The organism is Pseudomonas sp. Q11, assembly GCF_024494355.1.
Taxonomy (GTDB): Bacteria; Pseudomonadota; Gammaproteobacteria; order Pseudomonadales; family Pseudomonadaceae; genus Aquipseudomonas; species Aquipseudomonas hefeiensis.
Map to the genome: position 1 here is coordinate 1 of NZ_JAKNQY010000013.1, position 56,136 is coordinate 56,136.

The following is a 56,136-nucleotide window of genomic DNA, read 5'->3' on the forward strand; positions in this document are numbered from 1 at the left end:
AGCCTTGCTCCCACACCGGTTTTTCAGGGTTAACCGATTCGGTATCCACCGCAAACCCCTTGTGGGAGCGGGCTTGCTCGCGAAAGCGCTGGGTCAGCTTGCATCCATGCTGAATATGCCACCGCCATCGCGGGCAAGCCTTGCTCCCACACCGATTTTTCAGGGTTTACCGATTCGATGTTCACCGCAAACCCCTTGTGGGAGCGAGCCTGCTCGCGATAGCGGTAAGTCAGCCTGCATCCATCCTGAATGTACCGCCGCCATCGCGGCCAAGCCTTGCTCCCACAGGGGTTTCTCACCCAATTCATAATCGGCGTGGCTTCAGCCTTCCACCAACTGCCGCACCGCAACAATCTCCGGCAGGTCGCTGCGGGCCATGTACACCCGCAACGGTTCGGTGAGGTTGATCCGGTCGTCGATGTTCTGGTCCAGCAGCAACTGGATGCGCTCGCGACTCAGGGCCATGGTGCCGTCCGCCGCTGGAACCCAGACAAATTCGCAGGTGGGGATGATGCCGTCGTCGGCCACGTCCATGCCAAAGGCATCTTCGCTGAAGCGCACGATGTACTGGCCGGTTTTGCGGTTCAGACCGACAAAACCCTTGAGCTGGTCGGCGGCCTGGCAGATGAATGTCGAAGTGGTGCGCATGGTAAACCTCATGGATGCGTCCCGCAGGACGTCTGATCGATGGTTTACACGCAAGGCAAGTGGACGCTGTCTTCGGGTTTCCCTCTGCCGGGGAAACTGGTGCGGCCAAGCGTACTGCAAAGCGACCTGGAAAAGCGTGGGAAAAATCTGCTTTGCGCATTTTTATGTCGGTATAGCGATAGCGCCAGAAACGTTCAGTTGTTAAAAGAGAGGTCTTTGCGAAACCCACGAAAGGATCTCGAGCATGCCCGTCACCTTCACTCGTAGCGCCCTGATGCTGAGCCTGTTGCTTGGCTTCGGCCAGACACAGGCCGGCGAAGCCGCGCCCCCCAAGTCCCTCGCGGCCCTTCAAGGCATTCCTCACCCTGCGGTCATTGCCCACCGCGGCGCCTCGTTTGACGCACCGGAAACCACCGCCGCCGCCTACAAACTGGCCCGCGACCTGGGCGCCGATTACCTGGAACTGGACCTGCAACGCAGCAAGGACGGCGTACTGTTCGTGCTGCACGACGACAGCCTGCTGCGCACCACAGATGTCGCGACCAAGTTTCCCGAGCGCAAGGACAGCACTGCCAACGAATTTACCATGGCGGAACTCAAAACCCTCGATGCCGGCAGCTGGTTCAACGCCGCCTACCCGGACCGTGCTCGCCCGTCGTTCGTGGGCCTGAAAATTCTGACCCTTGATGAAGTCATCAACATCGCCGAAGGCAACCCGCTGCACAAACCGGGGCTGTACATCGAAACCAAGGAACCGAAGCTGTTCCCTGGCATCGAGCGCGATCTGAAGGATAAATTGCAGGACCGCGGCTGGTTGAGCCCGGCGGGTTCCAAGCTCGCCAAACGCGCCACCGGTGTAGGTCAGGGCAAAGGCAAAGTAGTCTTGCAAACCTTTGAAAAGAGCAGCCTCGAATTGCTGCAAAAAGAAATGCCGAACGTACCGAAGGTGCTGCTGTTATGGGTGGGAGATGGCTACATCGAGGCCAAGTCGAAGGTGACGTTTGCCGAGTCCGGCGAAACGGACAAGGCGGCCTATTACGCCCAACAGCAGCCCAAGGATAAGGCCGAGTTTGAACAATGGGTCCAATTCGCCAAGGCACAAGGCGCGATCGGCACCGGGCCGTCCGCCGCGCTGACTCACGGTGGCAGCCAGAGTTATTCGGACCTGGTGCAGCCGTGGATGAACCAATACACCCATGACCAAGGTCTGTTGGTGCACGTCTACACGGTGGATGAAGCGGTGGACTTCAAAAAAGTGCTGGAGGCCGGAGTGGATGGCATTTTTACCAACCGCGCTGGTGAACTGCTCAAGTACTTGAAGCGTCCCGAAACAGGCAGCGTGGCGCAGATACTGAAGAACAACGGTTACTGAATTAAGGGTGAATTAAGTTGCCACAGTTAATCTGAACGCACTTAAACGACACACCCTTAATCACAGCAAGGAAAGACCCCATGAAAACTTTGACTGCCCTGTTCACCGCCGCCGCCCTGACCCTCACCGCTGGCCTGGCCCAGGCTGATGTTCGAGTGGACCAGATCCCTCAACTGGTCAAGGAGGGCAAGATCAAGTCGCTGGAATCGATGAATGAAGCGGCCCTGAAGTTGCACCCGGGCTCCACCATCACCGACACCGACCTGGATAACCACTTCAACGGTTATGAATATGAAGTTGAACTGAGAATGGCCGATGGCACAGAGTGGGATGTAGACTTTGACGCCACTACCGGCAAAGTCCTGAGCGACAAACAAGACCGTTAATGGGTCACTCACATGAGCCGCGCAACCTTAGGGTTGCGCGGCTTTTTTGCATCTATCGACAACTACCGCTAACGACCGTCAGGCACTCAACCGCGCCGTCACTTCATTCAACTGCCCCGACAATCCGTGCAGGTTCCGACTCGCGGCTTCGGTGCGCTGCACATTGTCCAGGTTAGTGCTGGCGATGCAGGTGATTTCGGTCAGGTTACGCGAGATGTCTTCAGCCACCGAGGTCTGCTCTTCTGCGGCAGTGGCGATCTGGCGGTTCATGTCGCGAATCGCTTCCACAGCCTGGGTAATGCGTTCGAGCATTGCACCGGCCTGAGTCACCTGCTCCACGCTTTCTTCACTGCGCGACTGTCCGCTCTCGATGGCCTGGGCCGCGTCCACCGCACCGGTTTGCACGGTCTGGATAATCTGGTTGATCTCGATGATGGACGAGGCGGTGCGCTGGGCCAGACTGCGCACCTCATCGGCAACCACCGCGAAACCGCGTCCGGCCTCACCGGCCCGGGCCGCTTCGATAGCAGCGTTGAGGGCCAGCAGATTGGTCTGCTCGGCGATACCGCGGATCACTTCCAAAACCTTGCCAATGCGCCCACTATCGGTTTCCAACTGACGGATGACCGTGGCGGTGTTGGCGATTTCACCGCGCATGCGGGTGATGGTGTGAATGGTCCCTTGCATGACCTTCTCGCCCTGCTGCGCCGAATGATCGGCGTCATCGGCGGCCCGTGCCGCGTCGGCGGCATGGCGGGCGACTTCCTGGGCGGTGGCGGACATTTCGTTCATCGCCGTCGCCACCTGGTCGGTGCGTTCGAATTGCTCGCTGGTGCCTTGGCTCATCAGGCTGGCGATGGCATTGAGCTCACCGCTGGCACTGTCCAGTTCCGTCGCACTGCGTTGCAGACGCGTGAAGGTTTCGGCGAGAAAGTCGCGCAGGGTATTGGCGGCCAGCGCCAGGTCACCCAATTCGTCCTGCCGGTTGCTGACCACCCGCTCGGCGAAACGCCCGCGACTCAGTTGAGTCACGTACTCGATCAGGTTGCGGATCGGCTGCACCAGATTGCGATTGACCAGCCACAGGCTGAACAGCCCGATCAGCAGGCCGGAAACCAACATGATCACGGTGCCCAGCATAATCGTACGATCGGCACCGGCGCTGATCTGCGCCGATTGCTCGCTGGCAAGTTTGCGCAGTTCCACCACCAACGCGCTCATCTGTTCACTGGCGGCACGGTCCACGCCTTTGACCGCCGCATCACCCGCCGCCGCATCGCCGCCCGCCGTCACAAACGCATCACGGCCCTTCTGGTAGGCCACACCCAGTTGGAGATGTTCGTCTCGCAGCCCCTCAATCCGGGTCTTGATGGGCATCGCAACCCCTTCGAGCCCGATCAACTGGCCAAGAATGCCCTGGACATCGTGCTGGCGATCCTCGAACTGCTTCCAGTATTTAGCCAGGTCCGCCGGCTGCTTGCCGCGCAGCAGAACGTTTTTCCACTCCTGGACCTGCACCTTGAATTGCAGGTTGGCCTCGTCGATCAACTGCGACGCACGCAACGGGCCATCGATCAGGTTGCGATAATTCTGGACGCCGTTGGAAAGGAAATGGAAAGACGCCAGGGCAATCAGCAACATTGCCAGCAGGCTGCCACTGAGCAAGGCGAGAATCTGCGCTCTCAGGGATTTTTGTAGAAACATGGAGGGAAATCTCTTGAAAAGAAGAAGAGCCAAGCTCCCGGACGACACTTCCCGACCTCCATGTTCGTGGTGTGCAGTGTCGTAACCGAATGCGGGATATGTACACGCCATCGACCCGCCGGGCGCATTCTTGAGCCTTCGCGACGATCGGTAGCGGTCGTTTGGTGATTGGACATGTCCTGTCCAGACAAGCCCTTTTGTCGCCACAACGGAACTTAAAAGTCTTTTTGTCATTTTTTCTGCTGTATCCTGCCCAAGCTTTGTAAAAGCGCGGATCTACCAGATCTACCAACAGACTTTGCGAGGAGCGCGATATGCACGAGATTCCTAATCTCCCCTTCCCTAGCCTGCACGAAACTGAGCAGACGACCACGCTACAAGCCGGGGGGCAACCAGACGCCCAGCAACCCGAGCCCGAAGAAGCCACTGAACGCCGCCAGGCCGACAGCGAAGACTGATTCACCCGCACGACCAGACCGTGTGGAAAGCGCTAAGATGCGCTTTCCACACTGCCTGAATCCTGAGCCCACACCATGACCGATGACCCCGCATTCAGCGAAGCCCAAGCCAGCGTTCTGATCGGCACTGCCGAAAAGATGGTGGATATCTGGACGCGCCTTTCCCCCGAGAAACAAGCCGCGCTGCTGGCACGTTTCGGCACTGAAGAAAACGCCCTCGCCGCATTGGTCACCACGCATCTGGTGGCCGGACAAGACGACAACCCAACGCCATCGGGCAAATAGTTCTACTTTTCCACGCTTCACGGTCGTGGGCACCGCTATCATAAGCAGCCTATCTATCCTGCTGCTCCGTGGACCCTCTACCCATGCCAGATACCCAGCGCCCCTTGGCGGTCACGCTGCAAGTCGTTTCCATCGTTCTGTTCACTTTCATTGGCTACCTGAATATCGGCATTCCCCTCGCGGTGCTGCCGGGGTTCGTCCACGGCGAACTGGGTTTTGGCGCGGTGATCGCCGGGCTGGTGATCAGCGTCCAGTACCTGGCCACCCTCCTCAGCCGTCCTTATGCCGGACGGATCATCGACAACCTGGGGAGCAAGCGTGCGGTCATGTTCGGTCTCGCGGGTTGCGGGCTGAGCGGTGTGTTCATGCTGGCGTCCGCCTGGACGTCAAACCTACCGACTCTGAGCCTCATCAGCCTGCTGATTGGCCGCCTGGTGCTGGGCAGTGCGGAAAGCCTGGTAGGCTCGGGATCGATTGGCTGGGGCATCGGCCGGGTCGGCGCAGCGAATACCGCCAAGGTGATTTCCTGGAACGGCATCGCCAGCTACGGTGCGCTGGCGATTGGCGCGCCGTTGGGGGTGTGGCTGGTGAAATCCCTGGGACTGTGGAGCATGGGCGTCAGCATTATCTTGCTGGCGCTGCTGGGGCTGGCGCTGGCCTGGCCGAAAACGGCGGCGCCTATTGTCACGGGCGAACGGTTGCCATTCATGCACGTTCTCGGACGAGTCCTGCCCCATGGCTGCGGCCTGGCCCTGGGCTCCATCGGTTTTGGCACCATCGCCACGTTCATCACCCTGTATTACGCCACGCAGCAGTGGGACAACGCAGTGCTGTGCCTGAGCCTGTTCGGCGCCAGCTTCATCGGCGCGCGCTTGCTGTTCGGTAATTTGATCAACCGCCTGGGCGGCTTCCGGGTGGCGATTGCCTGCCTGTCGGTGGAAACCCTGGGCCTGTTGTTGCTATGGCTGGCACCGGATGCACACTGGGCCTTGGCCGGCGCGGCATTGAGCGGTTTCGGTTTTTCCCTGGTGTTCCCGGCGCTGGGGGTGGAAGCAGTCAACCTGGTCCCGGCCTCCAGCCGTGGCGCAGCGGTGGGCGCCTATTCGTTGTTCATTGACTTGTCCCTGGGGATTACCGGGCCGCTGGCCGGTGCGATTGCCGCAGGTTTTGGTTTTGCTTCGATCTTTTTGTTCGCCGCGCTGGCGGCCTTGGGCGGGTTACTGCTGAGTCTCTACTTGTACCGCCAGGCGCCTAAGTATCGCCAGGAACGGGAGGAAAACTAGAAGTCCACCTTGCCGCGCCCGGCTTTGATCGAACCGCGCTTGGTCTTGGATTCCAGACGACGTTTCTTCGAGCCCAGGGTCGGTTTGGTCGGGCGGCGCTTCTTCTCGACCTTGGTGGCGTTGAGGATCAGCTCGGTCAGACGCTCCAGGGCATCGGCCCGGTTCTGTTCCTGGGTGCGGTATTGCTGGGCCTTGATGATCAACACACCGTCGCTGGTGATGCGACTGTCGCGCAGCGCCAGCAACCGCTCCTTGTAGAAATCGGGCAAGGACGAGGTCCCGATGTCGAAGCGCAAGTGCACGGCGCTGGAGACCTTATTGACGTTCTGCCCCCCGGCGCCTTGGGCGCGGATGGCCGTCAACTCGATCTCGGCGTCCGGGATGTGCACAGTGTTGGAAATCGCCAGCATGGGAAAAGAAGTCCGGTATCAGGACCCACAGGATACTCGAAACCGCCGGAATGAGGCCTGTGAGAGCCTGACCTGTGGAGAGGCCTGTGGGAGTCTGACCTGTGGAGAGGTCTGTGGGAGTCTGACCTGGGGGGAGGTCTGTGGGAGCAAGGCTTGCCCGCGATGAACGGTAATGCGGTTTACCGATAGATCGCGGTGACTGCATCGCGGGCAAGCCTTGCTCCCACAGGTTCTATTCCCATAGGTTCTATTCCCATGGTTTTGTTCCCATGGTTTTGTTCCTTCCTTGAACAACAAACCCGGCACTTGGCCGGGTTTGTTGTATTCAAGGATTACTTACTTGGCAGCCGCCGCCACAGCCATGGCCTGCCGGGCACTGCGCTTGTTCTTGATCAGGTAGCACACCCACATGAACACCAGCCACACCGGAATCGCGTAGACCGACATCTGGATGCCGGGAATCAGCAACATCACCCCAAGAATGAACACCACGAACGCCAGGCAGACGTAGTTGCCGTACGGATACCACAGCGCCTTGAACAGCGGTGTCTGGCGGGTCTGGTTCATGTGTTGGCGGAACTTGAAATGCGAATAGCTGATCATCGCCCAGTTGATCACCAGCGTCGCGACCACCAGCGACATCAGTAACTCCAGCGCGTGCTGCGGGATGAAGTAGTTAAGCAGCACCGCCACCAGCGTGACCGCCGCCGAAGCCAGGATCGAACGCACCGGCACGCCGCGCTTGTCGATCTTGGCCAGGGCCTTGGGCGCATCGCCCTGTTCGGCCATGCCCAACAGCATGCGGCTGTTGCAGTAGGTGCCGCTGTTGTACACCGACAGCGCCGCAGTCAGCACTACGAAGTTGAGGATGTGCGCCGCAGTATTACTGCCCAGCATCGAGAACACCTGCACGAACGGGCTACCGCTGTAGGCATCGCCAGAGGCATTAAGTGTGTTCAGCAGGCTGTCCCAGGGGGTCAGGGACAACAGCACCACGAGGGCGCCGATGTAGAAAATCAGGATCCGGTAGATCACCTGATTGATGGCCTTGGGGATCACGGTTTTCGGTTTGTCGGCCTCGGCGGCGGTGAAGCCGAGCATTTCCAGACCACCGAAAGAGAACATGATGATCGCCATCGCCATCACCAGACCGCTCACGCCGTTGGGGAAAAATCCGCCGTGAGCCCACAGGTTGGTCACCGAAGCTTGCGGACCACCATTGCCGCTGACCAGCAGATAGCTGCCCAGGGCAATCATGCCGACAATCGCCACGACCTTGATGATCGCGAACCAGAACTCGGCCTCGCCAAAGACTTTGACGTTGGCCAGGTTGATGACGTTGATCAGCACGAAAAACGCTGCCGCCGAAGCCCAGGTCGGGATGTCCGGCGCCCAGTAGTGGATGTACTTGCCGACCGCGGTCAGCTCGGACATGCCCACCAGAATATAAAGAATCCAGCAGTTCCAGCCCGACAGGAAGCCGGCGAAACCGCCCCAATACTTGTGGGCAAAGTGACTGAAGGAGCCGGCCACCGGCTCTTCGACAATCATCTCGCCCAACTGGCGCATGATCATGAAGGCAATGAAGCCGCAAATGGCGTAACCGAGGATCATCGACGGGCCGGCTGACTTCAACACCCCCGCCGAGCCGAGGAACAGGCCTGTACCGATCGCGCCGCCGAGGGCGATCAGTTGAATGTGTCGATTTTTCAGGCCACGTTTCAGCTCGCCTGAATGCGTATTTTCTACAACGGTCATGCGTCACCTGTTTGTTTTTATCTGTGACGAAATCGAACCCGACACGCTTATGGCATGGCGGAGTGAACAAGGCGGATAACCTTGAAAATGCGTGGGTACGCGAAGGGTCACAGTAAAACGCGGCGCATTGTACACTGCCGCCCTCCTGCTGCCAGACACCACCGGATCAGCGTCTCACCCCGCACTTGGGTATGGCGCGCATCTGACCCTTCCCGTTGGCCTGAAACAAGCGCTGCGAAGTATCAAAAAACTCGTCAAACCGATGCCCTCGGAAGCTTTTTCTTACAGTCATCCTAAACGCCGATAGAGAGCCGCTCACAAGGCAACAATCGTCAACATTCCTTTACGATGCGTAACGCAAGCTTTCCAAGTAGGAAATTTCCGTAGCCTGACTGCAAATTGACGGTAGGTAGCTACCTATTTAAAAAAACACCCAGGCGGCTGTTTTTGAATGAGTAATTTCCCAGGAAAAAATGGAATAAAAAGTTCAAACGAAAAAAATAATTTATTTTTTTGCATTCCAAAAAACCCTCGACTAGGTTTTCAGCGACTTGCCAAGGCGTCGTGCTGGCAAGTTGTGCGGAGCCGATTCCGGTCAGTTTTCAATCGCGGAGTCGACCCCGCAACTTTCCGTAAAAGTCATCTAGGAGATTCACTATGCAAGCACTGGACAAAGACTTGGAAACCGAACTGCAACTGGACGAATGGTTTGAAGCACCGACCCATGAAGCCGCCGTTGAAATGATGCAAGCCGACGCCGTCGTTCCGTTCGGCACGGCGATGTGGCCCCTGTAAACACTACCCGGCGGAGGTGATCCGGCCGGTCGGCTCCGCCACTTTGCAGATTTTCAGGGAAGCCAAGACCACTGTCAGGGAAGAATAAGCATGGACACACAACGAGCCATCTCACATTTCCTTTACTACCTCGAACACCATCCTGCCCTGGCTGGCATTCAGCCTGCCAAGGTATTGCTCGGCCACACGGCCGACTACGAAGCGCTGACCGGCGCCATCGCCGAACAGGCTGGCAGCGGTTCCCCCTTCCGGTTCAGCGCCATGCGCCTGGACCTTGAATCCACGGAGCGACTGTCCAAGGCCATTGCCGACAGCGATCTGTACATTTTCTTCTATGACTCTTCCACCCTGCCCAACCCACGCCCCGACGGCCCGGACTTTGTCCGCGCGCTGCAAGGCGTGATGGCGGACAACTGGAAGAAATCGCTGCTGTTCAAGGACTACGGCGATTATTTCTACGACACCTTCAGCGTGATTCCTCAGCGCATCGCCGGGCTCAACAGCCACCTGATCCGACGCATGTCCCAGGCGACGACCTTGAGCTTCCAGGATGACCACGGCTCGTATTTCGATACCGCCCTCAACAGTGTCAGGAAGTGGACCGACATCAACGGTCTGGGCAACTATGACCTGGCCCCCGGCGAAATCGCCACCCACAGCGACACCATTAACGGTCAGGTGAAGTTCGTCGGCACTTTCCTGAGCACCATCCCGTTCGCGCGTAAATACGGTGTGCTGCAATCGCCGCTGGAGTTGTGGATCGAAGACTCCACCATCCAGAAAGTCGCCAGCGATGTGCCGGGCCTGGAACACGACTTCAACAAGTACCTGGACGCCAACCCGTCCAACCGGCGCATCGAGGAACTGGGCATCGGCACCAACGAAGGGGTCAAGAGCCTCTATGCCCGCAATGCCGGTTTCGAGGAGCGCCATTGCGGCCTGCATCTGGGGCTGGGTGGCGGGGCCAAGGGCAGTCATCACCTGGATCTGATTTTCGAAAGGGGTGTGCTGGCGCTGGATAACGAGCCGATGTTTGATGGGCGGTTTGTGCTTTAGGGGCAGCTTCAAGCGGCAAGCTTTGAGCCGCAAGAAAAGGCGGGCGACCTTGGGATGGTAGTGGGGCTGCTGGCCCCATCGCGAGCAGGCTCGCTCCCACAGTTGATCTTCGGTAATGGAAAATTTGTGGTCGACACCGTCCCAGTGTGGGAGCGAGCCTGCTCGCGATGACGGACTCACCAGCACTGCATCACTAAAAACAGACAAAAAAAAACGCCAACCCAACGGTTGGCGTTTTTTCTTGCAGCTTGCAGCTAGAAACTCACAACTGCCTCACTCCGGCTTACGACGCCCAAACCCCGGACGCTGCCCCGACCCCGCCGGAGCACCGCGGCGTTTGCCCGATGGCGTGTCGCGATCGACCAGGACGATGCCCGGGCGTTTTTTCGGTGCGGGCTTGGCCGGACGCTTGGTGTCGGCCGGGCGATCCGCTACCGGCGTACCACGACCGGCCGGAGCACCGCGACCTTCGCCGCGCTCGGTACGACCGTTGGCCGGACGTGGCGTGCGCGGGCCGCGTTCGCCGTCCTGGCGTGGCGCAGGCTTGCGGGCCGGGCGTTCGCCTTCGATCTGCGGCTCGCGGGACGGACGCGGACCTGCGGCCGGGCCATCTGCGGCCGGACGCAGCGTACGCACGCGCTCGGTCTTGCCCATCGGACGCGAGGATTTACGCTGCATGCGCTCCAGCTTGTCCTTGCTCTTGGCGGTCATCTGCGGCATCGCCACCGGCTTGAGGCCGACTTCGGCCGCCAGGATGTCGACTTCGTACTGGCTCATTTCGCGCCAGCGGCCCATCGGCAGGTCGGAGTTGAGGAAGACCGGACCGAAACGCACGCGCTTGAGGCGGCTGACCACCAGCCCCTGGGATTCCCACAGGCGTCGCACTTCACGGTTACGACCTTCCATCACCACGCAGTGATACCAGTGGTTGAAGCCTTCGCCGCCCGGTGCCTGCTTGATGTCGGTGAAACGCGCCGGGCCGTCTTCCAGCACGACGCCGGCTTTCAGGCGCTCGATCATTTCGTCATCGACTTCGCCACGTACACGCACGGCGTATTCGCGGTCCATCTCGTAGGACGGGTGCATCAGGCGGTTGGCCAGCTCACCGTCGGTGGTGAACATCAGCAAACCGGTGGTGTTGATGTCCAGGCGGCCGATGTTGATCCAGCGACCTTCTTTGGGACGCGGCATCTTGTCGAACACGGTCGGACGGCCTTCCGGGTCGTCACGGGTGCAGATCTCGCCGTCGGGCTTGTTGTACATGATCACGCGGCGCACCGTTTCGGCGGCCTCTTCGCGCTTGATCACCTTGCCATCGATGGTGATGGCGTCGTGCATGTCGACACGCAGGCCCAAGGTGGCATCTTTGCCGTTGACCTTGATCCGGCCCTGGGTGATCCAGGTTTCCACGTCACGGCGCGAGCCGACGCCGATACGGGCGAGGACTTTTTGCAGTTTCTCGCCTGCTGGGCCGATTTCCTGGCTGTCGTTCTGGTCTTGGTCTTTCATTCTGGGCACCTCCCGGTGTGGTCGGGTCAGGCGTGGCCTGACACTTTGAAAACGGTTCTATGACGAAGGGATCGCCAAAGGGTCGCGAATCATACGCTCGTTGAGGCGTTTGCGCATCAGAGACTAGCTGATCGACGAACCCTCAACGCTTTTTCCGCCGACCGGTGGCACCCGGTTTGGTGGAGGCCCCTCTGTGGGAGACCCCCTGTGGGAGACCCCCTGTGGGAGCCGAGCTTGCTCGCGATGGCGGAGGAACATTCGGCATCAATGCAGGCTGACCCACCGCCATCGCGAGCAAGCTCGGCTCCCACAGGGGGCGGCGGTGAATCAGCCAGCGCTTGCAAACCAGCCGGGATCAATCCTCGAACTGGCGTCGTTCGTTTTCAATCGCTTCGGCCAGGGCGCGGGCCTCGGCTTCTTCGTCACTCAATTCAGGCTCGGGTTCGCGTGGTTCGAGGGCGGCGACGGCGGCCAGCAGTTTTTCCCGGGCCGCGGCTACGCCAAGTATGTATTCTTCAGGCTCGGGTTCAGGTTCGGCCTGAAGTTCAACTTCGCTGCCAGGTTGCGCGGGCTCATCCGTCTCGCCGTCAGGATCCGCGGCCTCGCGATGCAGATCGTCGAAATCGGTCTTGAGCCCCTCCTCCATGGTGTCCAGTTCCAGCAACAACGAATGGAAACTGGTTTCTTCCTTGGGTTCCTCCGGCTCGGCGCTGGCGTCGGCCAGTTCCTGCAAGCTTTGGGGCACCGGGGCGTCGTCGAACTCCAGCATCGGCTCGGGTTCCAGCTCCCGCAGTTCGGCCAGCGGCGGCAGGTCGTCGAGGTTCTTGAGGTTGAAGTGATCGAGAAAGGCCTTGGTGGTGGCAAACATCGCCGGTTTACCCGGCACGTCGCGATAACCGACGACCCGGATCCACTCGCGCTCAAGCAGCGTCTTGACGATGTGGCTGTTGACCGCCACGCCCCGCACATCTTCGATTTCACCCCGAGTGATCGGTTGGCGATAAGCGATCAATGCCATGGTTTCGAGCATGGCGCGGGAATAGCGCTGAGGACGCTCTTCCCACAAACGCCCGACCCAGGGCGAAAACTTCTCGCGGATTTGCAGGCGGTAACCGGAAGCCACCTCCTTGAGCTCGAACGCCCGCCCCTCGCAGGACTTACCCAAGAGCGCCAGGGCTTTCTTGAACACGGCCGGCTCGGGCCGTTCGCCTTCTTCGAAGAGTTCGAACAAGCGCTCCATCGATTGCGGTTTTCCCGAGGCCAACAGGAAAGCTTCAAGCAACGGTGCCAGCTCGCGGGGTTCAGTCAGATTCATTGATTTGCTCGTTATTCGGCTCGTGCCCGCACGTGGATCGCTGCGAACGGCTCATTCTGCACCAGCTCGACCAAGGATTCCTTGACCAATTCCAGGACCGCCATAAACGTCACCACCACCCCCAGCCGCCCTTCCTCGGCGGTGAACAGCTCGACGAAGGGCACAAAACCGCCGCCCTTGAGCCGCTCCAGCACATCGCTCATGCGCTCACGGGTGGACAGGGCTTCTCGGCTGACCTGGTGACTTTCAAACATGTCGCCCCGGCGCAGCACCTCGGCCATGGACATCAGCAACTCTTCGAGGCTGACGTCCGGGAGCAATTTGCGCGCGCGCGCCTCGGGCGCATCAAGCTTGGGCACCACCACATCGCGCCCGACCCGGCTCAAGCCGTCGATGCCTTCGGCCGCCACTTTGAAGCGTTCGTATTCCTGCAGACGGCGGATCAGTTCGGCGCGCGGATCGTCTTCCTCCTCCTCGATCTCTGCCGAGCGCGGCAGCAGCATTCGCGACTTGATCTCGGCCAGCATGGCCGCCATCACCAGGTATTCGGCCGCCAGTTCCAGGCGCACCGACTGCATCAACTCGACGTAGCCCATGTACTGGCGGGTGATTTCCGCCACGGGGATGTCGAGGATGTTGATGTTCTGTTTGCGGATCAGGTACAGCAGCAGGTCCAGCGGGCCTTCGAAGGCTTCAAGAAATACCTCCAACGCATCCGGCGGAATGTATAAATCCAGGGGCATTTCCATGACCGCCTGGCCATAGACCATGGCGAACGGCAGCTCTTGCTGAGCGCCGGCCTGGCTGTCGGCACTCTCAACGGCGGTTTCCACTGCGGACACTCAGGCCTCGACCAGAAACGGGGCTGGATCGCCGCAACCGATACGCACCACTTGCGGCTCGCCATCGGCCAGGTTGATCACCGTGGACGCCTTCATCCCGCCGAACCCGCCGTCGATGATCAGGTCGACCTGATGCTCGAGCAATTGGCGCATCTCGTAAGGATCATTCATCGGCTCGGTCTCGCCGGGCATGATCAACGTCACGCTCATCAGCGGTTCACCCAGCTCCGCCAGCAGCGCCAGGGCAATGGGGTGGCTGGGCACCCGCAGGCCGATGGTGCGTTTTTTCGGGTGCAGCAACAGCCGCGGGACTTCCCGGGTGGCGTTGAGAATAAAGGTGTACGGCCCCGGGAGATGGGCCTTGAGCAAGCGGAAGGTGCCGGTGTCGATCTTGGCGAACAGGCCCAACTGCGACAGGTCGCTGCAAATCAGCGCGAAGTTGTGCTTGTCATCCAGTTGACGCAGGCGTCTCACCCGCTCTACGGCGTTCTTGTCACCGATCTGGCAACCGACGGCATAGGAGGAGTCGGTGGGATAGACCACCACGCCACCGCCACGGATGATTTCCACCGCCTGTTTGATCAGGCGCGCTTGCGGGTTTTCCGGATGAATCTGGAAAAATTGACTCACATGTTCTACCTGTTCAGACGACGGCGGTAACGGGATCATGTTTGAATCTACACCATAGTGGTGGCAGATCTTCCGGCAACGGGCGATATTCGCCTATCTCGGACCAGCCTCCAGGGCCATGAAAATCACTGCCGGCGGTCACCAGCAGGCCGAACTCACGGGCCAGAATCGCCAGGCTGCCGACCTGCTCGGCCGGCTGATGGCCGTTGACCACTTCGATGGCGTGGCCCCCAGCTTGAATATAGTCGGCCACCAGGCGACGGCGCTTGCTCCGAGTGAAATCATAGTGCCACGGATGCGCCAGGCTGACCCAGGCCCCGGCGGTTCGCAGGGTTTGGACGGTCTCTTCCAGCGTCGGCCAGTGTTGCTTGACGTCCCCGAGCTTGCCGGCCCCCAGCCATTTGCGAAACGCTTCGGCGCGGTCCTTGACGAAACCTTCGCGCACCATCCAGTCCGCGAAATGCGGGCGGGCCGGGGCATTGCCGCTGTCGCCCAGTTCCTGCTGGATTTGCCGGGCGCCCTCAAGCGCACCGGGCATGCCCTTGAGGGCAAGCTTGCGGCTGATCTCCTCGGAACGCAGCCAGCGGCCGTCGTGCAGTTGCGCAATGGCCTGGACCAGTGACGGCGCATTTACATCAAAACCGTAACCCAGCACATGAATGGTCGCGCCGCCCCAGGTGCAGGACAATTCGACCCCATTGACCAGTTGCATGCCTAGCGCCGTCGCCGCGCTACGGGCCTCGTCGAGGCCTTCGAGGGTGTCGTGATCGGTCAGGGCCAGGACTCGCACGCCGTGCTCGAACGCCCGCGCCACCAGAACCGCAGGCGCCAGGGCGCCATCGGAGGCCGTGCTATGGCAGTGCAAATCAACATTCACGAGAGTTTGTTACCTCAAATCAGCTGGCCCTATCGCGGCCAAGGATGTTTGTTATTATGCCGCCACATCCTGCTTCTGGCTGCCACTGTGAAACAATTCATCGACTTCATCCCGCTTCTGCTGTTTTTCATCGTCTACAAGCTTGACCCACGGACCGTCGACATAGCCGGCCACTCCTTGACTGTAGGCGGTATCTACAGCGCCACCGCGATGCTGATCATCAGCTCGCTGGTGGTCTATGGCGCACTGTTCGTGTCCCAACGCAAGCTGGAGAAAAGCCAGTGGCTGACCCTGATCGCCTGCCTTGTCTTCGGCAGCCTGACCCTGGCCTTCCACAGCGAAACCTTCCTTAAGTGGAAAGCCCCAGTGGTCAACTGGCTGTTCGCCCTGGCCTTCATCGGCAGTCACTTCGTCGGCGATCGTCCGCTGATCAAGCGCATCATGGGCCACGCCTTGAACCTGCCGGACATCATCTGGACGCGGCTCAACATCGCCTGGATCGGTTTCTTCCTGTTCTGCGGCGCCGCCAACCTGTTCGTCGCGTTCACCTTCCAGAGCTACTGGGTCGACTTCAAGGTCTTCGGCAGCCTGGGCATGACGCTGTTGTTCCTGATTGGCCAGGGCATCTACCTGTCCCGTCACCTGCACGATGCCGACACCACCACGCCAAAAACCGAGGACTGACATGCTCTACGCAATCATTGCCACCGACGTCGCCAATTCCCTGGAAAAACGCCTGGCCGCTCGCCCTGAACACCTTGAGCGCCTGCAACAGCTCAAGGCCGAAGGCCGCGTCGTACTCGCTGGCCCGCACCCGGCGGTAGACAGCAATGACCCCGGCGCGGCGGGTTTCTCCGGCAGCCTGATCGTGGCCGAGTTCGATTCCCTGGTCGCGGCGCAAGCCTGGGCCGAGGCCGACCCGTTCGTCGCCGCTGGCGTCTACGCCAATGTCGTGGTCAAGCCGTTCAAGCAAGTCCTGCCGTAAATCCTGCGGTGCGATGAGCCTTCGCGGCTCATTGTGCTCAATCGCTCATTGTTCTCGTTTGCCTGCCGACAACCTGTCTAATCTCGATTGGAATTCAGGAGCTGCAATGCGCAAAGGTCCGCTGTGCCTGTTATGGGTCTCGTTGGCGTTCGGGGCTCCCGCCCATGGGGAAGAAAGCACCGACGGCAGTCATTCGACGCCCTTTTCCTTGAGTGCAGGCAGTCAGGTCACCGAATTGCAGCAACGCTTGAAAAACAGCGAACGCATGCGCGAGGAACTGACCCAGCAACTGCAAAACGCCAACAGCGAACGCGAAAGCGTGCTGGTAGGCCGGTTGCGCCAGGAGAACCAGCGCCTGAAGCTGCAACTCAAGGAAGCCCAGGCCAGCCCCCTGCCACGCCTGCTGACCGATCAGCAGCAGTGGTTCGTCATTGGTGCCGGGGTAGCGCTATTGGCCCTGCTCTGCGGTATCTTTGCCAGCGGTGGACGTAGACAACGTCGGCAATGGCTAAATTGAGTGAGTCATGAGCGAGCTGTTACTGATTGATGATGACCAGGAGCTGTGTGAGCTCCTCGGCAGTTGGCTGGGTCAGGAAGGTTTTCTTGTCCGGGCCTGCCACGATGGCCAGAGCGCCCGCAAGGCCCTGGCCGAAACCGCGCCGGCGGCGGTGGTGCTGGATGTGATGCTGCCCGACGGCAGCGGCCTGGAGCTGCTCAAGCAACTGCGCAACGATCACCCGGAGCTGCCGGTACTGATGCTCTCGGCCCGTGGCGAACCGCTGGATCGTATCCTGGGCCTGGAGCTGGGGGCCGACGATTACCTGGCCAAACCTTGCGATCCGCGGGAACTGACCGCGCGTCTGCGCGCCGTGTTGCGCCGCAGCCACCCCATGGCCGTGTCCAGCCAGATCGAACTAGGCGACCTGACCTTCAGCCCGGTGCGTGGCGTGGTCAGCATCGATGAGCAGGAGCAGACCCTTACCGTTTCCGAAAGCCGCCTGCTCGAAGCGCTGCTCAAGCAGCCGGGCGAGCCTCTGGACAAGCAGGATCTGGCGCAGATTGCCCTGGGACGCAAGCTGACCCTGTACGACCGTAGCCTCGATATGCATGTGAGCAACCTGCGCAAGAAAATCGGCCCCCACGCCGACGGCCGCCCGCGCATCGTGGCGCTGCGTAGCCGTGGTTACTACTACAGCCTCTAAGCACCGCACCGCAGGACTGTGGGAGCAAAGCTTGCTCGCGATGCAGGCGCCTCGGTTCCCCCAGAGACCGCGTTATCTTCATCGCGGGCAAGCCTTGCTCCCACAGGGCTTTGTGCTCTGTCCTGCAGATTTGTCAGGTCTGCACCAAAACGTCTTTACCCAAGCTTTACGCACCCCTGACCGCCGCTGACCTTGATCTCCGTAATCTGAACACATCCGGAACTGACCGGGAACGAGACAAGGAGATACACCATGCGCAAGACCCTTATCGCTCTGATGTTCGCTGCCGCCGTGCCTACCGTCGCGATGGCCATGCCTGAAGGCGCCGGCCCGATGGGACCAATGGGCCCGATGGACGGCCCGCGTCATGGCGGCCAGATGCACGGCAAAGGTCCGTACAGCCAACTGGACCTGAGCCGCGAACAACGCCAGCAGATCCGCAAGATCATGGGCGAACAGCGCCACGAGCGCCGCGAACTGGTAGAAAAGTACCTGGCCAAACTGTCTGCAGCCGATCAGAAAGCCATGAAAGATGAAATGGCGGCCCGGCACGAGAAAGTCGATGCCCAGATCCGCGGGTTGTTGAAGCCTGAGCAGCAAAAAGAGTTTGACGCGATCCAGAAGAAACACGCCGAGCGTCGGGCCGAATGGGCCGAGTTCAAGGCCTGGAAAGCGCAGCAGCCGCAAAAAGCGCAATAATGCGCTGACGCTCCCCAGCCCAACGGCAAATCGCCGTTGGGCTTTCTTTGTTTTCGAGGATTTATCGTGCGTTCACTGTTCTGGCGCATCCTGGCCAGCTTCTGGCTGGCCATCGCCCTGGTTGCAGGGCTTTCGATTCTGCTGGGCCACATGCTGAACCAGGATGCCTGGATCCTCAGCCGCCATCCGGGCCTCAATACCCTGGCCGAAGAGTGGACGCAAACCTACGAAAGTCAGGGCGAAGACGCCGCCGAGCAGATCCTGCAACAGCGCAAACACCAGTATCACATCAACGTTCAGGTGCTCAACGAAAGCGGCGTCCCGGTGGTCCGCGGCACTTTCCCCCGTCGCGCCGCGGCCTTCGAGGCGCGACAGAACAACGACGACCGGCGCCTGCCCTGGCGGCGTCTGACCGACGAATTCACCAGCGCCAAGACTGGCGATACTTATCTGTTCATCTACCGCATTCCCCACCCCGAACTGGACGCCTGGCACCGCGGCAGCCTGCTCTGGCCTCTCAGTGCCTTGGGGATCGCGTTGGTGGTGCTGACCTTGTTCAGCCTGCTGGTGACCTTCTCCATCACCCGTCCGCTGAGCCGCCTGCGCGGTGCCGTGCATGACCTGGGGCAGGCCACTTACCAGCAGAACAGCCTCGCCAAACTGGCCAACCGCCGGGATGAATTTGGCGTACTGGCCACCGATTTCAACCGCATGGGCGCGCGCCTGCAAAGCCTGATCGCCAGCCAGCGCCAATTGCTGCGCGATGTGTCCCACGAATTGCGCTCGCCCCTGGCACGACTGCGCATCGCCCTGGCGCTGGCGGAACGGGCCAGCCCCCAGGAGCGGGAAAAACTCTGGCCGCGCCTGACCCGCGAATGTGATCGCCTGGAGGCGCTGATCAGCGAAATACTGGTATTGGCCCGGGTCGATGCCGACAATGCCAGCGCTGAAGAGGTGGACCTCAACAGCTTGCTGGTCACCCTGCAAAAAGATGCGCAGCTGGCTTCACCAGAACAAAGCGTGCAATTGGACACAGAGCCGAACCTGACCCTCAAGGGCTGGCCGACCATGATCGAGCGAGCGTTGGATAACCTGCTGCGCAACGCCCAGCGTTTCAATCCAACCGATCAGCCGATCGAAGTCCGCGCGCTGCGCCAAGGGGAGCGGATCATGGTCAGCGTGCGCGATCACGGACCGGGGGTGGAGGCCGAACACCTGGGCCAGTTGGGCGAACCGTTCTACCGCGCCCCCGGCCAGACCGCCGCCGGCCATGGCCTGGGCCTGGCCATCGCCCGTCGCGCGGCCGAGCGTCACGGTGGCGCACTGGTGCTGGCCAACCATCCCGAGGGCGGGTTCATCGCGAGTCTGGAACTGCCGTTGGTGCCGGGGGCCGTGGTGCAACCCTAAAATCAAACATTAGCTTGTGGCAAGGAAGTGCCCGCCGCGCCTTCGACGCTGCGCTGTCGCGCAGTGAACTTGGCTCTGTGGCGAGGGGATTTATCCCCGTTGGGCTGCGGCCCCAAAACCAGCCAACTCGGTGTGCCAGGAGGATTGAGTTCACTGCTTTAGGGCTGCTGCGCAACCCAGCGGGAGCAAGCTCCCTCGCCACAGGACCCAGACCTGAAATGAGCAGCATCGCCAGTCTCGTCGCATCAATGCCAAGGAAAGGTCATACCTCTTTGATCATCCATCCCCTTGCATAGTCATCATCCTGGGACAGTAGCTCCCGGTCTCCTGTTTTGGGGTTGATTGTATACACAGTCCTTTCACCGGGACCTTCGTCCGCAGACCATGCACGCAAGTCCCCCAAACCTGGGTCGCCGTCATGGATGGTTCGAAGCGCTCCCCAAGTCACCAGGTCAGGGATCGTCCCCCCGGCGTTCCACGCAGCCCCCCAGCAATTCCAATACGTCTGCCACTCATTGTCTTTACCTAAGTCAAACAGCAGCCAAACCTTGGAAGTAATGACTCGGTAAGACACGCTTGCACCCATTTGATCTCGAACGGTTATCGTAGCGGTCCCTGAGTGCTTCGATACAACCCGTGGTTCCGATGATGAAAAAAGCTCTGCCACCGCTGGGTCGCTGGAAGTATAGATATAGGGACGCACACCTCCCGACGGTATCCGCTCTACGTACGCCCCTACTGGCGGACGATCAGGAAACTTATCGGCTCTATACATTAACTGGTCGAGAATGGCGTCGCTGGTATCGATGCTCAGGGGTTCCGGCATCACGGTCAGGGTGCGTACGTTCGAATAGACGTTCGTAGGGTGGTAGAGCGACTTTGCATACAGGCGGCGAGCGCCGACGTCGACGGTAATTTCTTTGGTCCATAGGCCGGTCGTCGCATCGGCAGTTGCTGTGCCCTTGGGGACGGCACTGGCTCCACTGCCGTCGTAGACCTCGATCTCCTTGCCATGACTTGCCTCACCCGACAGCACCAAGGTGGTGCTGGTTGTTTCGCCTTCGTCGGGAATCTCCTCACCGGCGGGATCTTTTACATAGTTAAGAGTAGGAGCAATCAGCACACGGTCCAGATGGATATCCAAGTACTTGATCGACGATCGGTTGGAGTTGCCCAACTGGTCAGTCACCGTGAACTGGAGCGCTGTATTGGGGTTGTCCCCTGCCTGTCTGAATGTTTCGGTAAACAGGGTATGCGTCACCGGCCTGGAGGCATCAAATCCGTCAACAGGAACGGTCACATTGCCCACTAAAAATTTGATGCTGTCGTAATCTCGCGGATAAGAATAGGTAAAACCAAACGCCACACCCTGCGCCGCCCGCTCGGCGCTGACCCCATCACGGAGCACATCCGGCGGGATCACCAGATCCAGGCCCTGGGGCGCCGGCTCACCCGGGGCCCGCAAGTGGTACAGCACATTCAAATCATTGGAAGTACCGGGATTTTCACTGAGACGGGTTATCGTGTAATGCAGCCTGTTGACCCCTTCTCTCAGTTTTCCCTGGGGAAGGTCCAGGAGAAAGTACTCCTTATTTTCTTCTCCCGGCTGGACGGTAAAGCCTGCCCCCGAGCGCTCGCCATTGACATACAAGTCAACTCGATCAAGGACCGCCATTGTCCAGGAGCCGCTCTTGAGCTCGGTCCATGCATGGATCACGCATTGCAATCCCTCGGGCCGACCGTCATAAATGCTTTGTGGGATGCCGCCGTGCGCAAGGCCTTCCGGAAGCACCGGCGTCATCCACCCTGGGATGTAAACAGGGAATAAATCGAACGGATGGTTCAAGACAGACGATTCGATATCCATCATGTTTTCCTGGCGAGTGAGGGTGACGTGGCTTTCCGGCGTTGAGCCATCAAACTCCAGCCAAGGAAGATCGACTACTGTCAGGGTTGACAGGTCAGAGCAGATTGCCGACGAACGGAGGAAGAGAACGCCTGGACGCTGGAGAGCCAAGCCTTGGAAAAGCAGCCTGGTAATCTGGGTAAAGTGATGCTCAAAACCAAACGATAATTCCTCTTATTCAAACCCCTGCGCCCTGTTAGACTTTGCGCCCTCGTTTCACTCGTCTTCCAGGAAGTCCGATGCCGTCGTTGCCTCTTCGCTTGTGCGCTCTGCTCATGGCCCTGGGCCTGAGTGCCTGCGATGATGCCCCGCGTTTTACCCAGGCCGAACCCGGCGAAGCTCGGTCCGCAGGCGCGGCGACGGTGCGCAAGAGTGATCAGAACGCCTTTTCTTTGCCCTCGGCCAACCTGCCGCCTTCGCGGCGCGTGGACTTCGCCGTGGGGAACAGTTTTTTCCGCAGCCCCTGGGTGATCGCACCATCGACCACCACCGCGCGGGACGGCCTGGGGCCATTGTTCAATACCAACGCCTGCCAGAACTGCCACATCAAGGACGGTCGCGGCCATCCGCCGGCACCGGACGCGGCCAGCGCCGTGTCGATGCTGGTGCGCCTGTCGATCCCCGATGCCCCGGCCTACGCCAAGGTCATCGAGCAATTGGGGGTGGTGCCAGAACCGGTTTACGGTGGGCAATTGCAGGACATGTCCGTGCCCGGTGTGGTCCCTGAAGGCAAGGTGCGGGTCGACTACACGCCGGTCCCGGTGCGCTTTAAGGACGGCACCGTTGTAGAACTGCGCAAGCCGCAGCTGCAGATCACCCAACTGGGCTACGGCCCGATGCACCCCGACACGCGCTTTTCGGCCCGCGTCGCACCGCCGATGATCGGCCTGGGGCTGCTCGAAGCCATCCCCGATGAAGCGATCCTGGCCAACGCCCAAGCCCAGGCCCGGGAGAACAACGGCATCACCGGCCGGCCGAACCAAGTCTGGGACGATGTCCAGCAAAAGACCGTATTGGGGCGTTTCGGCTGGAAGGCCGGCCAGCCAAACCTCAATCAGCAGAACGTCCACGCCTTTTCCGGTGACATGGGTCTTACCACAAGTCTGCGGCCCTTCGACGACTGCACCGAGGCCCAGGTCGACTGCAAGCGTGCCCCGAACGGCAACGGCGCCGATGGCGAGCCGGAAGTCAGCGACAACATCCTGCGACTGGTGCTGTTCTACAGCCGCAACGTCGCCGTACCGGCCCGTCGCGAGGTGAACTCGCCCCAGGTGCTGGCCGGCAAGAATCTGTTTTTCCAGGCCGGCTGCCAGTCGTGCCACACCCCGAAATACACCACGTCCGCCAACGCTGCCGAACCGGAACTGGCGAACCAGGTCATCCGCCCTTACACCGACCTGCTGCTGCACGACATGGGCGAAGGCCTGGCCGATAACCGCAGCGAATTCAAGGCCAGCGGTCGCGACTGGCGGACCCCGCCGCTGTGGGGCATCGGTCTGACCGAAGCCGTCGGTGGTCACACCCAGTTCTTGCACGACGGTCGCGCGCGCAACCTGCTCGAAGCCGTCCTGTGGCATGGCGGCGAAGCGCAAGCGGCGCAGCAACAGGTTCTAGCGTTCAACGCCGAGCAGCGCGCTGCGTTGCTGGCCTTCCTGAATTCCCTTTAAACGCATTTTCCGAAAAACGGGAGTCCGACATGTTCCGTCCCAAGCTGTTATTCACCAGCCTCGCCGCTATCGCCCTCGGCGCCTGCTCGCCCCAGGATCCGCAAGCGGTCACTTCGGCGGCGATCGCCAAGCAAGTGATCCTGCCAACCTACAGCCGCTGGGTCGAGGCCGACCGGCAACTGGCAACCAGCGCCCTGGCGTTCTGCCAGGGCAAGGAAAACCTGGAGACCGCCCGCGCCGACTTCCTCAAGGCACAAAAAGCCTGGGCCGAGTTGCAACCGCTGCTGATCGGTCCGCTGGCCGAGGGTAACCGCGCCTGGCAGGTACAGTTCTGGCCAGACAAGAAAAACCTGGTAGGCCGTCAGGTCGAGCAACTGGTCAACAGCCAGCCGCAAATCGACGTTGCCGGCCTGGCCAAATCCAGCGTCGTGGTCCAGGGCCTCTCGGCCTATGAGTACCTGCTGTTCGATGCCAAGATCGACATGGCCGACAGCGCGCAAAAAGCCAAGTACTGCCCGCTGCTGACCGCCATCGGTGAACGTCAGAAACAACTGGCCGAAGATATCCTGTCACGCTGGAATACCAACGACGGCATGCTCGCCCAGATGAGCAAGTTTCCGAACCAGCGCTACGCCGATTCCCACGAGGCGATCGCCGATTTGCTGCGGGTCCAGGTCACCGCCCTGGACACCTTGAAGAAGAAACTCGGCACGCCGATGGGCCGCCAGAGCAAGGGCGTACCGCAACCGTTCCAGGCCGATGCCTGGCGCAGCCAGTCGTCGCTGCAAGGTCTGCAAGCCAGCCTGAGCGCGGCCAGGACCGTCTGGGTCGGCGTGGACAACAAAGGTCTGCGCAGCCTGTTGCCAAGCGAGCAGAAACCCCTGGCCGACAAGATCGACGCGGCCTACGACACCTCGTTGAAGCTGTTCGCCGACAGCCAGCGCTCGCTGGTCGAAATGCTCGGTGACGACGCCGGGCGCCAGCAGCTCAACGAACTGTACGACAGCCTCAACGTCGTCCATCGCCTGCACGAAGGCGAACTGGCCAAGGCGTTGGGGATTCAATTGGGCTTCAATGCCAACGACGGTGACTGATCATGTTTCGACGTCAGGCTCTGGCACTGGGCAGCCTGCTGCTCGGCGCCGTTACCCTGGGCGGCTGGACGCTGTTCAAGCAAAAGGACAAGAGTCCGCTCCTGCTTTCGGCACGGGACGACAGCGACGGCCAGCACTACGCCGTGGGCTATCGACTGGACGGCAGCCGGGTGTTCGCCACCCAGGTCAAGCAGCGTTGCCATGACATCATCAACCATCCGACACAACCGATTGCGCTGTTCGTCGCCCGTCGCCCTGGCACCGAAAGCTACCTGATCGACCTGCACGACGGTACGCTGCTGCAGACCATCACCTCGTTGCCGAACCGGCATTTCTACGGGCATGCGGTGATTCACAGAAGCGGTGAATGGCTGTACGCCACCGAGAACGACACCACCGATCCAGGCCGCGGCCTGCTGGGTGTGTACCGTTTCGAAGGCGAACGGTTGGTGCACAGCGGCGAACTGTCCACGCACGGCATCGGCCCTCACCAAGTGTCGTGGATGCCCGACGGAGAAACGCTGGTGGTCGCCAATGGCGGCATCCGCACCGAGGCCGAAAGCCGCGTCGAGATGAACCTCAATGCCATGGAGCCGAGCCTGGTGCTGATGCAGCGCGATGGCACCCTGCTGAGCAAGGAAACCCTCGCCCAGTCGATGAACAGCGTGCGCCACATGGGCATCGCCAGCGACGGCACCATCGTGTCCGGCCAGCAATTCATGGGCGATGCCCACGAATCCTCCGAGCTCTTGGCGATCAAGCGTCCGGGCCAGCCGTTTCAGGCATTCCCGGTGGCCGAGCATCAATTGCAGGCCATGGGTCATTACACCGCCAGCGTCGCCGTACACAGCGACCTGCGCCTGGTAGCCCTGACAGCGCCCCGTGGCAACCGCTTTTTTATCTGGGACCTGGACAGCGGCGAAGTACGCCTGGATGCGCCTCTGCCGGACTGCGCCGGTGTAGGTGCGGTGGCCGACGGTTTCGTCGTGACGTCGGGCCAGGGTCGTTGCCGCTTTTACGATTGTAGGCAGTCACAACTGGTTGCAAAGCCACTGGATTTGCCCGCGGGGCTCTGGGACAACCATTTGCATTTGATCTGACAAGCGAGCGGGCAGCTTTTTGGAAAAATCCTTACACATTACCGATGAACATCGTTTTGAATCGGTCGCGCACTCGGAGTAATGTGCCCGCCTGTCTGTCTTTTCTCTCGGCTTATTTCCAAGGAAGTGGAACATGCTGCGACGCCGCATGCTGATCATGTTGGGTGTTGTCCTGCTGGTGGTTCTGCTGCTGGCGGGCTACAAGGCCTTCTCCGTTTACCAGCAGATCCAGATGTTTTCTGCCCCCAAACCGCCGGTCAGCGTCGCCGTGGCCACGGCTGTCGAGCAGCCTTGGCAAACTCGCCTGCCCACCGTCGGCAGCCTCACCGCGCTGCAAGGCGTAGACCTGAGCCTGGAGATTGCCGGGACAGTGCAGAAGGTGCAGTTCCAGTCGGGGCAAAAGGTCAAGGCCGGCCAGCCACTTGTGCAACTGGACAGTGACGTCGAAAGCGCGCTGCTGGAAACCGCCATGGCCGACCTTGGCCTGTCGCAACTGGATTTTGGCCGGGGCCGGCAACTGGTGGGCAGCCAGGCGATCTCCAAGGGCGAATTCGACCGGCTCGCGGCGCAGTTGAAAAAGAACCAGGCCACGGTCAACCAGCTCAAGGCTTCGCTGGCCAAGAAACACATCGTCGCGCCTTTCAGCGGCACTATCGGCATTCGCCAGGTGGACGTCGGCGACTACCTGGCCAGCGGCACGGTGATCGCCACCCTGCAGGACCTGAGCAGCCTGTATGTGGATTTCTACCTCCCCGAGCAAGCGGTACCCAAGCTCGCGGTTGGCCAGCCAGTCAACGTCAGTGTCTCGGCCTACCCCGGCCAGACCTTCGTCGGCGCCATCAGCGCGATCAACCCCAAGGTCGAAGACAGCACTCGCAATGTGCTGGTACGCGCCACCCTGGGCAATCCCGACGGCAGGCTGTTGCCGGGCATGTTCGCCAGCCTGCAGGTGATCCTGCCGGACAGGGCCAACGCCATCGTCGTGCCGGAAAGCGCCGTGACCTACACCCTCTACGGCAACTCCATGTACGTTGTGACGCAGAAGAAAGCCGACGACGGCAACGTCGAGAAAGATGACAAGGGCCAGCCGATCCTGATCGCCGAACGGCGATTCGTCGAAACCGGTGAGCGACGCGACGGGCAGGTACTGGTTTCCAAAGGCGTGCAGAGCGGCGAACAGGTCGTGATCGCGGGCCAGATCAAACTGGATAACGGCACGCCCATCGCCATCAGCGACGACAAGACCCTGACCGAACAGAACAGTCCGCCACCCGCGGACTGATCAAGGAACCCCCATGGCTTTTACTGATCCGTTCATTCGCCGTCCGGTGCTCGCCACCGTGGTCAGCCTGTTGATCGTGCTGCTGGGTTTCCAGGCCTGGAGCAAGCTCCCCCTGCGCCAGTACCCGCAGATGGAGAACGCCCTGATCACGGTGACCACCGCTTACCCCGGGGCCAACGCCGAGACCATTCAGGGCTATATCACACAACCGATGCAACAGAGCCTCGCCAGCGCCGAGGGCATCGACTACATGACCTCGGTCAGCCGTCAGAATTTTTCGGTGATATCGGTCTACGCCCGCATTGGCTCCAACAGCGACCGGCTCTTTACCGAGTTGCTGGCCAAGGCCAACGAGGTCAAGAACCAGCTGCCCCAGGACGCTGAAGACCCGGTGCTCAGCCGCGAGGCCGCCGATGCCTCGGCGCTGATGTACATCAGCTTTTTCAGTAAGGAGCTGAATAACCCGCAGATCACCGACTATCTGTCGCGGGTGGTCCAGCCCAAACTGGCGACACTGCCGGGGATGGCCGAAGCGGAGATTCTCGGCAACCAGGTCTTCGCCATGCGCCTGTGGCTGGATCCGGTCAAGCTGGCCGGTTTTGGTCTCACCGCCGCCGACGTGACCGATGCCGTGCGCCAGTACAACTTCCTCTCGGCCGCCGGTGAGGTGAAAGGCGAATACGTGGTCACCAGTATCAACGCCAACACCGAACTCAAGTCCCCCGAGGCCTTCGCGGCGATCCCGCTCAAGACCGACGGCGACAGCCGGGTGCTGCTGCGCGATGTCGCCCGGGTGGAGATGGGCGCCGAGAACTACGACACCATCAGCTCCTTCGGTGGCACGCCCTCGGTGTACATCGGCATCAAGGCCACCCCCGGCGCGAACCCGCTGGACGTGATCAAGGAAGTGCGCAGGATCATGCCGGATCTGGAGGCCCAACTGCCGGCCAACCTCAAGGCCGAGATCGCCTACGACGCCACCCTGTTCATCCAGGCTTCCATCGACGAGGTGGTCAAAACCCTCTTCGAGGCGGTGCTGATTGTCATCGTCGTGGTGTTCCTGTTCTTAGGCGCCCTGCGTTCGGTGGCCATCCCGGTGGTGACCATCCCGCTGTCGATGATTGGCGTGATGTTCTTCATGCAGTTGATGGGTTACTCGATAAACCTCCTGACCCTGCTCGCCATGGTGCTGGCAATTGGTCTTGTGGTGGACGACGCGATCGTGGTGGTGGAAAACATCCACCGGCACATTGAGGAAGGCAAAAGTCCGTTCGACGCTGCAATTGAAGGTGCCCGGGAAATCGCTATGCCGGTGGTCTCGATGACCATCACGCTGGCAGCGGTGTACGCGCCGATCGGTCTGTTGGAGGGGATCACGGGGGCGCTATTCAAGGAGTTCGCGCTGACCCTCGCCGGGGCGGTGGTGATTTCCGGGATCGTCGCACTGACCCTCTCGCCCATGATGTGCGCCATGCTGTTGCGTCACGAGGAGAACCCCTCGGGACTGGCTCATAGACTGGACGTGGTTTTCGAACGTCTTAAAGACCGCTACCAGCGCATGCTTCACGGCATGCTCAATACCCGGCCTGTGGTGCTGGTGTTCGCGGTGATCGTGCTGCTGCTGATTCCGGTGCTGATCATGTTCTCCAAGTCCGAGCTGGCCCCCGATGAAGACCAGGGCATCATCTTCATGATGGCCAATGCGCCCCAGCCGACCAACCTCGACTACCTGAACAGCTACACCGATCATTTCATCACCATCTTCAAGGAGTTCCCGGAGTACTACTCCTCGTTCCAGATCAACGGATACAACGGCGTGCAATCCGGCATCGGCGGCTTCCTGCTCAAACCCTGGAACGAACGCAGCCGCAGCCAGATGGAAATCCTGCCGGAAGTCCAGGCCAAGCTGGAGAACATCCCCGGCCTGCAAATATTCGGTTTCAACCTGCCCTCCCTGCCTGGCACCGGCGAAGGCTTGCCATTTGCGTTCGTCATCAACTCGCCCAAGGACTACGCAACGCTGTTGCAGATTGCCGACCGGGTCAAAAAGCGCGCACTGGAGTCCGGCAAGTTTGCCTTCATGGACGTTGACCTGGCTTTCGACAAACCCGAGGTCGTCGTGGACATCGATCGCGCCAAGGCCGCCCAGATGGGCGTCTCGATGCAAGACCTGGGCGGCACCCTCGCCACCCTGCTGGGGGAGGCCGAGATCAACCGCTTTACCATCGAAGGGCGCAGCTACAAGGTCATTGCCCAGGTCGAACGGCCGTTCCGGGACAACCCGGACTGGTTGAACAACTACTACGTAAAAAATACCCAGGGTGAATTGCTGCCGCTGTCGACGCTGATCAAAGTCAGCGATCGGGCACGACCACGGCAGTTGAATCAGTTCCAACAACTCAACGCGGTGACGATCTCGGGTTTTCCCATCGTGAGTATGGGCGAGGCCATCGAGACGGTCCGCCAGATTGCCCAAGAAGAGGCTCCGGTAGGGTTCGCTTTCGACTACGCAGGGGCTTCGCGACAGTTCGTCCAGGAAGGCAGCGCGCTGTGGGTCACCTTTGCCCTGGCGCTGGCGATCATCTTCCTGGTGTTGGCCGCCCAGTTCGAAAGCTTCCGGGATCCGCTGGTGATTCTGGTGACGGTGCCGCTGTCGATTTGCGGCGCCTTGATTCCGCTATTCCTCGGCTGGTCGAGCATGAACATTTACACCCAGGTAGGACTGGTGACGCTGATCGGCCTGATCAGCAAGCACGGGATCCTGATCGTTGAGTTCACCAACCAGTTGCGCAGGGAACAGGGACTAACCCCACGGGAGGCCGTGGAGCAAGCCGCATCGATTCGTTTGCGTCCCGTACTGATGACCACCGCGGCGACGGTATTTGGCATGGTGCCATTGATCCTCGCTACCGGGGCCGGGGCGGTGAGCCGCTTCGACATCGGCTTGGTGATCGCCACCGGGATGTCGATTGGCACGTTGTTCACACTGTTCGTGTTGCCCTGCGTGTATACACTGCTGGCCAAGCCGGACAAACCCTAACGTGTGGCCACTGGCCCTGTAGGCGCTGCCGAAGGCTCCAAAAACAAAGGCCTCGCATATGCGAGGCCTTTATCCTGGCTCTCTGTACATCAGCTCTGAGGCCTCATGCCTTGGGAAAGACTGAACATGAAAAGCAACAGATCGTCGTCCGGACGGATCGCCTCGCTGGCCTTGGCCACGCGTGGCAAAGGACAGTACGCGCCCAGTTGAGAGGCACTGAGAATCTGCGACCGGGGCTGCTCCCAGACCGCCACCGCCATTGAGGTAACTGCCAGAGCTCCCACTAAGAACAAACCTCTAGCAATTTCTAGTTTCATTACTATAAACCCTTGATAGCGCTGCCAAACGCCGCTCTGTAAAAGTAGACGAGTTTTTCCCATTCTGAATCGCTGAACGACGAATGGCGTCGCAGTTGTTTCATGTCATGGGACGCTGCGGTCCGGGAAGTCAGGCGTTGACGGGATTTCTCCAAATCCAGCAGTGCTACTTCGGCCCGGGCCGACTCGCCCTCTCCGGTCACGCGCACAAATATATGCTTGAGATAGAGGCAGCCATGCTGCCAGCGGCCCCTATGCATGCGAGCCAGGTTCTCAGCCAATGCCTGGAGGATTCGCTCATGCCCCGCTTCGCCATGACGCTCGCGTCCGCCTGCGGCATACCAGTGTTCCAACTCCACGAAACCGTCCAACGCCTGGGTCACAAGTAGCGCACGCCAGTTGTGAATCGGATCTCGCTGGGCGCCATAGAAGATGACTTTTGGAACGCTGACGTCAAGTCGGGTCAACGCCAAGAGAGCATCTTGCTCACGTAGCACGGTCGGACGTCCAAACGGATGCAGCAAGCTACGATAAATGTGTCCGGTCTGGCGCTTGGCATACAGCAGATCACCGTCGCCACTGTGGATCCGCTGCACACCGCTTTCACCGCCACGACGCACATTGGGTTTTTCCACCCATTCACCCTGCTGACTCCAGAAATGTTCGAAGTTGCAGCGGGGGGCCGCTGTTGTCTCCACTGCCTGCACAATCTTGCGTAATACATAAACTCGCCACATGGCATAGAGTGGCAGGAAATCCAGTCGTTCCTGAATGCGAAAACCGGCCTGCCGAAACTCACCCTCGACTGTAGCGGCCGGTAACACAAATCGATTCTGGTAGCCTTTCTGCCCACGGGTGCGCTCCAGACGCTTACGTTTCCAGGCCTTGAAATTGCCATCGACCCACAATGAAACGATCACGCTGTCACGGGTGACACGCTCGAATTCCCGCAGAATCGCCAGTCGATGCGCGGGTTCACCGATGTGGTGGAGCAGGCGCATGCAAAAAATGCTGTCGACGGCGTTATCAGGCAAGGCAATGTCGAACGCAGAGGCGTGCAAGGGTTGTACCCGTTTTACGACATCGGCGGGTTGAGCGCTCAACGCGGTCTTGAGCATGGCTTCGGAATTGTCCGCTCCGATGATCGCCCGGTTCGGTTTCTCGGCCAACACAGGCCATAAACGGCCGGCACCACACGGCAGATCCAGCACCAGTCCAGGGTCACCTGCCAGGGCCAAAGCAGTTCGTGCCAGTTGTTCATCACGTCGGTGGGAAAGACGACGGCTCAGGCCAGTCTGATGTTTATTCAGGTATTGGTGAGCGTGTTGTTCGTCATATTTTTCGGAAAAATCGAGCTTGATCGGGTTGGACATTGACGGGAACCTCCATGACGGAATGGCTCCGACGTTAAGGGCCGACATGTCCGCGCCAGGTCATCCCTTTGTGAAAACTTCGTCGCGCACGCGCTCGATGGTTTTCGGGATACTTCCAATGGGCAGACTTGAGCGCGATCCTCAGTCCTGGGGATTCAATTGAACCTCGAAATGGCAGCCGTTGGGCTCCATGGTGCTGAGACTCACCCTCCAGCCCTGGTTCTCGCAGATCCGCTGTACCAATGAAAGCCCCAACCCAAGCCCCTCGCCGCGTTTTTCATTGCCACGCACGAACGGCTCGAACATCGCCTCGCGTTTCTCCTCGGGGATGCCCACGCCACTGTCCTCGACCACAAACCCGGTAGCAGACAGCGTGAGGCGAATGAAGCCCTGATCGGTGTAATGCAAGGCGTTGCGCAGCAAGTTACCCATGACGGCGGTCAGGAACGTGGCGTTGTACGGCGTGTCGGCGGTTTGCCCCGGCTCGAAGATCAGGGTCAGGCCCTTGGCTTCGATTGGAGCACGCCACAGCCCAACGAGGTCCTCCGCCACCAGGCCTAACGCTAACCGAGGCGACATGCCGCTGTCTTCGCGCTGGGTCCTGGCGAGCATCAGGAAGGTCTGCACCAGCTCGCGCATTTCTTCACTGGCCCGACTGATACGCTCGACCTGTTTGCGACCGCGCTGATCCAGGGCAGGGTTCTCCAGCAAGAGCTCACAGGAGCTGGCCAGGACCATCAGCGGCGTGCGTAACTCATGGCTGACGTCGCTGGTAAACAACCGTTCACGCGTCAAGGCCTGGCGCAGTCGCCCCAGCGTGGCGTCGAACGCCACCGCCAGCTCACCCACCTCATCGGCGGCATAATCGGGGGCCAGCGGCGGGGCCAGCCCGAGGAGCTGGTCGCGATGGCGCACCTGCCGGGCCAGGCGCACGACCGGCGCCATCACCCGACGAGCCAGGACCCACCCCAGGAAAACCGCCAGCGCCAGGCTAAGCACGAAGCCCACCAGCACCACGGCGAACAGCACCCGTTCGCGCTCTTCGAAGTCGCTCTGGTCCTGCAGTAGCACGTAGTGTCGACCGTCAACAATCTCGACCATGGCGTGATACGACAATTGCGCGCGGAAGACCTCGTGGAAACCAGGATCCAGGTGGCGCAGGTCCTTGGGCAAGTCGAAGTCCCCCGGGCCGCCACTGAAATAGAACAACTGGTCAGGTTCCGGACGATGACTCCAGTCCGAAACGCTGTCCATCAGCAGCAGACGTTGCAGGTCTCCCCCAAGACCGGCGGAAATCAGTCTTTCTTCCACCAGATGAACCGTTGCCACGATGCCCATGGCGAATGCCCCCGCCACCAATGCACTCATCAGCGCAAAGGCGATGATGATCCGCTGGGCAAGGCTCTGCTTAAACTCCATCTCGGCCCTCGGCCAGGCGATAACCGACGCCATGCACGGTGTGCAGCAGCGGTTTGTCGAACGGTTTGTCGATCACCTGACGCAACTGATGGACGTGGCTGCGCAGACTGTCGCTGTCCGGGCAATCGTCGCCCCACAAGGCCTCTTCGAGGATTTCCCGCCGCAACACATGGGGGCTTTTCTGCATCAAGACCGCCAGCAGCTTCAGGCCTACCGGGTTGAGCTTCAGCAGTTTGCCTTCACGGGTGACTTCCAGGGTATCGAGGTCGTAATTCAAGTCACCGACCTGCAAGGCGCGCCGGCCGCCGCCCTGGGCCCGCCGCATGACCGCTTCGATTCGCGCCGTCAGTTCCGACAGGGCAAAAGGTTTGACCAGGTAATCATCGGCGCCGGACTTGAACCCCTGCAGGCGATCGTCCAGTTGATCCCGGGCCGTGAGCATGATCACTGGCGTATCACGTCGGGCGTCCTCGCGCAGGCGCTTGCACAAGGTGTAGCCGTCGATGCCCGGCAGCATGATGTCGAGCACGATCAGGTCATAGTGCTCGGTCGCGGCCAGGTGTAACCCCGACAAACCGTCCTGGGCACAATCGACGGTATAGCCTTTGAGCCCCAGGTAATCGGCCAGGTTGGCCAGGATGTCACGGTTGTCTTCAACCAACAGAATTCGCATGGGCATCTCCTCTGCGCACGTGGACGGTCATCGTGGCCCGCGCAGCTTAAGGCCAAGTGTGGATAACGGCTAGGGTTGTATCGGCTGTCGTAGCGAGCAAGCCCGCTCCCACAGGGGTCGAGAGTCGGACATTGACAAGTTTTTCACCCGGCATTCACACCTCGCCCACGGCACCCGGCCCAGACTGCGCGCAACGTGCTGCTCAAGAACACCTCCACCAAAGGTACTGCCATGGTTTCCACTGCCACCCGTCCCGTCTCCAGGCCATTGAATTTTCGTCTTGTCCTGGGCCTGCCCATCGCTGTCGCGGTGATGCTGGTACTGCTGGAACTGACCACACTGGACATGGACCTGGCCAGGCTGTTTTACGACCCGGCCGACGGGTTCATCGGTCGGCACAGTTTTTTTCTGGAAGACATCCTGCATGATCGTGCCAAGCAACTGGTCATCGTGTTTTCCGTATTGTCGATCGTTGGTTTCATCGCAGCGTTTTTCTTCACCCGGCTCAAACCGTTCAAACGCGAACTGGGCTGCCTGGTGCTCTCCCTGGCGTTGGCAACTTCGTTCGTCACGCCGATGAAAGCCGTGACGGCAGTGCAATGCCCCTGGAGCCTGAAGGAGTTCGGTGGCAAGCAAACCTACAGCGAACTGTTGAGCCCGCGCCCGGCCACTGACAAACCCGGCCGATGCTGGCCCGGCGGGCACGCCGCCGCCGGGTTTACGTTGTTTGCGTTGTTCTTCGTACTGCGCGACCGCCGTCCGCGCCTGGCCCGCCAGGCCTTCATATTCGCCTTCTCCCTGGGCACGTTGTTCTCCGTGAGCCGGATGATGCAAGGGGCGCACTTCTTTTCCCATAATGTCTGGACAGCGGTGTTCTGTTGGCTGATTTGCCTGGGGTGTTACTACTACATCCTGTACAGGCCGGCCGTTGGAGCTGACCAAGTGACCGATGGGGATCCTGTTAGCGCCTAAACCCCTTGGGAGCAAGCTTTGCTCCCACAGGGACCGCCGGGCCTCTGCCAATGCGGAGGTAAACTCGAGGCATTAAAAAACCCCGCCTGCTTTCGCAGGCGGGGTTTTTCAGTACAGGGGTAAGGCTGGCTTACATCATGCCGCCCATGCCACCCATGCCGCCCATGTCTGGCATGCCGCCGCCAGCTGGAGCGTCTTCCTTGATTTCAGCGATCATCGCCTCGGTGGTGATCATCAGGCTGGCAATCGACGAAGCCGCTTGCAGAGCCGAACGGGTCACTTTGGCCGGGTCCAGGATACCCATTTCGATCATGTCGCCGTATTCGCCGGTAGCAGCGTTGTAACCGTAGTTACCCGAACCCTGCTTGACCTTGTCGACCACAACGCTTGGCTCGTCGCCGGAGTTGGCAACGATCTGGCGCAGCGGTGCTTCTACAGCGCGACGCAGCAACTGGATGCCCACGTTCTGGTCATCGTTGTCGCCTTTGAGTTCGGAGATAGCCTGCAGAGCGCGAACCAGTGCCACGCCGCCGCCAGGTACCACGCCTTCTTCGACGGCTGCGCGGGTTGCGTGCAGCGCGTCTTCAACGCGGGCTTTCTTCTCTTTCATTTCAACTTCGGAACCGGCGCCAACCTTGATCACTGCAACGCCGCCAGACAGCTTGGCCAGGCGCTCTTGCAGTTTTTCACGGTCGTAGTCGGACGAAGTCTCGGCCACTTGTGCGCGGATCTGGGTAACGCGAGCCTGGATATCAGCCTCGACGCCGGCACCGTCGATCACGGTGGTGTTTTCCTTGGACAGGATCACGCGCTTGGCGTTACCCAGGTGCTCCAGGGTGGTGCTTTCCAGGCTCAGGCCGATCTCTTCGGAGATAACGGTACCGCCGGTCAGTACGGCGATGTCCTGCAGCATGGCCTTGCGACGGTCGCCGAAGCCTGGTGCCTTGACGGCAGCGACTTTAACGATACCGCGCATGTTGTTCACAACCAGAGTCGCCAGGGCTTCGCCTTCAACGTCTTCAGCCACGATCAGCAGTGGGCGGCCGGCTTTGGCAACGGCTTCGAGCACTGGCAGCATTTCGCGGATGTTGGAGATTTTCTTGTCGACCAGCAGGATCAGCGGGCTATCAAGCTCAGCAACCATGGTGTCCGGCTTGTTGACGAAGTACGGCGACAGGTAGCCACGGTCGAACTGCATGCCTTCTACAACCGACAGTTCGTTTTCCAGGCCCGAGCCTTCTTCAACGGTGATCACGCCTTCTTTACCGACTTTTTCCATGGCTTCGGCAATGATGTCGCCGATGGAGTTGTCGGAGTTGGCCGAGATGGTGCCGACCTGAGCGATGGCCTTGGTGTCAGCGCATGGCTTGGACAGGGCTTTAAGCTCTTTGACGATGGCGATGGTCGCCTTGTCGATGCCGCGCTTGAGGTCCATCGGGTTCATGCCGGCAGCGACAGCCTTGAGGCCTTCGTTGACGATCGATTGAGCCAGAACGGTAGCGGTAGTGGTGCCGTCACCGGCGTCGTCGTTGGCACGGGAGGCAACGTCTTTGACCAGCTGCGCGCCCATGTTTTCGAAACGGTCCTTGAGCTCGATTTCCTTGGCTACGGAAACGCCATCCTTGGTGATGGTCGGAGCGCCGAAGCTCTTCTCGATGATCACGTTACGGCCTTTAGGGCCCAGGGTCGCTTTTACTGCGTCAGCCAGGACGTTGACACCGGCGAGCATTTTCTTGCGGGCGGAATCGCCGAATTTAACTTCTTTAGCAGCCATGATCGATAATCCTTAAATACTTTGTAGTAACGGGAAAATGAGCGGGGGAATCAGCCTTCCAGGACAGCGAGGATTTCGTTCTCGCTCATCACCAGCAGGTCTTCGCCGTCGACTTTCACTGTGTTGCTGCCGGAGTAAGGGCCGAACACAACCTTGTCACCCACTTTCACGGCCAGCGCACGTACTTCACCGTTTTCCAGTGCCTTGCCTGGACCTACAGCGAGAACTTCACCGTGGTTGGCTTTCTCGGCAGCCGAACCTGGCAGGACGATACCGCCAGCGGTTTTCTTCTCTTCTTCGCTGCGACGGATGACGACGCGGTCATGCAGAGGACGAAGCTTCATTGTCGATCTCTCCTAATTTTGGTTTTCATCGGCCGGTGTAGTCCCGGCGGTTTTAACAAAAGCCGGCGGAGCCGGATGCGGTTCGTCAAGCGAACCGCGGAAGTCTGTCCAGTGTCGCCACCGGAAACCTTGCGGTGACCCATACATAAGGGCGTACAAGCCGATTTCAAGGGTTGGGTATAAAATTTTTTACTTCACGCAGCCAAAAATGAACACGGCACCCGAAGGTGCCGTGTCGCTGGTTTTTACTTGGGATCGCGGTGCTCGAACTCGCCTTCGATCACATCGGGTTCGCGGCCCACGGGCTCTCGCGGAGCTGGCCCGCCACGGGACTGAAGGTCCTCAGCGAAGGCGCGCTGGCGAATCGCCTGTTCCTCGGCACGCTGGCGCATTTTATTGGCCAGCAACCGACGGGTGAACGGCAGCAGCATGACCAGGCCCAACACATCACTGATGAAGCCAGGCAGGATCAACAGACCGCCACCCAAGGCCAACATCAGGCCTTCGAGCATGGTCTGGGCAGGCAACTCGCCACGGTTCAGGCTTTCACGGGCACGCAAGGCCGTGGCGAGGCCGGCGATGCGCAGCACGAACACGCCGAGCATCGAGCCGAGAATGACCAGCAGCAACGCCGGGAAAAACCCGATCGCACCGCTGACCTTGACGAATACGAACAGCTCCAACACCGGGAACAGCAGAAAGAGCAACAAAAAAGGGCGCATCAAAAGGTTCCTCAACGCAAGAATGCCTTGCTATCAAACCCTAGATGACGTCGCCCTTTCGTGAATTCAAGCGTCAGCCTCAGCATTTTTTGGCCATTGCTCGGCGTGAGCCAGATAAACCAAGGCTTCGCGCACTTGTGTCGGCGTATTGCAAGGCGCTGGAAACGCCAGCCAGTGCAGGGCCTGACCGATACGCAAGTGCATGCCTTCACTGTCGATACCGGCCAGTTGCGCAGGTACGGTTGCGGGCAGACCGGCCAGCTCGACGTAATGCGCGATGGCCTTGGCATGGTCGGCATTCATGTGGTCGATCATGCTGGCTTCGGCCTTGCCGGCGAAAGGGTTGGCCAGGGTGATCTGGTCGATCCAGTGAATGGCACCGAAACCACCGATGTAACGATGACGCACGGGGTTGAGCACCCAGAAATCGAAGTCATGGGCCTTGTGGTAGTTCTGCGACTCAGGGAAATAACGGTAGTAACGTTCAGCGGCGGCATCAATGGCGACGCTGTCTTCCAGCTTGTGCGCCTCGCCCAGATAAGTCAGGCGCCCGACGGCCTGCACATCCTCGGCCCCCCGCTCACCTACGAGCATTGAACACTTGGGGTCTTTTTGCAGGTTGTGGGTGTGTTGGGCGATACGGCTGATCAGGATCAGTGGACGGCCTTGGTCATCCAGGCAATACGGCACCACGGAGCCGAACGGGAAACCGGGCATGGATTTGGAATGGGTGGAGAGCATTCCACGGTATTCCTTGAGCAGCAATTCTCGTGCATGCTTGGCAGCTTCAACGCTCAAATTATGACTCCTTTGATCAAATCCGTCTGGAAACGGTCAGGCGACTGGAGCAATGTACCAGCGCGCCTTTGGGCAGTTCTCATGTGCAGCCGGGCTACGCCGTCGCCGATCGAGAGGCCAGTAAAAGGACATCCTCCCACCGCTCTGCAATCTGGACATGCGAATGCAACTCACCGACAAAGTAATCATTATCACCGGCGGTTGCCAGGGTCTGGGCCGCTCCATGGCCGAGTATTTCGCCGGCAAAGGCGCCAAGCTCGCTCTGGTGGACCTCAACCAGGAAAAGCTCGACCAGGCAGTTGCCGCCTGCGCGGCCAAGGGCGTCGAGGCCCGGGCTTATCTGTGCAACGTTGCCAATGAAGAGCAAGTGAGCGACATGGTCGCCCGGGTCGCCGAGGATTTCGGCGCGATCCACGGCTTGATCAACAACGCAGGGATTCTGCGCGACGGTTTGCTGCTCAAGGTCAAGGACGGTGAAATGAGCAAAATGAGCCTGGCCCAGTGGCAGGCGGTGATCGATGTCAACCTGACGGGTGTCTTCCTGTGCACCCGTGAAGTGGCAGCGAAAATGGTCGAGCTGAAGAACAGCGGTGCGATCATCAACATTTCGTCGATCTCCCGCGCCGGCAATGTCGGCCAAACCAACTATTCGGCGGCCAAGGCCGGCGTCGCGGCGGCCACGGTAACCTGGGCCAAGGAACTGGCGCGCTACGGTATCCGTGTCGCCGGCATCGCGCCGGGCTTCATCGAAACCGAAATGACCCTGGGCATGAAACCCGAAGCCCTGGAAAAAATGACTTCCGGGATCCCGCTCAAACGCATGGGCAAACCCGAAGAGATCGCCCATTCGGCAGCGTATATCTTCGAGAACGACTATTACACGGGCCGGATCCTGGAGATGGATGGCGGGTTGCGGATCTAAACCCAGCGCATACCCAAATGTGGGAGCAGGCCTGTGGGAGCACAGCTTGCTCGCGATGATGGCGTCACATACAACACATCTGTGGCTTTAAAACCGCTATCGCGAGCAAGCTGTGCTCCCACAGGTTTGCTCCCACAGACTTACTCCCACAGACTTACTCCCACATGCTTGCTCCCCCAGGCTTGCCCCCACATTGGATCGTGTTTCAAAGCATCAATCGTCGCTGGTGGTGATATTCGGCATCGCCGGTGACGCGGCCTCTTGCAACACGATCCGCGCGCCCACGTGGCGGGCCAGTTCCTGATAGACCATGGCGATCTGGCTGTCCGGCTCGGCGATGACCGTGGGTTTGCCGCCATCGGCCTGCTCGCGAATCAGCATCGACAGCGGCAGCGAGGCCAGCAGTTCGACGCCGTACTGGCTCGCGAGTTTTTCCCCGCCACCTTCGCCGAACAGATGCTCTGCATGTCCGCAGTTCGAGCAGATGTGCACGGCCATGTTTTCCACCACACCCAGCACCGGGATGTTCACTTTGCGGAACATCTCCACGCCCTTACGGGCGTCCAGCAGGGCCAGATCCTGCGGCGTGGTGACGATCACCGCGCCGGCCACCGGGACTTTCTGCGCCAGGGTCAGCTGGATATCCCCGGTGCCTGGCGGCATGTCGATCACCAGGTAATCCAGATCACCCCAGGCGGTCTGCGTCACCAGTTGCAGCAAGGCGCCGGAAACCATCGGACCGCGCCAGACCATCGGCGTGTTGTCATCGGTCAGGAAGGCCATGGACATCACTTCCACGCCATGGGACTGGATCGGCACGAACCACTTCTGATCCTTGACCTGCGGCCGGGTGCCCTCGGCAACGCCGAACATGATGCCCTGGCTCGGACCATAGATGTCCGCGTCGAGAATCCCGACCTTCGCGCCTTCACGGGCCAGGGCCAGGGCCAGGTTGGCTGCGGTGGTGGACTTGCCCACGCCGCCCTTGCCCGAGGCCACGGCGATCACGTTCTTGACGTTCGCCAGCCCCGGCACTTGCGCCTGGGCCTTGTGGGCAGCGATCACGCTGGTGACTTCGACTTTGGCCGCGGCTACACCGTCCAACGCCTCGATCGCCATCTGCAGCATCTGCGCCCAGCCGTTCTTGAACAGATCGGCGGCGTAGCCGATTTCCAGTTGAACGCTGACGCGATCACCCTGGATGTCGATGGCGCGCACGCATCCGGCGCTGACCGGGTCCTGGTTCAGGTAGGGGTCGGTGTACTGGCGAAGGACGGCTTCCACCGCTGCGCGATTGACGGCGCTCATGGGCAACTCCGATAGCAAGACTTGAAAACAGGCCGCTATCCTACGCCCCGCGTGCTTTTGTGGCGACCCGCTTACGCAGGCAAGCACTGTTGTGGCTAGGAAGCTTGCTTGCGCTGTGTGGGAGCAAGGCTTGCCCGCGATGCAGGCGATGCGATCTTTCAGAAATCGAGGCGCCTGTTTCGCGAGCAAGCTTTGCTCCCACAATCCCCTCGCCACTGCCTGGCTTAATCCTTGCGCCGCCCCTAGCAATGCATCCGGAAACAGGCCAGTGGGGTGAAATATATTCCCCGGCGCTTTATAGTGGCCGACCTCCGTTTCATCAAGTAGCCGAGCCCCATGTCCGAGCCACGCAAGATTCTCGTCACCAGCGCCCTGCCCTATGCCAATGGTTCGATTCACCTCGGCCATATGCTGGAATACATCCAGACCGATATGTGGACGCGCTTCCAGAAACATCGCGGCAACCAGTGCATCTATGTCTGCGCCGACGACGCCCACGGTTCGGCCATCATGCTGCGTGCGGAAAAGGAAGGCATCACCCCGGAACAACTGATCGCCAACGTCCAGGCCGAACACAGCGCCGACTTTGCCGAGTTCCTGGTGGACTTCGACAACTTCCACTCCACTCACGCCGAAGAAAACCGTGAGCTGTCGAGCCAGATCTACCTGAAGCTGCGTGACGCCGGGCACATCGCCACGCGTTCGGTCACCCAGTATTTCGACCCGGAAAAGAACATGTTCCTGGCCGACCGCTTCATCAAGGGCACCTGCCCGAAATGTGGCACCGAAGACCAGTACGGCGACAACTGCGAAAAATGCGGCGCCACCTATGCACCGACCGACCTGAAAGACCCGAAATCGGCGATTTCCGGCGCCACCCCGGTGCTCAGGGACTCCCAGCACTTCTTCTTCAAGCTGCCGGACTTCCAGGACATGCTGCAAACCTGGACCCGCAGCGGCACGTTGCACGACGCGGTGGCCAACAAGCTCGCCGAATGGCTCGATTCCGGCCTGCAAGAGTGGGACATTTCCCGCGATGCGCCGTACTTCGGCTTCGAAATCCCCGGCGAACCGGGCAAGTATTTCTACGTGTGGCTGGACGCGCCCATCGGCTACATGGCGAGCTTCAAGAACCTGTGCGACCGCACCCCGGAGCTGGACTTCGACGCGTTCTGGGCAAAGGACTCCACGGCCGAGGTGTATCACTTCATCGGCAAGGACATTGTCAACTTCCACGCGCTGTTCTGGCCCGCCATGCTCGAAGGCGCCGGTTTCCGTAAACCGACCGGCATCAACGTCCACGGCTACCTGACCGTCAACGGCCAGAAAATGTCCAAGTCCCGTGGCACTTTCATCAAGGCCCGCACCTACCTGGATCACCTGTCGCCGGAATACCTGCGCTACTACTACGCGGCCAAGCTCGGCCGTGGCGTGGACGACCTGGACCTGAACCTCGAAGACTTCGTGCAGAAGGTCAACTCCGACCTGGTGGGCAAGGTGGTCAACATCGCCAGCCGTTGCGCCGGCTTCATCCACAAGGGCAACGCCGGTGTGCTGGTGGCCGGTAACGCCGCACCGGAGCTGACCGAAGCCTTCCTGGCGGCGGCCCCAAGCATCGCCGAAGCCTACGAGGCCCGTGACTTTGCCCGTGCGATGCGCGAGATCATGGCCCTGGCCGACCGCGCCAATGCCTGGATCGCCGACAAGGCACCGTGGTCACTGAACAAACAGGAAGGCAAGCAGGACGAAGTCCAGGCGATCTGCGCCCTGGGTATCAATCTGTTCCGCCAACTGGTGATCTTCCTCAAACCAGTGCTGCCGCTGCTGACCGCCGATGCCGAGGCATTCCTGAACGTCGCGCCGCTGACCTGGGACGACCACCGGACGCTGCTAAGCAACCATCAACTGAACGAGTTCAAGCCGCTGATGACTCGTATTGATGCCACCAAGGTGCAAGCCATGATCGACGCATCGAAAGAAGACCTGGCCGCCAGCCAGACCGACACCGGCGCCCCTGCCGGCAATGGCGAGCTGGCCAAGGACCCGCTGTCGCCGGAGATCGACTTCGACGCCTTTGCCGCCATCGACCTGCGCGTCGCCCTGATCGTCAAGGCTGAAGCCGTCGAGGGCGCCGACAAGTTGCTGCGCCTGACGCTGGACATCGGCGATGAGCAACGCAACGTGTTTTCCGGCATCAAGAGCGCCTATCCGGACCCGGCCAAGCTCGAAGGCCGGCTGACGATGATGATCGCCAACCTCAAACCACGCAAAATGCGCTTCGGTATCTCTGAAGGCATGGTGATGGCGGCCGGCCCCGGCGGTGAAGAAATCTACCTGCTGAGCCCCGACAGCGGCGCCAAGCCGGGTCAGCGGATCAAGTAACGCGACCGCGCGCTGTACCGATCCCACAGTCGCCCGGCAGGCGGCTGTGGGATTTTCATATCTGGCTCACCCTCCCGGCATGCCGGATAATGCCTAACCTCTATAGAAAGGTTCTTTTTGCCAGCACGCCCATGACCGAAATCGTTCTTACACTGTTCAGCGCCGCCCTGATCAACAACCTCGTGTTGCATTGGCCGCTGGGCGTCAATCCGCTGCTGGCGGCAAATGGAAGAACGCAAGTCCACGCCCTGGGCCTGGCAACGGCATGCCTGATGCTGATGGTCGGCACCTTGGGTTATCTAATCGATCATTGGCTGCTGGTTCCGGCAAACCTGACCTCGCTGCGCCTGCTTGCATGGCTGTCCTTGAGCGTGTTGCTGATTGCACCGTTGCTGCACTGGCTGGGGCGCTGGCTGCCGACGCTGCCGTTCGAGGGTTTGTGGCCACTGTTGCTGGGCAATGCCGGCATACTGGGCGTCACACTGCTCAATAGCCGGGATGACCAAGGCCTGGGCCTCGCCGTCGCCTCCAGCCTGGGCGCCGGGCTGGGGTTTTGGCTGGTGTTGAGCCTGTTCGATGATTTGCGTCAGCGCACCTTCGATAACGATATCCCCAGGCCCTTTCGTGGCCTGCCGATCCAGTTGATCGGCGCAGGGCTCATGGCGGTGGCATTTCTTGGATTGCGCGGGCTGGTCAAAGCATGAGTCTGATTCAACGTATCGACGCCCTGTTGCCGCAGACCCAATGCGGCAAGTGCGGCCACCCCGGGTGCAAGCCCTACGCCGAAGGCATCGCCCAGGGCGAGTCGATCAACAAGTGTCCGCCCGGAGGCAGTGAGACCATCGCGGCCTTGGCCGACCTGATGAAAGTGCCGGTGCTTGAGCTGGATACCAGCCGTGGTTCAGCCCCGGCACAGATCGCTTTTATTCGCGAAGCCGAATGCATCGGTTGCACCAAATGCATCCAGGCCTGTCCGGTGGACGCGATTGTCGGCGCGGCAAAGCTGATGCACACGGTCCTCGTCGACGAATGCACAGGCTGCGATCTTTGCGTGGCGCCCTGCCCCGTCGACTGCATCGAAATGCACCCATTGCCGACAGCAACCGTGGTGCCAGTGATTGGCGGCTTGGCCCCCAGCGTCGAAGAGCAGCAGGCGCGCACCGCCAAACGCAATCATGCCCGCCGGCGCTTCGAACAACGCAACGCACGCCTGCGCCGCGAAGAGGAGCAGCGTCTCGCCGAGCGCCTGGCCCGTACACAGCATGCCTCCCAGGCCCAAACCTCGTCCCTCGATCCAGTACAAGCCGCACTGGAACGTGTACGAGCGCAAAAAGCCGCGAACGCCGACGCAGCCTTGAAAAAAGCCAAGGTCGACCTGGCGATGAGCCGGGCGCAGTTAAACAAATCCTTGAAAGCATTCGGCCACCCGCCGACCTTCGAACAACAGTCGCAATTGATCGTGCTACAGCGCCAGTTCGAAGCGGCGCAACACGCCTTGACGCAGTTGGAAGGCGCTGCTCAGCCCATCACTTCAACCCCGGCACCCGTTCAAAGTGCCGAGCTGAAGCGGGCCAAGATCCAATTGGCGATGCGTCGCGCTGAACTCAGCAAGGCCCGGGCCGCCGGGGCGCCGGATGAACACATGCAGGCCCTGGAACAAGCGGTGAAAGACGCCGAACGCCAGGTGGATGCTCATGTCGCTCCCTGAGCCCATGGACGAACGGCTGCGGCAGGCAATGTTGCAGGTGCTGCTGGCGACACTGCCCGGCATTCTGGCGTTGACGTGGTTTTATGGCTGGGGCGTGGTACTCAACCTGCTGCTCGCGGGCCTTAGCGCACTGGCTGTCGAAGCACTGGTGTTGCGCTTGCGGCGCCGACCGCTCAAACCCGAACTGAACGATGCCAGCGCGCTGGTCAGCGCCACGCTACTGGCGCTGGCCTTGCCGGCGTATTGCCCCTGGTGGCTGACCGTCACAGCGACGGCGTGCGCCTTGGTGTTCGGTAAGCACCTTTGGGGCGGTGTCGGCAATAACCCATTCAACCCGGCGATGCTCGGCTACACCCTGGTGCTGGTAGCGTTTCCCCAGCAACTGAATCAATGGCCTGCACTTCATGGCCTGGGCCTGTCTGAAGGCTTGCAACAGGTGTTCGGCGTTCAACCGGGGCCTGATGGGTGGGCAGGCGCAACGGCCCTGGACAGCCTGCGAATCAACAAAAGCCTGACCATTGATGAATTGTTCGCCGCCAACCCGGCATTCGGACGCTGGGGTGGGCGCGGCGTCGAGTGGATCAACCTGGCGTTTCTGGCCGGCGGACTGTTCCTGCTGCAACAACGGGTGTTCAGTTGGCACGCGCCGGTGGGCATGCTCGCTGGCTTGTTCATCATCAGCTTGTTGTGCTGGAACGGGTCGGGCTCGGACTCCAATGGCTCGCCGTTGTTTCATCTGCTCACTGGCGCGACCATGCTGGGTGCGTTTTTTATCGTGACCGAACCGGTTTCGGGCGCCAAAGCCCCCCTCGCTCGCCTGCTGTTTGGCGCAGGCGTAGGACTGCTGGCTTATCTGATCCGAACCTGGGGTGGTTACCCGGACGGCGTGGCGTTTGCGGTGCTGCTGATGAACCTCGGCGTGCCCGCACTGGAGCGTTTCGCCGAGGCGCGACACAGGCGGCAGCCCCAATGAAAAACCACCATGGCGTTGCCATCCTGGCTCTGCTGATCGGTCTCGGTACCGGGGCCACTTACCTTACCCAACTGGGTACCGCAAAGCGCATCAACGATCAGCAGCAAGCCATCGCGAACAGAGCCTTGCTCGAGGTACTGCCGGCCGACCGTTATGACAATCGACCATTGGCGCAGCCTGTCGTAACGGCCCCCGTGGCCTTGGCCCATAGCACGCTGTTGCGCGGTTATCTGGCGACTCGCGCCAGCCAGCCCAGCGCAGTATTGCTGCGTAGCCAGACGCTCGGCTATGAAGGCAGCATCGAATTACTGGTCGCTATCGATACGCAGGGGCGGTTGCTGGGTGTGAAAACCCTGCGCCAGACAGAAACTCCCGGCCTGGGCGCGGCCATCGCCGGCTGGCCGAACGCTTGGCTGCAAACCTTCAACGGTAAATCGCTCCAAGCCCCCACCGACAGCGGCTGGGCCTTGAAAAAGGATCAGGGACAGTTCGATCAGCTGGCTGGCGCGACCGTCACGTCCCGGTCAGTCCTGCAGGCCGTTCACGATGCATTGCGTTACTTCGACGAGCATAAGGCTCAACTGACCGGAGTGAGCATTGATGAATAAACCATTGGTACTGACCCGCGGCCTGCTGCTTGTCCCCTTGGTCGGCGCCAGCGATTCGCTGGTAAACGCGCTGGGCTTATGGCTGGCCTGGGCACTGATCAGTGCCGGCCATGGTTTGGCCATGGGGCTGTTACGGCCACGCCTGACAGCAAATCAGCGGTTGCTCGCATCCGTCGTGCTGGCCGCAACCCTGACAGCTTGCGCAGGCCTTATTGCACAAGCCTGGGTACTGGAACTGTATCAACCGCTGAGCCTTTACATTGGCTGGATCGCCTTGAGCTGCGTGGTGCTGGAGCATGACGACGCCTTCGTCGGCTCGCGCCTGCCCGAACATCTCAGGCTGGCGGGGCTGTTCGGCCTGCTGATGATCGGCTTGGGCACCCTGCGCGAGCTGATCGGCAACGCAATATCACTGGCCTTGCTCGCCCCTGGCGGATTCATTCTGCTCGGCCTGCTGCTGGCAGCACGGCAGGCCTGGACAGGCGCTAAACCCCACTCAACGATCGAGGAAACGCCGCGCCCATGAACGCCGCAAAACGCCTGGAAATATTCCGTCGCTTGCACGAAGACAACCCGGAACCGAAGACCGAACTGGCCTACAACTCGCCGTTCGAACTGTTGATCGCGGTGATTCTGTCGGCCCAGTCCACCGACGTCGGCGTCAACAAGGCCACGGCCAAACTGTTTCCAGTGGCCAACACGCCGCAGGCGATCCACGCCCTGGGCGTCGAAGGGCTGTCCGAATACATCAAGACCATCGGCCTTTTCAACAGCAAGGCGAAAAACGTCATCGAGACCTGCCGCCTGCTGACGGAGCGCCACGGTGGCGAAGTCCCACAAACTCGCGAGGCGCTGGAAGCCCTTCCAGGTGTCGGTCGCAAAACCGCTAACGTGGTGCTCAATACCGCATTTCGTCAGTTGACCATGGCGGTCGACACCCACATTTTCCGCGTCAGCAACCGAACCGGGTTGGCACCGGGCAAAAATGTTGTGGAAGTGGAAAAAAAATTGATGAAATTCGTACCGAAAGAATTTTTGCTCGATTCCCACCACTGGCTCATCCTTCACGGACGCTACGTCTGCCTGGCGCGCAAGCCCCGCTGTGGCAGTTGCCGGATCGAGGATCTATGCGAATACAAGCACAAGACCTCCGACGATTGAGGCGCTATTGCTTTTATTGATTCGACGATTGAAAAAATCTTTTTTACCCGCCGGTGGTTTGTCGATATAAGGAGCGCCAAAGGCAGTCTAAGCCTGGAGTCGATCCCATGAGTGCTGGCAAAGAACAACTGGATGTAGAAGACGAATTCATCGCCGTAGAGACCGAGGATGCTGAACCCGTGGTCGTGGAAACAGCGAAGACCAATCTGAGCAAACGTCGCACGATCGATAATCTGCTGGAGGAGCGTCGATTGCAGAAACAACTGGCCGATTACGACTTTGACCTCTGACACGTAAAAGCCTCCCTGATGGAGGCTTTTTACTGAGCACGCGTGACCGGGAAAAACTCACACCAACCCATTACGCTGCGCCAGTTCGATCAGATCCACCAGCGAGCGAGCATTAAGCTTCAACAACAAGCGGGTCTTGTATGTACTGACGGTCTTGTTACTCAGGAACATCCCATCGGCAATTTCCTTGTTGGTTTTTCCGCGAGCCAGTTGCTGCAAGACCATCATTTCTCGCCCGGACAAACGATCCACCATATCGGACTCGCTTGCGTTCCCCAGGCTCGAACGCACGGTATGCAGCGCCTGGTTGGGGAAATAGCTGTAACCGGACAGCACCGCCTTGATTGCACTGAGCAACTCAGTGAGATCCTGTTGCTTGCACACATAACCGGCCGCCCCCGTCTGCATGCACCGCATCGAAAAATGTCCAGGTGCCTGGGAAGTCAGCACCAGGACTTTCAAAGGCGAAGGGTTGGCAGTCAGCCGTGCGATGACCTCCAACCCGTCCAGTTTCGGAATACCGATATCCAGAATAACGATATCGGGCATAAGTTCACGGGCAAGTTGCAACGCATCGACGCCATTATCGGTTTCGGCAATAACTTCATATCCATGACGCTCCATTAGCAAACGTACAGCAAGACGAATGACGGGATGATCATCCACGATCAGCACTTTATTCATGGGCAAATCCAACTTCGCTGTTCGAATTTTTAGAGCACGCACAATAGCCTAGTCAATTCTACCTTGGCATGCCGCCCCCCCTGACTGCTCGCACCGAGAGACGCAACCTACAAGCGATACAGAAAAATCCTACAAATTCCTTTGAAAATAACGTGCCATGAATTTCTTTACAGAGAGGGGACGGTTCGTCCAGCGACCCGCTCCCCCTCTGAATCAAGCGCTGCTTTACTCCCCCACCGCCCGTTGTGCATGTTGCCGGAAGTCACCGTGTTCATAAAAAGTAACTGAATTATTTACCAACAAAACAACAACACCTCCATTTAAATGAATTTGAACTAACATAAAAAATAAGCGAAATTAACTCAACCCATCCGTCCAGAAACCGCTGGCATTATCAGCCCCACACTGAACTTAGCAATTCTTCATTCCAGCCAACTTCAATCACCGAGCCCGAATAACCGATGAGCATCAACCATGAACAAACCATTGAAAACCATCACCAACCCCATGACACTGATCGCTATATTCGCAACTTTATCCGAGACTTCCGCCGCTATTTCCCTGCCCTTCCTGGACGATCAGGACCGTGAATACTACCTCTGGTTTCTGATCAGCTTTCCTTTCTATTTATTGCTTCTTTTCTTCATCACACTCAATTTCAACTATCGTTCGTTATATTCACCTTCCGATTTTCGCAAGAGCAAACACTTCATGAAGACCATGGATGACTCGAGCAGTCGGCGTAAACGCATCTTCCGTCGGACGAACAAAGTTAAAAGATTGCCGATACGTTTTCATCGACGGAAAAAGGAACCGCAACGGGTCATTTTCCTGGTACACAAACCTTCAGAAGACTTGATCGAGGCCAATCGACCAAAACGCTCAAAGCAAACCACGGAACACACACCCATCGTCATCTACATCATTTGCAGCCGCGACAACGCAGAAGTTGCACCGGACAGACAGGATGGATGAGTGGTCAAGAGACCGCGCCGCAACGAATGAGCAGCACATGAGAAAGGGAACCCGAAAAAAAACGGCCTGCACATGGCAGGCCGTTTTCATGGAGCAGCAAGGATCAGAACAGCTTGCGACCCTTGTTCGCCGCGATGCGCATGCGCAGGGCGTTAAGCTTGATGAAGCCGGCGGCATCGGCCTGGTTGTAAGCACCACCGTCCTCTTCGAAGGTCGCGATGTTGGCATCGAACAGTGAGTCGTCAGACTTGCGCCCGGTGACGATGACATTGCCCTTGTACAGTTTCAGGCGCACGACGCCATTCACGTTGACCTGAGAGGCGTCGATCATCTGTTGCAGCATCAGACGCTCCGGGCTCCACCAGTAACCGGTGTAGATCAGGCTGGCGTACTTGGGCATCAACTCGTCTTTGAGGTGAGCCACTTCGCGGTCCAGGGTGATCGACTCGATCGCGCGGTGAGCGCGCAGCATGATGGTACCGCCCGGGGTTTCGTAGCAACCACGAGACTTCATACCGACATAGCGGTTCTCGACGATGTCCAGACGACCAATGCCGTGTTCGCCACCGATGCGGTTCAAGGTCGCCAGCACAGTGGCCGGGCTCATTTCCACGCCGTCCAGCGCGACGATATCGCCGTTGCGATAGGTCAGCTCCAGGTATTGCGGGGTGTCAGGAGCCTTCTCCGGGGAGACGGTCCAGCGCCACATGTCTTCTTCGTGCTCGGTCCAGGTGTCTTCCAGCACGCCGCCTTCATAGGAGATGTGCAGCAGGTTGGCGTCCATCGAGTACGGGGATTTCTTCTTGCCATGACGCTCGATCGGAATCGCGTGCTTCTCGGCGTAGTCCATCAGCTTTTCACGGGACAGCAAGTCCCACTCGCGCCACGGAGCGATGACTTTCACGCCGGGTTTGAGGGCATAGGCACCGAGCTCGAAACGTACCTGATCGTTGCCCTTGCCGGTGGCACCGTGGGAAATGGCGTCGGCACCGGTTTCGTTGGCGATTTCGATCAGGCGCTTGGCGATCAACGGACGGGCGATGGACGTACCCAGCAGGTACTCGCCTTCGTAAACAGTGTTGGCGCGGAACATCGGGAACACGAAGTCGCGGACGAACTCTTCGCGCAGGTCATCGATGTAGATCTCTTTGACGCCCATGGCCTGAGCCTTGGCGCGTGCAGGTTCGACTTCTTCGCCCTGCCCCAGGTCAGCGGTGAAGGTCACCACTTCGCAGTTATAAGTGTCCTGCAGCCACTTGAGGATCACCGAAGTGTCCAGGCCGCCGGAATACGCCAGAACGACCTTGTTTACGTCCGCCATGCCATCACTCCACGGGTTGTACGGAAAGCCGGGAAGTCTAACGTCCAGCGCGGATAATTTACAGGGGCGCGACAGCTTATGACGACGAAGCGACAGATTATGTCGAGCGCGCGACGATGCACATCGGTCAGGATGTCCGCGCGGTGGTGGCGGCAGTGGGCCTGGCTGGCGTCGCGGTCGGCGCCGGAACCTTGGCAGGGGGCGACGCGGCAGGTGTGGCCTGCGGTGCCGGTGCTTCGGGCACCGCCACCCGCTCCAGGCGCACGGCCACACGACGGTTCTTGGCCCGATTGGCGGCACTGGTGTTGGGCACCAGGGGGTACCGCTCGCCGTGGAACCGCACGGTGATCTGTGATTCCTGAAAGCCGTTGGCCTTGAAAAAATCCTGGACCGCCAAGGCCCGGCGACGCGACAGCTCACGGTTGGTCAGACGGTTGCCGGTATTGTCGGAGTGACCGTCGAGTTCGACATGATTGACGGTCGGGTCGGCCTTGATGAAATCGATCATGACTTGCAACTGAGCCTTGGCCCGGGCGTCGAGTTCAATCCCTTCGCCGGGAAAGCCGATTTGCGAATGCTTCACCTGCTCGAAATTCTTTGGCAGCAGTTTCGCCACACAGCCCTGGTAATCGTTGAAGGCCTTGTTGAAGCGCACAGGCAGCAGCCGGACTTCCGAAACCCGCCCGTCCCCGGTGTTACGCCGCACCACGGGACTGCGACCTTCCATCAGCCCGCTGATCAAACGGCCCGCCTGGACCTGGGAGCTGTTGAACAATACATCGCCGCCGCCGAGCCTGACCGAGCCCAGGTTGATGTCGCCCCGCCCGGGTTGCCAAGGCGCGGCGGCCGCCAGCAAGGTTGCGGAACCGCCACCGAGCATCGGGTTATGGGACTTGAGCCGGAAGATCGCCTGCTCGCCGGCCCGACGCACAAATTCGCCGCTGCCGAAATCGGTGACCGGCTGACTCAGCCGGCACTCGAACTTGTCGCCTTCGACCGTCCACTCAATGCTCTCCAGACGGGTCTGGAAAGTGAGCGCCATGGCGGGAAGGCTGGCAAACACACTGAGCAAGGCTAAATAACGCTGGCGCACGGGAGGCTCCAATGGCTTTTTATACGAAGATCGACACACGTTGAGAGTATGACGCCTGTCCGGGGGCACCCCACTGATTCGTGGCACACCTGTACGAGCTATCGGTAACTTGCGCCAGAACTTGATAGCGGGTGCCTGAATCGGTCTTTTCCGGTAGCATTCCCCAGAGTTTGACCCGCCTGGAAGCCCCCCAATGTCCGACCGCCTGACCCTGCTGCGTCCCGACGACTGGCATATTCATCTTCGCGATGGTGCTGTGTTGACCCATACCGTCGCCGATGTCGCGCGCACCTTCGGGCGCGCAATCATCATGCCTAACCTGGTTCCGCCAGTGCGCAACGCCGCCGAGGCCAACGGCTATCGCAAGCGCATCCTCGACGCACGCCCGGCTGGCAGCCGTTTCGAACCGCTGATGGTGCTGTACCTCACCGACCGCACCCAGCCCGAAGAAATACGCGATGCCAAGGCCAGCGGCTTCGTCCATGCCGCCAAGCTGTACCCCGCTGGCGCCACCACCAACTCCGATTCCGGTGTCACCAGCATCGACAAGATCTTCCCGGCGCTGGAGGCCATGGCCGAAGTCGGCATGCCGTTGTTGATCCACGGTGAGGTCACTCGCAGTGACGTCGACGTGTTCGACCGCGAGAAAATCTTCATCGATGAGCACATGCGTCGCGTCGTGGAGCGCTTCCCGACGCTCAAGGTGGTGTTCGAACACATCACCACCGGTGATGCCGTGCAGTTCGTCAACGAAGCCCCGGCGAACGTTGGCGCGACCATTACCGCGCATCATCTGCTGTACAACCGCAACCACATGCTGGTGGGCGGGATCCGGCCGCACTTCTATTGCCTGCCGATCCTCAAGCGCAACACCCATCAAGAGGCCTTGCTCGACGCCGCCACCAGCGGCAGCGCCAAGTTTTTCCTCGGTACGGACTCAGCGCCACACGCCCGCCACGCCAAGGAAGCAGCCTGTGGTTGCGCCGGCTGCTACACCGCCTACGCCGCCATCGAGATGTACGCCGAGGCGTTCGAACAACGCAATGCGCTGGACAAACTCGAAGGCTTCGCCAGCCTGCATGGCCCGCGTTTCTACGGTCTACCAGTGAACACCGATCGTATTACCCTGGTTCGCGACGAGTGGACCGCCCCCGCCAGCCTGCCTTTTGGCGAGCTGACTGTTATCCCGCTGCGCGCCGGTGAAAAACTGCGCTGGCGCCTGCTGGAGGAAAGTGTGTGAGTGAAGATCATTTCGACGATGAGCAGGATGGCAACGGTGGCTCGGGCGGTGCCCGTCACCCCATGGCAGCCCGCTTCCGAGGCTATCTGCCGGTCGTCGTCGACGTAGAAACCGGCGGTTTCAACTCCGCCACCGATGCGCTGCTGGAGATCGCCGCGACCACCATTGGCATGGACGAAAAAGGTTTTGTGTTCCCCGATCACACCTACTTCTTCCGCGTCGAACCTTTCGAAGGCGCCAACATCGAAGCGGCGGCCCTGGAGTTCACCGGGATCAAGCTTGATCACCCATTGCGCATGGCGGTGAGCGAAGAGACGGCCCTGACCGACATTTTCCGTGGCGTGCGCAAAGCGCTGAAAGCCAACGGTTGCAAACGGGCGATCCTGGTCGGCCACAACAGCAGCTTCGACCTGGGTTTTCTCAATGCCGCCGTTGCGCGCCTGGACATGAAGCGTAACCCGTTCCATCCATTTTCCAGCTTCGACACCGCGACCCTGGCGGGCCTGGCGTACGGCCAGACCGTCCTGGCCAAGGCCTGTCAGGCGGCTGACATCGACTTTGATGGGCGTGAAGCCCACTCGGCCCGCTACGACACCGAGAAGACCGCCGAGTTGTTCTGCGGCATCGTCAATCGGTGGAAAGACATGGGTGGCTGGCAGGATTTCGACGATTGACAGGCTGAGTAAGCATCAGGACTGTGGGAGCAAGGCTTGCCCGCGATGAAAACGACACGGTGTCCCAGAGATACCGAGGCGCCTGTATCGCGAGCAAGCTTTGCTCCCACAGCTGTTGCGGGTGTTTTCCAACAATGGGGATAAATCCTTCCCCATAAAAAAACCGGCCCATCGAGGGCCGGTTTTTTTATGCCTGTTGCGCTTACAGCTTGTCGCTGTGCTCGCCCAGGTAGGCGGCAACACCTTCAGGAGATGCGGTCATGCCCTTGTCGCCTTTCTTCCAGTTGGCCGGGCAAACTTCGCCGTGCTCTTCGTGGAACTGCAACGCGTCGACCAGACGGATCAGCTCTTCCATGTTACGGCCCAGCGGCAGGTCGTTGATGATCTGCGAACGGACAACGCCCTTGTCGTCGATCAGGAACGCGCCACGGAAGGCCACGCCGCCTTCGGACTCAACGTCGTAGGCCTTGGCGATTTCGTGCTTCATGTCAGCAGCCATGGTGTATTTCACCTGGCCGATACCACCACCGTTGATAGGCGTGTTGCGCCAGGCGTTGTGGGTGAAGTGCGAGTCGATCGAAACGGCAACCACTTCAACGTTGCGGGCCTTGAAGTCGTCCATGCGGTGATCCAGCGCGATCAGCTCGGATGGGCAGACGAAAGTGAAGTCCAGCGGGTAGAAAAACACCAGGCCGTATTTGCCTTTGATGGCCGAGGACAGGGTGAAGCTGTCGACGATTTCGCCGTTGCCCAGAACGGCTGGAACGGTGAAGTCAGGGGCTTGTTTGCCTACGAGTACGCTCATTGGATATCTCCTGGTGAATAACGTGAAAACAAGGTCCGGGCCAGCCTGCCACCCTCAGGCGACAGCCCTGTGACACGAACCCGCTTGCAAGGGCCGACCATCATACACCGCGAATTTGGACTGTCTTCAACGGTTTTTCGGCGAGTCCAAAAATCCTTTCCCTTTGTATGTCCCCTCGTTGGCCATGGATAAAAAACCGTTCGTCAGCTCTGGCGCAAGGGTTTCAGAAAGCACTTTGACAATCATTCTCGTTAACATTAAGATCCATCTCAATTGAGTCACAACCAGCGACGGTTCTTGCTTATGTATGTTTGCCTCTGCACTGGCGTCACCGACGGACAAATCCGCGAAGCGATCTATGAAGGTTGCTGCAGCTACCGCGAAGTCCGCCAGGCCACCGGCGTAGCCAGCCAATGCGGAAAATGTGCTTGCCTTGCCAAGGAAGTGGTTCGCGAAACCCTCGCCAAAGTGCAAACGGCCCAGGCCTCGATTCCCTATCCGGTAGAATTTACTGCCGCTTAAATCCAGCTTCTTGAAGAACCGGGCTCAATGCCCGGTTTTTTTATGCCTGTAAATCAAACGCTTAGCCTCCAGACGCGGAACACAAACATTCTTATTCCGATTAATTTTCATTTATTATTCAATAACTTAGGTTTGACACCCGCCAGTACGCAGCTCAAACTCAGCCTTATATACAGCTACTACAGGGCAGGCCCTCACCATGAAAGGCGACGTTACAGTCATCCAGCATCTCAACAAAATCCTCGCCAATGAGCTGGTCGCGATCAACCAATACTTCCTGCATGCGCGCATGTACGAGGATTGGGGCCTGAACAAGTTGGGCAAGCACGAGTACCATGAGTCCATCGACGAGATGAAACACGCGGACAAGCTGATCAAGCGCATCCTGTTTCTCGAAGGGCTGCCGAACGTCCAGGACCTGGGCAAGCTGCACATTGGCGAACACACTCAGGAAATGCTCGAGTGCGACCTGACAATCGAGCGTGCCGGCCACGCCGACCTGAAAGTCGCCATCGCCCATTGCGAAGCCGTCGGTGACTTTGGCAGCCGTGAACTGCTTGAGGACATTCTCGAGTCTGAGGAAGAACACATCGACTGGCTGGAAACCCAACTGGGTCTGATCGACAAAGTGGGTCTTGAGAACTACCTGCAATCGCAGATGGGCGAAGAGTAACTTTCTCCAAAAGCAAGCCACTAAAAAGCCCCGCCCTCTTTCGAGAGGCGGGGCTTTTTATTGCCTGGATTCCCAGGCCACCGAAAAACCTTTGTGGGAGCGAGCCTGCTCGCGATAGCGGTCTATCAGTCACAAACACATTGACTGACACGCCCTCATCGCGAGCAGGCTCGCTCCCACATTGTTTATCCGTGAATCAGGCTTCTGTCTTGTCCGCAGCAGCTTTCTCGGCAGCAGCCTTGATCGTGGCCTGCAGAGAGCCGTCGGCCGCCATCTCGGTCATGATATCGCTACCGCCGATCAGCTCACCACCCACCCACAGCTGCGGGAAGGTCGGCCAGTTGGCGAACTTGGGCAGGTTGGCGCGGATTTCCGGGTTCTGCAGGATGTCCACGTAGGCAAACTTCTCGCCACACGCCATCACAGCCTGAGCAGCCTTGGCCGAGAAGCCGCACTGTGGCGCGTTCGGCGAGCCTTTCATGTAAAGCAGGATGGTGTTGTTGGCAATCTGGTCTTTAATCGTTTCGATGATATCCACGGAGCACCTCGGCTTAAACTTTGCGACTTCAGTTGTCGACACGGTGGCGCATTGTAACGGAAAGCCGAGCACGCTGCTCGGTCTCCCCTAGAGACAAATTCACGCAGCCACCACCGTCACCGGAACCCCGTTGAGCGCGGCATTGCCGGACAACTCA

General features: G+C 59.9%; 58 protein-coding genes and 1 pseudogene (1 of these 59 only partly in view). 33 read left to right on the forward strand and 26 right to left on the reverse strand.

The genetic code is table 11. The features are described 5' to 3' along the window. Positions 1-321: 321 nt before the first annotated feature. Complete coding sequence (locus tag MA884_RS14985) at positions 322-648, reverse strand: DUF2025 family protein (RefSeq protein ID WP_256231255.1); 327 nt, start codon at positions 646-648, stop codon at positions 322-324. A gap of 244 nt (positions 649-892) precedes the next feature. Between MA884_RS14985 and MA884_RS14990 the strand changes: the two genes are divergently transcribed. Beyond that, positions 893-2,020 (forward strand): glycerophosphodiester phosphodiesterase, encoded by a 1,128-nt coding sequence (locus MA884_RS14990; RefSeq protein WP_256231256.1) that lies wholly within the window; start codon positions 893-895, stop codon positions 2,018-2,020. An 80-nt stretch (positions 2,021-2,100) separates the two neighbouring features. Next, positions 2,101-2,406, forward strand: coding sequence for a PepSY domain-containing protein (locus MA884_RS14995; RefSeq protein WP_256231257.1), 306 nt, complete (start codon positions 2,101-2,103; stop codon positions 2,404-2,406). Between the two features lie 78 nt (positions 2,407-2,484). Here the strand turns inward: MA884_RS14995 and MA884_RS15000 are convergent, their stop codons facing one another. Continuing rightward, positions 2,485-4,110 carry a methyl-accepting chemotaxis protein gene (locus MA884_RS15000; protein WP_256231258.1) on the reverse strand — a complete coding sequence of 542 codons (1,626 nt, stop codon included), beginning with the start codon at positions 4,108-4,110 and terminating at the stop codon, positions 2,485-2,487. 314 nt (positions 4,111-4,424) lie between these two features. On the opposite strand from MA884_RS15000, the gene MA884_RS15005 reads away from it, so the two are divergent. The 3 genes from MA884_RS15005 (at position 4,425) to MA884_RS15015 (ending at position 6,136) form a co-directional block, all read left to right on the forward strand. After that, positions 4,425-4,568, forward strand: coding sequence for a hypothetical protein (locus MA884_RS15005; protein WP_256231259.1), 144 nt, complete (start codon positions 4,425-4,427; stop codon positions 4,566-4,568). Between the two features lie 75 nt (positions 4,569-4,643). Beyond that, positions 4,644-4,853 carry a hypothetical protein gene (locus MA884_RS15010; RefSeq protein WP_256231260.1) on the forward strand — a complete coding sequence of 70 codons (210 nt, stop codon included), beginning with the start codon at positions 4,644-4,646 and terminating at the stop codon, positions 4,851-4,853. An 83-nt stretch (positions 4,854-4,936) separates the two neighbouring features. Further along, positions 4,937-6,136 (forward strand): MFS transporter, encoded by a 1,200-nt coding sequence (locus MA884_RS15015; RefSeq protein WP_256231261.1) that lies wholly within the window; start codon positions 4,937-4,939, stop codon positions 6,134-6,136. On the opposite strand, the gene arfB is transcribed toward MA884_RS15015, so the two are convergent. Both arfB and MA884_RS15025 read right to left on the reverse strand, forming a co-directional pair. Then, complete coding sequence (arfB, locus tag MA884_RS15020; protein ID WP_256231262.1) at positions 6,133-6,546, reverse strand: alternative ribosome rescue aminoacyl-tRNA hydrolase ArfB; 414 nt, start codon at positions 6,544-6,546, stop codon at positions 6,133-6,135. The two genes, MA884_RS15015 and arfB, sit on opposite strands and share 4 nt — an antisense overlap. 336 nt (positions 6,547-6,882) lie before the next feature. After that, positions 6,883-8,304, reverse strand: coding sequence for an amino acid permease (locus tag MA884_RS15025; protein ID WP_256231263.1), 1,422 nt, complete (start codon positions 8,302-8,304; stop codon positions 6,883-6,885). Positions 8,305-8,961: 657 nt separating this feature from the next. Here MA884_RS15025 and MA884_RS15030 point away from each other — a divergent pair. Continuing rightward, positions 8,962-9,099 (forward strand): hypothetical protein, encoded by a 138-nt coding sequence (locus MA884_RS15030; RefSeq protein WP_003178782.1) that lies wholly within the window; start codon positions 8,962-8,964, stop codon positions 9,097-9,099. A gap of 90 nt (positions 9,100-9,189) precedes the next feature. Continuing rightward, entirely contained in the window at positions 9,190-10,155 is a 966-nt protein-coding gene (locus MA884_RS15035; RefSeq protein ID WP_256231264.1) for a leucyl aminopeptidase, read from the forward strand. Positions 10,156-10,428: 273 nt separating this feature from the next. Here MA884_RS15035 and rluB read toward each other — a convergent pair whose 3' ends face one another. The 5 genes from rluB to MA884_RS15060 all read right to left on the reverse strand — a co-directional run bounded on the left by rluB (position 10,429) and on the right by MA884_RS15060 (position 15,328). Continuing rightward, positions 10,429-11,664, reverse strand: coding sequence for a 23S rRNA pseudouridine(2605) synthase RluB (rluB, locus tag MA884_RS15040; RefSeq protein ID WP_256231265.1), 1,236 nt, complete (start codon positions 11,662-11,664; stop codon positions 10,429-10,431). 355 nt (positions 11,665-12,019) lie between these two features. Next, positions 12,020-12,979, reverse strand: a complete 960-nt coding sequence (gene scpB, locus MA884_RS15045; RefSeq protein ID WP_256231266.1) for an SMC-Scp complex subunit ScpB — start codon at positions 12,977-12,979, stop codon at positions 12,020-12,022. An 11-nt stretch (positions 12,980-12,990) separates the two neighbouring features. Then, entirely contained in the window at positions 12,991-13,689 is a 699-nt protein-coding gene (locus MA884_RS15050; protein WP_160893268.1) for a ScpA family protein, read from the reverse strand. Between the two features lie 132 nt (positions 13,690-13,821). Continuing rightward, positions 13,822-14,451 carry an L-threonylcarbamoyladenylate synthase gene (locus tag MA884_RS15055; RefSeq protein WP_256231267.1) on the reverse strand — a complete coding sequence of 210 codons (630 nt, stop codon included), beginning with the start codon at positions 14,449-14,451 and terminating at the stop codon, positions 13,822-13,824. A gap of 13 nt (positions 14,452-14,464) precedes the next feature. Next, on the reverse strand, positions 14,465-15,328 hold the full coding sequence (locus tag MA884_RS15060; protein WP_256231268.1) for a PHP domain-containing protein: 864 nt from the start codon (positions 15,326-15,328) through the stop codon (positions 14,465-14,467). Between the two features lie 87 nt (positions 15,329-15,415). Between MA884_RS15060 and MA884_RS15065 the strand changes: the two genes are divergently transcribed. The 6 genes from MA884_RS15065 to MA884_RS15090 all read left to right on the forward strand — a co-directional run bounded on the left by MA884_RS15065 (position 15,416) and on the right by MA884_RS15090 (position 19,621). Next, positions 15,416-16,012 (forward strand): septation protein A, encoded by a 597-nt coding sequence (locus MA884_RS15065; protein ID WP_256231269.1) that lies wholly within the window; start codon positions 15,416-15,418, stop codon positions 16,010-16,012. Between the two features lies 1 nt (position 16,013). After that, complete coding sequence (locus tag MA884_RS15070) at positions 16,014-16,313, forward strand: YciI family protein (protein WP_256231270.1); 300 nt, start codon at positions 16,014-16,016, stop codon at positions 16,311-16,313. 106 nt (positions 16,314-16,419) lie between these two features. After that, entirely contained in the window at positions 16,420-16,830 is a 411-nt protein-coding gene (locus MA884_RS15075) for a translation initiation factor 2 (protein WP_256231271.1), read from the forward strand. Between the two features lie 7 nt (positions 16,831-16,837). Then, on the forward strand, positions 16,838-17,515 hold the full coding sequence (locus tag MA884_RS15080; RefSeq protein WP_256231272.1) for a response regulator transcription factor: 678 nt from the start codon (positions 16,838-16,840) through the stop codon (positions 17,513-17,515). 252 nt (positions 17,516-17,767) lie between these two features. After that, on the forward strand, positions 17,768-18,214 hold the full coding sequence (locus MA884_RS15085; protein WP_256231273.1) for a Spy/CpxP family protein refolding chaperone: 447 nt from the start codon (positions 17,768-17,770) through the stop codon (positions 18,212-18,214). Positions 18,215-18,280: 66 nt separating this feature from the next. Next, the gene (locus MA884_RS15090; protein WP_256231274.1) at positions 18,281-19,621 is read left to right on the forward strand and encodes a HAMP domain-containing sensor histidine kinase; all 1,341 of its coding nucleotides are present in this window, start codon (positions 18,281-18,283) and stop codon (positions 19,619-19,621) included. Between the two features lie 262 nt (positions 19,622-19,883). On the opposite strand, the gene MA884_RS15095 is transcribed toward MA884_RS15090, so the two are convergent. Next, positions 19,884-21,488, reverse strand: coding sequence for a hypothetical protein (locus MA884_RS15095; protein WP_256231275.1), 1,605 nt, complete (start codon positions 21,486-21,488; stop codon positions 19,884-19,886). 278 nt (positions 21,489-21,766) lie between these two features. On the opposite strand from MA884_RS15095, the gene MA884_RS15100 reads away from it, so the two are divergent. The 5 genes from MA884_RS15100 (at position 21,767) to MA884_RS15120 (ending at position 29,710) form a co-directional block, all read left to right on the forward strand. Continuing rightward, on the forward strand, positions 21,767-23,194 hold the full coding sequence (locus MA884_RS15100) for a di-heme oxidoredictase family protein (RefSeq protein WP_256231276.1): 1,428 nt from the start codon (positions 21,767-21,769) through the stop codon (positions 23,192-23,194). Between the two features lie 29 nt (positions 23,195-23,223). Further along, positions 23,224-24,288 (forward strand): imelysin family protein, encoded by a 1,065-nt coding sequence (locus tag MA884_RS15105; protein WP_256231277.1) that lies wholly within the window; start codon positions 23,224-23,226, stop codon positions 24,286-24,288. A gap of 2 nt (positions 24,289-24,290) precedes the next feature. Then, complete coding sequence (locus MA884_RS15110) at positions 24,291-25,388, forward strand: DUF1513 domain-containing protein (protein WP_256231278.1); 1,098 nt, start codon at positions 24,291-24,293, stop codon at positions 25,386-25,388. A 133-nt stretch (positions 25,389-25,521) separates the two neighbouring features. Then, complete coding sequence (locus tag MA884_RS15115; RefSeq protein ID WP_256231279.1) at positions 25,522-26,670, forward strand: efflux RND transporter periplasmic adaptor subunit; 1,149 nt, start codon at positions 25,522-25,524, stop codon at positions 26,668-26,670. Between the two features lie 13 nt (positions 26,671-26,683). Then, the gene (locus MA884_RS15120) at positions 26,684-29,710 is read left to right on the forward strand and encodes a multidrug efflux RND transporter permease subunit (RefSeq protein ID WP_256231280.1); all 3,027 of its coding nucleotides are present in this window, start codon (positions 26,684-26,686) and stop codon (positions 29,708-29,710) included. Positions 29,711-29,799: 89 nt separating this feature from the next. Here the strand turns inward: MA884_RS15120 and MA884_RS15125 are convergent, their stop codons facing one another. From MA884_RS15125 to colR, 5 genes and pseudogenes are all read right to left on the reverse strand, one after another. Beyond that, positions 29,800-30,027, reverse strand: a complete 228-nt coding sequence (locus MA884_RS15125; RefSeq protein WP_256231281.1) for a hypothetical protein — start codon at positions 30,025-30,027, stop codon at positions 29,800-29,802. A 2-nt stretch (positions 30,028-30,029) separates the two neighbouring features. Further along, complete coding sequence (locus MA884_RS15130; RefSeq protein WP_256231378.1) at positions 30,030-30,764, reverse strand: lipopolysaccharide kinase InaA family protein; 735 nt, start codon at positions 30,762-30,764, stop codon at positions 30,030-30,032. Continuing rightward, a pseudogene (locus MA884_RS15135) lies at positions 30,738-31,400 on the reverse strand (class I SAM-dependent methyltransferase); the annotation flags it as partial. The gene MA884_RS15130 and the pseudogene MA884_RS15135, both read right to left, overlap by 27 nt. Before the next feature lie 141 nt (positions 31,401-31,541). Then, complete coding sequence (locus MA884_RS15140; protein ID WP_256231282.1) at positions 31,542-32,819, reverse strand: HAMP domain-containing sensor histidine kinase; 1,278 nt, start codon at positions 32,817-32,819, stop codon at positions 31,542-31,544. Continuing rightward, positions 32,809-33,492, reverse strand: coding sequence for a two-component system response regulator ColR (gene colR, locus MA884_RS15145; protein WP_256231283.1), 684 nt, complete (start codon positions 33,490-33,492; stop codon positions 32,809-32,811). The genes MA884_RS15140 and colR overlap by 11 nt, the downstream gene beginning before the upstream one ends. Before the next feature lie 231 nt (positions 33,493-33,723). Here colR and MA884_RS15150 point away from each other — a divergent pair, with 231 nt between their 5' ends. After that, positions 33,724-34,464, forward strand: a complete 741-nt coding sequence (locus MA884_RS15150) for a phosphatase PAP2 family protein (RefSeq protein ID WP_256231284.1) — start codon at positions 33,724-33,726, stop codon at positions 34,462-34,464. A 130-nt stretch (positions 34,465-34,594) separates the two neighbouring features. Here MA884_RS15150 and groL read toward each other — a convergent pair whose 3' ends face one another. From groL to MA884_RS15170, 4 genes are all read right to left on the reverse strand, one after another. Further along, positions 34,595-36,238 carry a chaperonin GroEL gene (gene groL, locus MA884_RS15155; protein ID WP_256231285.1) on the reverse strand — a complete coding sequence of 548 codons (1,644 nt, stop codon included), beginning with the start codon at positions 36,236-36,238 and terminating at the stop codon, positions 34,595-34,597. A 50-nt stretch (positions 36,239-36,288) separates the two neighbouring features. After that, the gene (locus MA884_RS15160) at positions 36,289-36,582 is read right to left on the reverse strand and encodes a co-chaperone GroES (RefSeq protein ID WP_003204913.1); all 294 of its coding nucleotides are present in this window, start codon (positions 36,580-36,582) and stop codon (positions 36,289-36,291) included. 245 nt (positions 36,583-36,827) lie between these two features. Next, positions 36,828-37,304, reverse strand: coding sequence for an FxsA family protein (locus tag MA884_RS15165; RefSeq protein ID WP_256231286.1), 477 nt, complete (start codon positions 37,302-37,304; stop codon positions 36,828-36,830). Between the two features lie 66 nt (positions 37,305-37,370). Then, positions 37,371-38,102 carry a HugZ family protein gene (locus MA884_RS15170; RefSeq protein ID WP_256231287.1) on the reverse strand — a complete coding sequence of 244 codons (732 nt, stop codon included), beginning with the start codon at positions 38,100-38,102 and terminating at the stop codon, positions 37,371-37,373. A 163-nt stretch (positions 38,103-38,265) separates the two neighbouring features. Between MA884_RS15170 and MA884_RS15175 the strand changes: the two genes are divergently transcribed. After that, the gene (locus MA884_RS15175; protein WP_107321990.1) at positions 38,266-39,024 is read left to right on the forward strand and encodes an SDR family oxidoreductase; all 759 of its coding nucleotides are present in this window, start codon (positions 38,266-38,268) and stop codon (positions 39,022-39,024) included. A gap of 213 nt (positions 39,025-39,237) precedes the next feature. On the opposite strand, the gene apbC is transcribed toward MA884_RS15175, so the two are convergent. After that, on the reverse strand, positions 39,238-40,332 hold the full coding sequence (apbC, locus tag MA884_RS15180) for an iron-sulfur cluster carrier protein ApbC (protein ID WP_256231288.1): 1,095 nt from the start codon (positions 40,330-40,332) through the stop codon (positions 39,238-39,240). Positions 40,333-40,668: 336 nt separating this feature from the next. Between apbC and metG the strand changes: the two genes are divergently transcribed. From metG to MA884_RS15220, 8 genes are all read left to right on the forward strand, one after another. Next, a complete protein-coding gene (gene metG / locus MA884_RS15185) occupies positions 40,669-42,714 on the forward strand; it encodes a methionine--tRNA ligase (protein ID WP_256231289.1) in 2,046 nt (681 codons plus the stop codon). A gap of 131 nt (positions 42,715-42,845) precedes the next feature. After that, positions 42,846-43,418, forward strand: a complete 573-nt coding sequence (locus MA884_RS15190; RefSeq protein ID WP_256231290.1) for an Rnf-Nqr domain containing protein — start codon at positions 42,846-42,848, stop codon at positions 43,416-43,418. Continuing rightward, positions 43,415-44,422 (forward strand): electron transport complex subunit RsxB, encoded by a 1,008-nt coding sequence (rsxB, locus tag MA884_RS15195; RefSeq protein ID WP_256231291.1) that lies wholly within the window; start codon positions 43,415-43,417, stop codon positions 44,420-44,422. The genes MA884_RS15190 and rsxB overlap by 4 nt, the downstream gene beginning before the upstream one ends. Beyond that, positions 44,409-45,395 (forward strand): RnfABCDGE type electron transport complex subunit D, encoded by a 987-nt coding sequence (locus MA884_RS15200; RefSeq protein WP_256231292.1) that lies wholly within the window; start codon positions 44,409-44,411, stop codon positions 45,393-45,395. The genes rsxB and MA884_RS15200 overlap by 14 nt, the downstream gene beginning before the upstream one ends. After that, a complete protein-coding gene (locus tag MA884_RS15205; protein ID WP_256231293.1) occupies positions 45,392-46,003 on the forward strand; it encodes an RnfABCDGE type electron transport complex subunit G in 612 nt (203 codons plus the stop codon). The genes MA884_RS15200 and MA884_RS15205 overlap by 4 nt, the downstream gene beginning before the upstream one ends. Next, positions 45,996-46,529 carry an Rnf-Nqr domain containing protein gene (locus tag MA884_RS15210; RefSeq protein ID WP_256231294.1) on the forward strand — a complete coding sequence of 178 codons (534 nt, stop codon included), beginning with the start codon at positions 45,996-45,998 and terminating at the stop codon, positions 46,527-46,529. The genes MA884_RS15205 and MA884_RS15210 overlap by 8 nt, the downstream gene beginning before the upstream one ends. Beyond that, positions 46,526-47,164 carry an endonuclease III gene (nth, locus tag MA884_RS15215; RefSeq protein WP_256231295.1) on the forward strand — a complete coding sequence of 213 codons (639 nt, stop codon included), beginning with the start codon at positions 46,526-46,528 and terminating at the stop codon, positions 47,162-47,164. Before MA884_RS15210 ends, nth begins: the two co-directional genes overlap by 4 nt. A gap of 107 nt (positions 47,165-47,271) precedes the next feature. Then, positions 47,272-47,454, forward strand: a complete 183-nt coding sequence (locus MA884_RS15220) for a PA3496 family putative envelope integrity protein (protein ID WP_256231296.1) — start codon at positions 47,272-47,274, stop codon at positions 47,452-47,454. Positions 47,455-47,511: 57 nt separating this feature from the next. Here MA884_RS15220 and MA884_RS15225 read toward each other — a convergent pair whose 3' ends face one another. Further along, complete coding sequence (locus MA884_RS15225; RefSeq protein WP_256231297.1) at positions 47,512-48,138, reverse strand: response regulator transcription factor; 627 nt, start codon at positions 48,136-48,138, stop codon at positions 47,512-47,514. 474 nt (positions 48,139-48,612) lie between these two features. Between MA884_RS15225 and MA884_RS15230 the strand changes: the two genes are divergently transcribed. Next, a complete protein-coding gene (locus MA884_RS15230; RefSeq protein WP_256231298.1) occupies positions 48,613-49,113 on the forward strand; it encodes a hypothetical protein in 501 nt (166 codons plus the stop codon). Between the two features lie 103 nt (positions 49,114-49,216). Here the strand turns inward: MA884_RS15230 and MA884_RS15235 are convergent, their stop codons facing one another. Next, on the reverse strand, positions 49,217-50,434 hold the full coding sequence (locus tag MA884_RS15235) for an argininosuccinate synthase (protein ID WP_024779511.1): 1,218 nt from the start codon (positions 50,432-50,434) through the stop codon (positions 49,217-49,219). A 127-nt stretch (positions 50,435-50,561) separates the two neighbouring features. Next, on the reverse strand, positions 50,562-51,527 hold the full coding sequence (locus MA884_RS15240; protein ID WP_256231299.1) for an OmpA family protein: 966 nt from the start codon (positions 51,525-51,527) through the stop codon (positions 50,562-50,564). A 193-nt stretch (positions 51,528-51,720) separates the two neighbouring features. Here MA884_RS15240 and pyrC point away from each other — a divergent pair, with 193 nt between their 5' ends. Together pyrC and rnt are read left to right on the forward strand one after the other, a co-directional pair. Then, complete coding sequence (gene pyrC / locus MA884_RS15245; protein WP_256231300.1) at positions 51,721-52,767, forward strand: dihydroorotase; 1,047 nt, start codon at positions 51,721-51,723, stop codon at positions 52,765-52,767. Continuing rightward, positions 52,764-53,441, forward strand: a complete 678-nt coding sequence (rnt, locus tag MA884_RS15250) for a ribonuclease T (RefSeq protein ID WP_256231301.1) — start codon at positions 52,764-52,766, stop codon at positions 53,439-53,441. The genes pyrC and rnt overlap by 4 nt, the downstream gene beginning before the upstream one ends. A gap of 202 nt (positions 53,442-53,643) precedes the next feature. On the opposite strand, the gene MA884_RS15255 is transcribed toward rnt, so the two are convergent. Further along, the gene (locus tag MA884_RS15255; RefSeq protein ID WP_092393176.1) at positions 53,644-54,246 is read right to left on the reverse strand and encodes a peroxiredoxin; all 603 of its coding nucleotides are present in this window, start codon (positions 54,244-54,246) and stop codon (positions 53,644-53,646) included. A gap of 303 nt (positions 54,247-54,549) precedes the next feature. Here MA884_RS15255 and MA884_RS15260 point away from each other — a divergent pair, with 303 nt between their 5' ends. Together MA884_RS15260 and bfr are read left to right on the forward strand one after the other, a co-directional pair. After that, positions 54,550-54,768: a bacterioferritin-associated ferredoxin gene (locus MA884_RS15260; RefSeq protein ID WP_003178704.1), complete on the forward strand. Its 219-nt coding sequence runs from the start codon at positions 54,550-54,552 to the stop codon at positions 54,766-54,768. A 199-nt stretch (positions 54,769-54,967) separates the two neighbouring features. Beyond that, entirely contained in the window at positions 54,968-55,441 is a 474-nt protein-coding gene (gene bfr / locus MA884_RS15265; protein WP_256231302.1) for a bacterioferritin, read from the forward strand. 196 nt (positions 55,442-55,637) lie between these two features. Here the strand turns inward: bfr and grxD are convergent, their stop codons facing one another. Continuing rightward, positions 55,638-55,979, reverse strand: a complete 342-nt coding sequence (gene grxD, locus MA884_RS15270) for a Grx4 family monothiol glutaredoxin (protein ID WP_256231303.1) — start codon at positions 55,977-55,979, stop codon at positions 55,638-55,640. Positions 55,980-56,078: 99 nt separating this feature from the next. Further along, on the reverse strand, positions 56,079-56,136 hold the end of the coding sequence (locus MA884_RS15275) for a molybdopterin oxidoreductase family protein (RefSeq protein ID WP_256231304.1). It continues 2,051 nt past the right edge of the window; 58 of the gene's 2,109 nt are visible here — the last part of the coding sequence; its start codon lies off the right edge, out of view; it ends in the stop codon at positions 56,079-56,081.

Excerpts from the sequence above, each read along its gene's own strand:
- MA884_RS14985 (WP_256231255.1), bottom strand. The coding sequence starts at position 648 with ATGCGCACCACTTCGACATTCATCTGCCAGGCCGCCGACCAGCTCAAG.
- MA884_RS14990 (WP_256231256.1), top strand. The coding sequence starts at position 893 with ATGCCCGTCACCTTCACTCGTAGCGCCCTGATGCTGAGCCTGTTGCTT.
- MA884_RS14995 (WP_256231257.1), top strand. The coding sequence starts at position 2,101 with ATGAAAACTTTGACTGCCCTGTTCACCGCCGCCGCCCTGACCCTCACC.
- MA884_RS15000 (WP_256231258.1), bottom strand. The coding sequence starts at position 4,110 with ATGTTTCTACAAAAATCCCTGAGAGCGCAGATTCTCGCCTTGCTCAGT.
- MA884_RS15005 (WP_256231259.1), top strand. The coding sequence starts at position 4,425 with ATGCACGAGATTCCTAATCTCCCCTTCCCTAGCCTGCACGAAACTGAG.
- MA884_RS15010 (WP_256231260.1), top strand. The coding sequence starts at position 4,644 with ATGACCGATGACCCCGCATTCAGCGAAGCCCAAGCCAGCGTTCTGATC.
- MA884_RS15015 (WP_256231261.1), top strand. The coding sequence starts at position 4,937 with ATGCCAGATACCCAGCGCCCCTTGGCGGTCACGCTGCAAGTCGTTTCC.
- arfB (WP_256231262.1), bottom strand. The coding sequence starts at position 6,546 with ATGCTGGCGATTTCCAACACTGTGCACATCCCGGACGCCGAGATCGAG.
- MA884_RS15025 (WP_256231263.1), bottom strand. The coding sequence starts at position 8,304 with ATGACCGTTGTAGAAAATACGCATTCAGGCGAGCTGAAACGTGGCCTG.
- MA884_RS15030 (WP_003178782.1), top strand. The coding sequence starts at position 8,962 with ATGCAAGCACTGGACAAAGACTTGGAAACCGAACTGCAACTGGACGAA.
- MA884_RS15035 (WP_256231264.1), top strand. The coding sequence starts at position 9,190 with ATGGACACACAACGAGCCATCTCACATTTCCTTTACTACCTCGAACAC.
- rluB (WP_256231265.1), bottom strand. The coding sequence starts at position 11,664 with ATGAAAGACCAAGACCAGAACGACAGCCAGGAAATCGGCCCAGCAGGC.
- scpB (WP_256231266.1), bottom strand. The coding sequence starts at position 12,979 with ATGAATCTGACTGAACCCCGCGAGCTGGCACCGTTGCTTGAAGCTTTC.
- MA884_RS15070 (WP_256231270.1), top strand. The coding sequence starts at position 16,014 with ATGCTCTACGCAATCATTGCCACCGACGTCGCCAATTCCCTGGAAAAA.
- MA884_RS15075 (WP_256231271.1), top strand. The coding sequence starts at position 16,420 with ATGCGCAAAGGTCCGCTGTGCCTGTTATGGGTCTCGTTGGCGTTCGGG.
- MA884_RS15080 (WP_256231272.1), top strand. The coding sequence starts at position 16,838 with ATGAGCGAGCTGTTACTGATTGATGATGACCAGGAGCTGTGTGAGCTC.
- MA884_RS15085 (WP_256231273.1), top strand. The coding sequence starts at position 17,768 with ATGCGCAAGACCCTTATCGCTCTGATGTTCGCTGCCGCCGTGCCTACC.
- MA884_RS15095 (WP_256231275.1), bottom strand. The coding sequence starts at position 21,488 with ATGGATATCGAATCGTCTGTCTTGAACCATCCGTTCGATTTATTCCCT.
- MA884_RS15100 (WP_256231276.1), top strand. The coding sequence starts at position 21,767 with ATGCCGTCGTTGCCTCTTCGCTTGTGCGCTCTGCTCATGGCCCTGGGC.
- MA884_RS15105 (WP_256231277.1), top strand. The coding sequence starts at position 23,224 with ATGTTCCGTCCCAAGCTGTTATTCACCAGCCTCGCCGCTATCGCCCTC.
- MA884_RS15110 (WP_256231278.1), top strand. The coding sequence starts at position 24,291 with ATGTTTCGACGTCAGGCTCTGGCACTGGGCAGCCTGCTGCTCGGCGCC.
- MA884_RS15115 (WP_256231279.1), top strand. The coding sequence starts at position 25,522 with ATGCTGCGACGCCGCATGCTGATCATGTTGGGTGTTGTCCTGCTGGTG.
- MA884_RS15120 (WP_256231280.1), top strand. The coding sequence starts at position 26,684 with ATGGCTTTTACTGATCCGTTCATTCGCCGTCCGGTGCTCGCCACCGTG.
- MA884_RS15125 (WP_256231281.1), bottom strand. The coding sequence starts at position 30,027 with ATGAAACTAGAAATTGCTAGAGGTTTGTTCTTAGTGGGAGCTCTGGCA.
- MA884_RS15130 (WP_256231378.1), bottom strand. The coding sequence starts at position 30,764 with ATGTGGCGAGTTTATGTATTACGCAAGATTGTGCAGGCAGTGGAGACA.
- MA884_RS15140 (WP_256231282.1), bottom strand. The coding sequence starts at position 32,819 with ATGGAGTTTAAGCAGAGCCTTGCCCAGCGGATCATCATCGCCTTTGCG.
- colR (WP_256231283.1), bottom strand. The coding sequence starts at position 33,492 with ATGCGAATTCTGTTGGTTGAAGACAACCGTGACATCCTGGCCAACCTG.
- MA884_RS15150 (WP_256231284.1), top strand. The coding sequence starts at position 33,724 with ATGGTTTCCACTGCCACCCGTCCCGTCTCCAGGCCATTGAATTTTCGT.
- groL (WP_256231285.1), bottom strand. The coding sequence starts at position 36,238 with ATGGCTGCTAAAGAAGTTAAATTCGGCGATTCCGCCCGCAAGAAAATG.
- MA884_RS15160 (WP_003204913.1), bottom strand. The coding sequence starts at position 36,582 with ATGAAGCTTCGTCCTCTGCATGACCGCGTCGTCATCCGTCGCAGCGAA.
- MA884_RS15165 (WP_256231286.1), bottom strand. The coding sequence starts at position 37,304 with ATGCGCCCTTTTTTGTTGCTCTTTCTGCTGTTCCCGGTGTTGGAGCTG.
- MA884_RS15175 (WP_107321990.1), top strand. The coding sequence starts at position 38,266 with ATGCAACTCACCGACAAAGTAATCATTATCACCGGCGGTTGCCAGGGT.
- apbC (WP_256231288.1), bottom strand. The coding sequence starts at position 40,332 with ATGAGCGCCGTCAATCGCGCAGCGGTGGAAGCCGTCCTTCGCCAGTAC.
- metG (WP_256231289.1), top strand. The coding sequence starts at position 40,669 with ATGTCCGAGCCACGCAAGATTCTCGTCACCAGCGCCCTGCCCTATGCC.
- MA884_RS15190 (WP_256231290.1), top strand. The coding sequence starts at position 42,846 with ATGACCGAAATCGTTCTTACACTGTTCAGCGCCGCCCTGATCAACAAC.
- rsxB (WP_256231291.1), top strand. The coding sequence starts at position 43,415 with ATGAGTCTGATTCAACGTATCGACGCCCTGTTGCCGCAGACCCAATGC.
- MA884_RS15200 (WP_256231292.1), top strand. The coding sequence starts at position 44,409 with ATGTCGCTCCCTGAGCCCATGGACGAACGGCTGCGGCAGGCAATGTTG.
- MA884_RS15205 (WP_256231293.1), top strand. The coding sequence starts at position 45,392 with ATGAAAAACCACCATGGCGTTGCCATCCTGGCTCTGCTGATCGGTCTC.
- MA884_RS15210 (WP_256231294.1), top strand. The coding sequence starts at position 45,996 with ATGAATAAACCATTGGTACTGACCCGCGGCCTGCTGCTTGTCCCCTTG.
- nth (WP_256231295.1), top strand. The coding sequence starts at position 46,526 with ATGAACGCCGCAAAACGCCTGGAAATATTCCGTCGCTTGCACGAAGAC.
- MA884_RS15220 (WP_256231296.1), top strand. The coding sequence starts at position 47,272 with ATGAGTGCTGGCAAAGAACAACTGGATGTAGAAGACGAATTCATCGCC.
- MA884_RS15225 (WP_256231297.1), bottom strand. The coding sequence starts at position 48,138 with ATGAATAAAGTGCTGATCGTGGATGATCATCCCGTCATTCGTCTTGCT.
- MA884_RS15230 (WP_256231298.1), top strand. The coding sequence starts at position 48,613 with ATGAACAAACCATTGAAAACCATCACCAACCCCATGACACTGATCGCT.
- MA884_RS15235 (WP_024779511.1), bottom strand. The coding sequence starts at position 50,434 with ATGGCGGACGTAAACAAGGTCGTTCTGGCGTATTCCGGCGGCCTGGAC.
- pyrC (WP_256231300.1), top strand. The coding sequence starts at position 51,721 with ATGTCCGACCGCCTGACCCTGCTGCGTCCCGACGACTGGCATATTCAT.
- MA884_RS15255 (WP_092393176.1), bottom strand. The coding sequence starts at position 54,246 with ATGAGCGTACTCGTAGGCAAACAAGCCCCTGACTTCACCGTTCCAGCC.
- MA884_RS15260 (WP_003178704.1), top strand. The coding sequence starts at position 54,550 with ATGTATGTTTGCCTCTGCACTGGCGTCACCGACGGACAAATCCGCGAA.
- bfr (WP_256231302.1), top strand. The coding sequence starts at position 54,968 with ATGAAAGGCGACGTTACAGTCATCCAGCATCTCAACAAAATCCTCGCC.